The organism is Sanguibacter suaedae, assembly GCF_016342785.1.
Taxonomy (GTDB): domain Bacteria; phylum Actinomycetota; class Actinomycetes; order Actinomycetales; family Cellulomonadaceae; genus Sanguibacter; species Sanguibacter suaedae.
This window is the reverse complement of sequence record NZ_JAEINH010000006.1, coordinates 171,660-229,330: the sequence shown is the minus strand read 5'-3', so window position 1 is coordinate 229,330 and position 57,671 is coordinate 171,660. Positions and strand designations below refer to the sequence as shown.

Genomic DNA, 57,671 nt, shown 5'->3' with positions numbered 1-57,671 from the left:
GAGGCGCACCCGCAGGCCGAGGAGCTCCTCGCCCGGTGCTGCGCCGACGTCACGGAGCGCACCGGCCTGCGGGTCGCGGCGGTGCACCGCGTCGGTGAGCTGCGCGTCGGGGACGTCGCCCTGGTGGCGGCGGTCGCCAGCGGGCACCGGGCGGAGGGCTTCGCGGCGTGCGCGGAGCTCGTCGAGCGCATCAAGGCGGAGGTCCCGGTGTGGAAGCGCCAGCACTTCACCGACGGCGTGTCGGAGTGGGTCGGGCTCTGACCCGACCGTCGGGCCTCAGCCGCCCGCGAAGGGCGGGAGGACGTCGACCGTCGCGCCGAGCGGGCGCGCGTCCTCGCGCGTGACACGCGAGTCCACGAGGAACGACGCGCGTGCGAGCACCGTGCTCATGGGGGCCCCGTAGCGGGCGCGCAGGTGCACCTTGAGATCCCCGACGGTGCTGCCCGCGAGGTCGACGGTCTCCTCGGTGCGGCCCGCGGCCTCGGCCGCCGCCGCGTAGTACCGCACCCGGACGGTGCGGGTGCTCGACTCAGCCACCGATGGCTCCCATGCTCCGTGCCGACACGGCGAACGTCTCGGTCCGCCCGAGCTCTCGCGAGGGTCGCTCGCCCTCGGGGGCGTCCAGACCGTGCGCGAACGGCTTGCCCCACATCGCCTGCTGCCAGGCAGCCGCGATCTCCTCGTCGTCCGCTCCGTCCCGCAGGAGCACGCGCACGTCGGTCTCCGCGTCGGAGAACAGGCACGACCGGACCGTCCCCTCGGCAGTGATGCGGGTCCGGTCGCAGTCCCCGCAGAAGGACCGGGTGACGGACGCGATGATCCCCACGGTGGCCGGGCCGCCGTCGACGAGCCAGTCCTCGGCCGGCGACGACGGGTCGTCACGCCCCGCCTCCGTGAGGTCGAACCGCTGGGACAGGGTGTCGACGAGCGTGGCCGCCGGGACGAGCGTCTCACGGGTCCAGCGCTGGTCGGCGTCCAGGGGCATCTGCTCGATGAACCGCAGCCGGCACCCGTGCTCGACGGCCCAGGCGAGCAGGTCGCAGGCCCCGGAGAGGGTCTCCGGCATGAGGACGGCGTTGATCTTCACCGGCCCCAGGCCGGCCCGGGCCGCCGCGGCGATCCCCGCGAGGACGTCGGGCAGCCGGTCCCGGCGGGTGAGCTCCGCGAAGTGCGCGCGGTCGATGCTGTCGAGCGAGACGTTGACCCGCGTGAGCCCCGCCTCGACGAGGTCCTCGGCGACACGGTCGAGCCCGATGCCGTTGGTGGTCATCGCCAACGGGATGCCGGGGGCGGCGTCCCGGGTGGCGCGCAGGACGTCCACGAGGTCGCGGCGCACGAGCGGCTCGCCACCTGTGAAGCGGACCTCCTCGATGCCGAGCCCGACGCCGATGCGCACCAGCCGGGCGATCTCGTCGGGCGTGAGGAGCTTGCTGCGCGCGATCGGGGGCAGGCCCTCGGCGGGCATGCAGTAGGTGCACCGCAACGAGCACTTCTCGGTGAGCGAGACGCGCAGGTCCCGGGCCACGCGGCCGAACCTGTCCACGAGACCGGCCCCCGCCGCCCTCTCCCCGGACGTCGCTCCGGGGGCCGGGAGCGCGAGCCCCTCGGCCCGCGGTCCGACCGTCGGGATGCCGAGGGAGACCGTACTCATCCCGTCGATGCTACAGCCGCTGCCCCCACGATCGGCGGCCACGGCGCCCGCAGCCCTGGTCTCTCAAGCCCGACGTCGACGGTGTGAGAACTCCGACGCACCGGGGAAACACCGCACCAACCCGACCGAAACGTCGACTTCGTACGGTAGCCGGACCGACGGGGTGCGGTCCGGGACCACGGAGCGCGCTCCGCCGCCGACGACGGACCCGAGGGGGGACCATGACGACTCTGCTGGCTGTCGACACCGCAGGCAGGAAGGTGCTCGTCGTGGGCGGGGGACCCGCGGCCGCGCACCGGGCGGCGGCCCTCGCGCTCGAGGGGGCGCACGTGCTGGTGGTCGCGCCCCGCATCTGCGAGGCGCTCGTGGACCTGCACATCGACGGTCACGTCGAGTGGCGCCGGGACGTCGTGACGCCGGACGACCTCGACGACGTGTGGCTCGTGCACACCGCGACGGGGGACCTCGCCACCGATGCCCGGGTGGCCGCCTGGGCGGAGAGCCGACGGGTGTGGTGCCTCACCGCCGGTGCGCCCGGCGTCACCCCGGGCGCCGTCGGCGCCGCCGCGTCCGCGCGGGTGCCCACCGCGGACGAGGTGAACGTCGCGCTCGCCGGCAGCGGTGCGCTCCCGCCGGGTCGCAGGGTCGCCCGGCCCGACCCCGTGACCCGGCGGGACCACCCCGGCCGGGTCGTCCTCGTCGGCGGCGGGCCCGGGGACGTCGACCTCCTCACCGTCCGGGGACGGCGGGCGCTCGCCCTCGCGGACGTCGTCGTCACCGACCGCCTCGGTCCCGTCGCCGTCCTCGACGAGCTCGGTCCGGGCGTGGAGGTCGTCGACGTCGGCAAGGCACCGGGCCGCCACCCCGTGCCCCAGAACGAGATCAACCGCATCCTCGTCGACCGCGCCCGGCGCGGGCAGACCGTCGTCCGGCTCAAGGGTGGCGATCCCTTCGTCCTCGGGCGCGGCGGCGAGGAGGTCGTCGCCTGCCGGGAGGCCGGTGTGAGCGTCGAGGTGGTGCCCGGTGTGAGCAGCGCCGTGGCCGCACCCGCCGCGGCGGGGATCCCGCTGACGCACCGGGGCACCGTCGCCGCCGTGCACATCGTCAACGGGCACGACGAGCTCTCCGACGCCGCGTGCCTCGCCGTCCGGGACCGCTCCGCCACCGTCGTCGTCCTCATGGGGGTCGCGACCCTCGCCGCCACCGTGCACCGGGCGCTAGTCCGCGGTGCCTCGCCCACCACGCCCGTGGCCATCGTCGAGCGGGGCTGCACCCCGACCCAGCGGGTCACCCGGGCCGAGCTCGCGACGGTCGTCGCCGTCGCCCGGCGCCGCGAGGTGACGTCCCCCGCGGTGGTGGTCATCGGGGACGTCGCCGCACCCGGGCTGCTCGAGGTGGACCTCGAACAGCTCCTCGACGGGTCGACTCTGCCGGTCACGGCGGAGAGGATGGCCTGATGAGCGTGAACGTCGGACGACCCCTGGCAGGATGCGCGGTGCTCGTCACGGCCGACCGGAGGTCCGCGGAGCTCGGGGCCGCCCTCGCGAGGCGGGGCGCAGAGCTCCGGTACGCCCCCGCGCTGAGCATGGTCCCCAACCACGACGACGAACGCCTGGTCGCGGACACGCGCGCCGTGATCGCCGCCCCCCCGGACGTCGTCGTCGCCACCACGGGTATCGGGTTCCGCAGCTGGATCGAGGCCGCCGACGCGGTGGGCCTGGCCCCCGAGCTCCACGACGTCCTCGCGCGCGCCCGCATCGTGGCCCGCGGCCCCAAGGCCCGCGGGGCGGTCCAGCAGGTGGGTCTCCAGACCGACTGGGTGGCGGAGTCCGAGACGTCGGCCGAGGTCGCCGAGTACCTCCTGGGCGAGGGCGTCGACGGGTTGCGCGTCGCCATCCAGCACCACGGGGCCGGGTCGGACGGCCTCGACCAGTCGTTCCGCGACGCGGGCGCCCACGTCCAGAGCCTCGTCGTCTACCGCTGGGGCCCGCCACCGGACCCGGCCGCGCTCGCGGCGTCGGTGCGCGCCACCGCTGCGGGGGAGATCGACTCGGTCGTCTTCACCTCCGCCCCGGGTGCGGCGGCGTGGCTGGACGTGGCGCGGTCCGAGGATGCGCTCCCGGGGATCGTGGGGCGGGCGCTCGACGAGTCGTTGCTCGCCGTCGCCGTCGGTCCGATCACCGCGAAGCCCCTGGTGGACGAGGGGATCGCCCCGCTGGTCCCGGACCGGGGTCGCCTCGGGTCCCTCGTGCGCGCCATGGTCGCGTACTACGCGGGGCTCGGCGAGCAGGCCCTGCAGACCGTCGCGGGGTCGTTGCAGGTGCGGGCGACGAGCGTCGTGCTCGACGAGGAGGTGGTCCCCCTCTCGCGCGGAGGGGTCGAGGTCATGCGTGTGCTCGCCGCGGCGCGCGGTGGTGTCGTGCCGCGGGCGGAGGTGCTGCGCGCCCTGCCGGGGGAGTCGCGCGACTCGCACGCTGCCGACGTGGCCATCGCACGGCTGCGTGACGCGATGGGGGACCGGGCGCTCATCAAGACCGTCGTCAAGCGGGGGTACCGGTTGGCTCTGCGCGAGGTGTGAGCAGGACGGGCCTGTGCGCGGGCGGGCGCGAGTCCCCCGGCCGGATCCGGGTGGCTAGCGTTGCGCCTTGATGACGAGGACCGGGACGGCGGCGTCGAGGAGGACTCGCTGGGTGGTGCTGCCCAGGAGGAACTTCCCGACGGGCGACCGCTTGCGCGACCCGATGACGATGACCTCGGCGGCGACGGCGTCGGCGTGGTCGAGGATGGCGTCCGCCACGTCGATCCGGTCGGAGCGGAACGCGACGTCCACGGTCCCGCGTTCGGCGGGCACCGTGGTGAGCAGGTGCGCGAGGTGGGTGGGCACGGGTGCCTCGTCCGGTTGCGGGGTGAGGACGAGCACCGTGAGGGTGGCGCCGCGCCGCGCGGCCTCCTCCGAGGCCGCGGCGAACGCGGCCTCTCCCTGCGGGGTTTCGTTGTATGCCACGAGAACCGTCATGCCGCCCCATCCCTTGTCGCTGCCGCGTGCCGCTGCCATGTGCCGGACGAGAGGACTCGCCCGGGTCCGACGGGTCACAGCCTATGCGCAGGTGGGGCGCAGTGCGGGGCGGGGCGCGCCGTCATGCGTGGTCCAGGACCGCGGGTAGCGTGAGGCCGGCGGGGAGCAGCGGGGCGACGGTCGTCGTTACGGTGCGGGCGAGCCTGGCCCGTCGTGCGTCGGTCATGCGGTCCGCCGGGGCGGTGATGCTCACGGCGGCGAGCGGTGCGCCGTCCCGCAGGAGCGGGACGGCGAGGCAGCTGATCCCGGCCTCGTTCTCCTCGCTCTCCGTGGCGAATCCGCCGGCGAGTGCGGCGTCGAGGATCTCGTGGAGACGGTCCGGGTCGAGGCGGTCGCCCGCGTACCAGCGCACCGTCGCGGCGTCGAGCGGGCCGTGGGCGAGGATCGCCCGTCCGAGGGCGGTGGTGGCGGCCGGTTGCCGTCGTCCCACGGCGGACCACACGCGGACGGCGCGGGCCGGCTCGACCTTGTCGAGGTAGAGGATCTCGGCGCCGGACAGGACGCCGAGGTGGACGAGCTCGTCGGTCTCGGAGCAGAGGGCGACGAGGGCGCCGCGCAGGAGGGCGGGCAGGTTCTCGTCGGCGAAGAAGGCGGACGACAGCGCCGAGGCGGCCGCCCCGAGGACGTACCTGCCGTCCTGCGGTGACTGGTCGACGAACCCTCGGAAGCGCAGCGCGGAGAGGGTGCGGTGGAGCGACGTCTTGTTGAGCTCGAGCGTCGCGGCGAGGTCCTGGAGGGCAAGACCGCCGCGCCCCGCGCGGCTGAGCTCCTGCAGGGCGAGGAGCGCCTTGTCGACGCTCTGGACGGGCGAGATCTCGGATCGTCGCGTGTCACCGCCCCTGACGGGAGCCTCGTCGTGGGGGACCACAGGTCCCTCCTTTGCTATGGTGGTTTCGTCATCAGGAACAAGCGTTTGCCATGACGAAACTTATCAGACGAACGCGCGACCAGGAGAAGAGACCACACGGTCATGCCCAGCTCCCAGCAGATCACCGACGCTCTCGCAGCAGCCCGCATCGTCCCCGTCGTCGTCCTCGAGGACCCCGCCCACGCCCTGCCTCTCGGGCGCGCTCTCCTCGACGGAGGCCTGGACGTCATCGAGGTCACCTACCGCACCGCAGCCGCCCAGGACTGCCTCACCGCCCTCCAGGAGCTCCCCGAGCTCCTCGTCGGAGCAGGCACCGTCGTCCGCCCGGACCAGGTGGACTCGGCCGCCGCAGCAGGCGCACAGTTCCTCGTCTCACCCGGCCTCAGTCCCGCCGTCGTGCGCCGCGCCCAGGACGCCGGCCTGCCGATCCTCCCCGGCGTCGCCACGCCGTCGGACATCATGGCCGCGCTGGACCTCGGGCTCGACGTCGTCAAGCTCTTCCCCGCCGCCACGGTCGGCGGCGCCGCCGCCGTCAAGGCGTTCTCCGCGCCCTTCCCCGGGCTGAGGTTCGTCCCCACCGGGGGTATCAGCGCCGCGAACCTCACCGACTACCTCTCCCTGCCGTCCGTCCTCGCCGCAGGCGGCTCCTGGATGGTCGACCGCGCCCTCGTCGAGGCCGAGGACTGGGCCGAGATCACCCGCCGCACCGCCGAGGCCGTCGCCCTCGCCGCACAGATCGGAGCACGAGCATGACCGACCAGACCCACCAGACCCGCTCCCTGACCGTGAAGAGCGCCGCGGACTGCGACTTCGACGTCGTCTCCCTCGGCGAGGTCATGCTCCGCCTCGACCCGGGCGAGCGCCGCATCAAGACCACCCGCAGCTTCGACGCATGGGAGGGCGGCGGCGAGTACAACGTCGCCCGCGGCCTGCGCCGGTGCTTCGGGCTGCGCGGGGCGATCGTCACCGCGCTCGCCGACAACGAGGTGGGCCGCCTGGTCGAGGACCTCATGCTCACCGGTGGGCTCGACACGAGCTACGTGCGCTGGGTCGACTACGACGGGATCGGGCGCACGGTGCGCAACGGCCTGAACTTCACCGAGCGCGGGTTCGGGGTCCGCGGTGCCGTCGGTGTCTCCGACCGGGGCAACACGGCCATCTCCCAGATGCAGCCGGGCGACGTCGACTGGGACGACCTCTTCGGTCGTCGTGGCGTGCGCTGGCTCCACACCGGAGGCATCTTCGCGGCGCTCTCCGAGTCCTCCGCCGACGTCGCGGAGGCCGCCATGCGGTCCGCTCGCGAGCACGGCACCGTCGTCTCCTACGACCTCAACTACCGGCCCTCCCTGTGGAAGGGCATCGGCGGTCCGGCCCGTGCGCAGGAGGTCAACACGCGGCTCGCGCGGTACGTCGACGTGATGATCGGCAACGAGGAGGACTTCACCGCGAGCCTCGGTTTCGAGGTCGAGGGTGTCGACGAGAACCTCACCGACCTGGACACCGGGGCCTTCCGCGCGATGATCGAGAAGGCCGCCGCGACCTACGAGAACTTCCAGGTCATCGCCACCACGATGCGCGGCGTGCACAGCGCGAGCGACAACGACTGGGGTGCCATCGCCTGGAGCCGTGCCGAGGGCTTTGCCGAGTCGACGCACCGCCCGCACCTGGAGATCCTCGACCGCGTGGGCGGCGGTGACTCGTTCGCGTCCGGCCTCGCGTACGGGCTCATGGAGATCGGCGACATCCGGTCGGCCGTCGAGTACGGGGCCGCGCACGGAGCCATCGCCATGACGACGCCGGGGGACACCTCGACCGCCAGCCTGGCCGAGGTGGCGAAGCTCGCCGGCGGGGGTAGGGCGCGCGTCCTGCGCTGACGCGGACGACGACGGCCGCCGGGGACGACACCTCATCGGTGCGTCCCCGGCGGCCGTCGTCGTGTCGGGCCGGTCGTGCCGGGCTGGTCAGCCCTCGCGCTCCGGGTCGCCGATGAAGCGGTCGACGTCGTCGGGCATGCCGTCGTCGTTCATGTCGTCGGTCCGGTCGTTCCGCCGGGCGTCGTGACGCAGGGCGAAGGCGGCGAGGACGGCGGCGAGGACGGACGCCGTGAGGACGGCGGCCTTGGCGCCGTGGCCGTGGATGGACTCCTCACCGAACGACAGCTCGGAGATGAGCAGGGACACCGTGAACCCGATCCCGGCGAGCAGGCCTACGGGGAGCAGGTCGCGAAGGCCGATGCCGGGCGCGAGGCGCAGGGGGGTGAAGCGCGTGAGGAGCCACGTGGTCCCGAGGATCCCGATGCACTTGCCCACGAGGAGGCCTGCGATGATCCCGAGCGCGACACCCTGCCCGAGGACCTCGAGGAGCCCGCCGTCGTCGACCATGGAGACCCCGGCCGCGAAGAACGCGAAGACCGGCAGGGCGATGCCGGCGGAGATGGGGCTCCAGAAGTGCTCGAAGCGGCTGGTCCTGGTCGTCTCCTCGCCGTGGACGGCGAGGGCGGGGACGAGGAAGCCCATCGCGACTCCGGCGACGGTCGCGTGCACCCCGGACTCGTGGACGAGGACCCACACGACCACGGCGAGCGGGACGATCGCCCAGAGCGGCGGGCGACGCAGCGTGACGAGGACGCGGAAGAGGACGAGCCCCAGCGCTGCGAGGCCGAGGGGGCCCCAGGAGACGGTCGCGGTGTAGAAGACGGCGATGACGATGATCGCGAGCAGGTCGTCGACGACGGCGAGCGTGAGCAGGAACGTCCGGATCGCCGCGGGCAGCCCCTTGCCGAAGACGGCGAGCACGGCCAGCGCGAAGGCGATGTCGGTGGCGGTGGGGATGGCCCATCCGCCGAGGGCCGTGGTGTCGCCCGTGACGACGACGACACCGGCGAAGACGAGGGCCGGGACGGCCATGCCCCCGACGGCCGCGATCATCGGGACGCCCGCGGTCTTGGGCTGGCGCAGGGACCCGGCGACGAACTCGTGCTTGAGCTCGAGGCCCACCACGAAGAAGAAGATGGCGAGGAGACCGTCGGCGGCCCACGTCGACAGCGAGAGGTCGAGGTGGAGCCAGTCGAGGTGGGGGCCCACCGTCGTCGCCGACAGGTCCTGGTACGCCTCGCGCCAGGGGGAGTTGGCCCAGACGAGGGCGAGGGTGGCGGCGACGATGAGGAGGGCGCCGCCGGTGGTCTCGCGTGCGACCCAGTTGCGGGCCCGTCCGCGCCGCGACGGCGGCGGGGTGAACTGGGGGCCGCCCGGTGTCTGCGGGGAGGAGTGGGGGGCTGGTGAGGACGAGTTCATGGGTCTCCCGTGTCGGGGGTCGGCAAGGCGGACGCCGACCAGACTTCCCGGCACACCGTGCCCAAGTCTACGAGACGTGGTGCGGTGAGCCACCGCTGAGGTGAACAGCACGTGACTTCTCCGCGACGCGGTGGCGTGGGCCTCGCCACACGGCTTACACGGGCGTAGTTTGCATGTGAGGGACGACACACCGCCGTCCCCGGGAGGTCCGCCCATGGAGTTCGAGCTCCGAGCAGGGAGGCCGGTCCGGTCGCGCTCCTCGGCACCGGGCAGACCGACCGCCCCGCCCGACCGCCCCGGCCCGGTCCACGCCGCGCGTGACCGCGTCGGAGCACCTAGGCGCGCGAGCGCCGGAGGGAGCCTGCTGTGGAGACTCGTCGAACCTTCGTGCTGGACACCTCGGTCCTGCTCTCGGACCCCAAGGCGCTGCTGCGCTTCGCCGAGCACGACGTGGTCCTGCCCATCGTGGTCATCACCGAGCTCGAGGCCAAGCGCCACCACCCTGAGCTCGGGTACTTCGCGCGCAGCGCGCTGCGCATGCTCGACGACCTGAGGATCCGGCACGGCGGCCTGGACCGCCCGCTGGACGTGGGCAGCGCCGGGGGCACGCTGCGCGTGGAGCTCAACCACACGGACCCCGGTGCGTTGCCCGACGGGTTCCGGCTGGGCGACAACGACACGCGGATCCTCGCCGTCGCCGCGAACCTGGCGGCCGAGGGCAGCCAGGTCACCGTCGTCTCGAAGGACCTGCCGATGCGCGTCAAGGCCTCCGCGGTGGGGCTCAACGCCGAGGAGTACCGGGCCGAGCTCGCCGTCGACTCCGGGTGGACCGGCATGGGGGAGATGCCCCTGGGTGAGGAGCAGATGGCGGCGTTGTGGGAGGCGGAGTCCGTCGAGCTCGCGCAGCTCGACCCGGGCACCGTCGCCGAGGCGAGCCCGCTCTACTGCCACCAGGGACTGGTGCTGCAGTCGTCCCGCGGGTCCGCTCTCGGGCGGGTGACCGCCGACAAGCACGTCCAGCTGGTCCGCGGCGACCAGGAGGTCTTCGGGGTGCACGGCCGGTCCGCGGAGCAGCGCATCGCGATCGACCTCCTCCTGGACGACTCCGTGGGGATCGTCTCGCTCGGGGGCCGCGCCGGGACGGGCAAGTCCGCGCTCGCTCTCTGCGCCGGTCTCGAGGCGGTCCTCGAGCGGCGCAAGCACCGCAAGATCATGGTGTTCCGGCCCCTCTACGCGGTGGGCGGCCAGGAGCTCGGCTACCTGCCGGGGTCGGAGGCCGAGAAGATGAACCCGTGGGCGCAGGCCGTGTTCGACACGCTCGGGGCGCTCGTGGGTACGGAGGTCATCGAGGAGGTCCTCGAGCGCGAGATCCTCGAGGTGCTGCCGCTCACCCACATCCGGGGACGGTCGCTGCACGACGCGTTCGTCATCGTCGACGAGGCGCAGTCCTTGGAGCGCAACGTGCTCCTCACCGTGCTCTCGCGGATCGGGCAGTCGTCCCGGGTGGTCCTCACGCACGACGTGGCGCAGCGCGACAACCTGCGCGTCGGGCGGCACGACGGGGTGGCGGCCGTGATCGAGGCGCTCAAGGGGCACCCGTTGTTCGCGCACGTCACGCTCACCCGGTCGGAGCGGTCGCCGGTGGCCGCGCTCATCACGGAGATGCTCGAGGGTATCGAGGTGTGACGTCCCACGGCTGCGGGCCGGCGCCACCGCCGGCCCGCAGCCTGGCGGTCAGGCCTGCGGCGGGCGCGTCATCGACAGGACGTCGAGCGCCGTGTCGAGCTGCTCCTCGGTGACCTCGCCGCGCTCGACGAACCCGAGGTCGACGACGGCCTCGCGCACGGTGAGGCCCTTCGCGACGGAGTGCTTGGCGACCTTGGCGGCCGCCTCGTAGCCGATGACCCGGTTGAGGGGCGTGACGATCGACGGCGACGACTCGGCGAGCGACCGCGCGCGGTCGACGTTCGCGGTGATGCCGTCGACGGTCTTGTCGGCGAGGACGACGCTCGCGGTCGACAGGAGGCGGACCGACTCGAGGACGCCGAGGGCGATGACGGGGATCTGGACGTTGAGCTCGAACGACCCGCTGGCGCCGGCCCACGCGACGGTGGCGTCGTTCCCGACGACCCGAGCGGCGACCATGAGGACGGCCTCGGGGATCACGGGGTTGACCTTGCCGGGCATGATCGAGGAGCCGGGCTGCAGGTCCGGGATAGCGATCTCGCCGAGGCCGGTGTTGGGGCCGGAGCCCATCCAGCGCAGGTCGTTGCAGATCTTCGTCAGGGAGACGGCGATGGTGCGCAGAGCTCCGGAGAGCTCGACGAGGCCGTCGCGCGACGACTGGGCCTCGAAGTGGTCCCGGGCCTCGGTGAGGGGCAGCCCGGTGTCCTCGACCAGGAGCTCGATGACGCGCTGGGGGAAGCCCGCGGGGGTGTTGATGCCCGTCCCGACGGCCGTCCCGCCGAGCGGGACCTCGGCCGCACGCGGCAGCGCCGTCTGCAGGCGCTCGATGCCGTAGCGGACGGCGGCGGCGTAGCCACCGAACTCCTGGCCGAGGGTCACGGGCGTGGCGTCCATGAGGTGGGTCCGCCCGGCCTTGACGACCTCGGCGAACTCGGTCGCCTTGGCCTCGAGCGCCGTCGCGAGGTGCTCGAGCGCGGGGACCAGCTGGTGGACGACGCCCGCGGTCGCGGCGACGTGGACCGAGGTGGGGAACACGTCGTTGGACGACTGCGAGGCGTTGACGTGGTCGTTGGGGTGCACGTCGCGGCCCAGGCTGCGGGTGGCGAGGGTGGCGAGCACCTCGTTGGTGTTCATGTTGGACGACGTGCCCGAGCCCGTCTGGAAGACGTCGACGGGGAAGTGCTCGTCGTGAGCGCCGGCGGCGACCTCGTCGGCGGCGGTGACGATCGCCTCGGCGACGTCGGCCTCGAGGACGCCGAGCTCGGCGTTGGCGCGTGCGGCGGCCTTCTTCACACGGGCGAGGGCCTCGATGTGCCCCCGCTCGAGCGTGGTCCCGGAGATCGGGAAGTTCTCGACCGCGCGCTGGGTCTGCGCCCGGTAGAGGGCGTGCGCGGGCACGCGGACCTCGCCCATGGTGTCGTGCTCGATCCGGTACTCGGTGGTGACGTCGGCGTCAGGTGTGGAAGTCATGGGTCTATGGTGCCCCACCTGTTCGACGCCGATCGAGCGGCCGCGGGGCGGGTCAGACGTCGAGCGGCACGTCCCCGATGTCGCCCACGACCTCGACGAGGCGCGCGTGCCCGTCGGCGAGGTCGTACTCGACGCCGACGATGGCGCAGCGCCCCTCGGCGACCGCCGCGGCGAGCCCGGCGGAGTAGGAGTGGAGCATGGCGACCGTGTGCCGCACGTGCTCCCGACGCAGGACGTCGGCACTCACGGAGGCGAACCCGCCGCCGTTCGCCGCGGTGATGTTCACGATGGACGGGATGACGCGGTCGACGACGGCGCGGACGAACCCGGCGGGCTGCTCGCCGGTGGCGAGGGCGTGCGCGGCGGCGGCGACGGCGCCGCAGGAGTCGTGGCCGAGGACCACGACGAGGCGGGTGCCGAGGACGTCGACGCCGTACTCGATGGACCCGATGACGGTGGTGTCGAGCACGTGGCCGGCGGTGCGGACCACGAAGACGTCGCCGAGCCCCTGGTCGAAGATGATCTCGGCGGCGACACGGGAGTCGGAGCACCCGAAGACAACCGCGAAGGGGTTCTGGGCGACCTTGAGCTCCTCGCGCCGGTCGAAGCCCTGCGAGGGGTGCTCCATCTCGTCGGCGACGAAGCGTGAGTTGCCGGAGCGGAGCTCGGCCCAGGCGGCGGCGGGGGAGACGTGGTGCGGCATGGTCGTCCGTTCGAGTCGTCGTATCTGGGGACAAAACGCCCTAAATCGGGTTTTCTCCGAGCGAGGTGCGAGAACCTCGTGTACGCCTTGAGGATAAGCAGTCCGACGACGACGCGGGACAGCGGTCCACGCGACGTCGACCGCGGAGGGGGACACCGTGCGACGACGCACACGACCGGGCCGGGGGACCGCCGCGCTCGCGGCGCTGGCGCTCACCGCGCCCCTCGTGGCCTGCAGCGGCGGGGACGACGGCCCACCCGTCCTCACCTGGTACACGAACCCGGACGCCGGCGGGCAGGCGGCCATCGCCGCCCGCTGCACCGAGGCCGCGGACGGGAGCTACCGGATCGTCACCTCGGGCCTGCCGTCCGAGGCGTCCGCCCAGCGCGAGCAGCTCGCCCGCAGGCTCGCCGCGAACGACTCGTCGATCGACCTCATGAGCCTCGACCCGCCCTTCATCCCGGAGCTCGCAGAACCCGGCTTCCTCGCGCCCGTGCCCGAAGACGTCGCGGCCGAGGTCTCCACCGACGTCGTCGAGGGAGCCCTCGCCGGGGCCACCTGGAAGGACGAGCTGGTCACCGCCCCGTTCTGGGCGAACACCCAGCTCCTCTGGTACCGGAAGTCCGTCGCGGAGGCCGCCGGGCTCGACATGTCCGGTCCCGTCACGTGGGACCAGATCATGGAGGCCACCGCCTCCCAGGACAAGCTCCTCGGGGTCCAGGGCGCCAAGGCCGAGTCCCTCACCGTCTGGGTGAACGCGCTCGTCGCCTCGGCGGGCGGATCGGTCGTCGAGAACCCCGAGGCGCCCCGGGACGAGATCGCCATGGGCCTCGAGAGCGACGCCGGTCGGGAGGCGGCACGCATCCTCGAGACCATCGGCGCGGAAGGGCTCGGCGGGCCCGGCCTGCCCACGCGCGACGAGAACGCGTCCCTCTCGCTCTTCCAGGGGGATGACGGGGGCTTCATGGTGAACTGGCCGTTCGTCTGGGCCGCCACGCAGTCGGCCGTGGAGGAGGGCACCCTCGACCAGGAGCTCCTCGACGACATCGGGTGGGCGATGTACCCGCAGGTCGTCGAAGGCCAGGAGGCGGCACCCCCGTACGGCGGCATCAACATCGGCGTGGGCGCCTTCTCCGAGCACACCGACCTCGCGTACGACGCCGTCCGGTGCATCGTCTCCCCGGAGAACCAGGCCGAGTACTTCGTCACCGACGGCAACCCGCCCGCCTCCGTCGTCGCTTTCGACGACCCTGCCGTCCAGGAGGCGTTCCCCATGGCCGACGTCATCCGCGACTCCCTGCAGCTCGCGGTCCCCAGGCCGCAGACCCCGTACTACAACGAGGTGTCGGCCGGGCTCCAGGAGACCTGGCACCCCGTCGGCAGCGTCGACCCCGACACGACCCCGGCCGCCGCCACCGAGCTCATCGTCGCCGTCCTCCGAGGGGAGAAGCTCCTGTGAGCACCACGACCATCCCCGCAGCGAGCACCGACCCCGTGGACCCCGACGCCGAGAAGCGGCACCGCGCGGCGCGCAGCGACCGGGCGCGGGCCGAGTCCCGCCTCGGGTGGTACCTCGCCGGTCCGGCGTTCGTCATCATGCTCGCCGTCACCGCCTACCCGATCCTCCAGGCGGTCTACGAGTCCCTCTTCGCGTTCCGCCTCACCGCTCCGGGCGACCGGGAGTTCGTCGGCCTCGGGAACTATGCGGTGGTGCTCAGCGACCAGGTGTTCTGGCGGGACCTGCTCGTCACCACCCTGATCATGCTCGTGACCGTCGCCGTCGAGCTCGTCCTCGGCTTCGCGCTCGCCCTCGTCATGCACCGCGCCGTCCGCCAGCTCCGGGGGTTGCTCCGCACGGCCATCCTCGTGCCCTACGGGATCATCACCGTGGTCTCGGCCTTCGCCTGGTTCTACGCGTTCGACATCAACTCCGGGTTCATCAACCAGTGGTTCGGCTGGGTCCCCGGGATCGACCCGAGCCTCAACTGGTTCGCCGGCACGAGCACCAGCCTCTTCGTCATCATCGCCTCGGAGATCTGGAAGACGACACCGTTCATCTCCCTCCTCCTCCTCGCGGGCCTCGCTCAGGTTCCCGGAGACCTCGAGGAGGCCGCCAAGGTCGACGGCGCCACCGGGTGGCAGGTGCTCAAGCGCGTCATCATCCCCAACATGAAGGCCGCCATCATGGTCGCCGTCCTGTTCCGCGCCCTGGACGCGTTCCGCATCTTCGACAACGTCTTCATCATGACCAACGGTGCGTACAACACCGAGGTCCTCTCGCTCCTCGCCTACAAGACGTCGATCACCCGCCTGGAGATCGGGCTCGGCTCCGCCATCTCCGTCCTGCTGTTCCTGTGCGTCATGATCATCTGCTTCGTCGCGATCAAGCTCTTCAAGGTCGATCTCGCCGGGGCCAGGGGGGAGAGCTGATGGGATCGCTCACCGCACGCCAGAAGGTCGGCTGGGCCGTCATCACCGGTGCTGTCCTCGTCTACGCGCTGTTCCCCGTCGCGTCCGTCATCGCCACGTCGTTCAAGCTCCCGTCCCAGCTGGACACCGGGACCTTCCTCCCGCAGGACTGGACCGTGGAGAACTACGAGGCGATCCTCTCGCCCGACGGAGCCGCGCAGGACCTGTTCCTCTCCGCGCTGCGGAACTCCATCGGGATCTCGCTCATCGCCACCGCCGTCGCGGTGGTCCTCGCGACCCTCGCCGCCTATGCGATCGCCCGCCTCGACTTCCCCGGCAAGCGCGTCATCCTCACCACGGCGCTCGGGGTGTCGATCTTCCCGGTGATCTCCATCGTCACGCCCCTGTTCAACATCTGGCGCACCATCGGTCTCTACGACACGTGGCTCGGCCTCATCATCCCTTACCTGTCGCTGACGCTGCCCATCTCGATCTGGACCCTCGCCGCGTTCTTCCGGCAGATCCCCTGGGAGCTGGAGCAGGCCGCGCAGGTCGACGGCGCGACCAGCTGGCAGGCGTTCCGCAAGGCCATCGTGCCCCTCGCCGCACCCGGCGTCTTCACCACCGCGCTCATCGCGTTCTTCATCGCCTGGAACGACTTCGTGTACGGCATCTCGCTCACGTCCACCAGCGCCGCCCGGCCCGTCCCCGCGGCGCTCGCCTTCTTCACCGGCGCGTCCCAGTTCGAGGAACCCACCGGGGCGATCTCCGCAGCGGCGGTCGTCGTCACCGTCCCGGTGGTCGTCCTCGTCCTGCTGTTCCAGCGCCAGATCGTCGCAGGCCTCACCCAGGGTGCCGTCAAGGGCTGACCGGTGCGCACCCCACCCCACACACCGGCCCACCAAGGAGAACGCTCATGGCCTCGATCACCCTGAACAACCTCGTGAAGAAGTACGGAGACGGCTTCCCCGCGGTGAACGGCGTCAGCCTCGACATCGCCGACGGCGAGTTCGTCATCCTCGTCGGGCCGTCCGGCTGCGGGAAGTCCACCCTCCTGCGGATGATCGTCGGCCTCGAGGACATCACCGACGGCGACCTCCAGATCGGTGGAGCGCGGGTCAACGAGAAGGCCCCCAAGGACCGCAACCTCGCCATGGTGTTCCAGAACTACGCCCTCTACCCCCACCTCACGGTCGCGGAGAACATCGCGTTCCCGCTGCGCCTGGCCAAGGGGAAGTTCAGCGAGGACGAGATCCAGCGCAAGATCCGCCGTGCCGCGGAGACCCTCGAGCTCACCGACCACCTCGACCGCAAGCCGGGCAACCTCTCCGGCGGGCAGCGCCAGCGCGTCGCCATGGGGCGCGCCATCGTCCGGGAGGCGGACGCGTTCCTCTTCGACGAGCCGCTGTCCAACCTCGACGCGAAGCTCCGCGGCCAGATGCGCACGGAGATCGCCCGCATGCAGCGCAGGCTGGGCACGACCACCGTGTACGTCACCCACGACCAGACCGAGGCCATGACGCTCGGCGACCGCGTCGCGGTCCTCCGCAAGGGCGAGCTCCAGCAGGTCGCCAGCCCTCGGGCGCTCTACGAGCAGCCGGTGAACCTCTTCGTGGCCGGGTTCATCGGGTCGCCCCCCATGAACTTCATGCCGGGGGAGGTCGACGGGGATCGCATCACGCTGCCCTTCGGGTCGTTCCCCATGCCCGAGGGGATCGCGGCCGCGGTGGGCGACCGTCGGCTCGTCATCGTGGGGCTGCGGCCCGAGTTCTTCGAGGATGCCTCGCTCATGGAGGAGTCCAAGCGGGCACGTGGGGAGACCTTCGGGACGACCATCGACGTGACGGAGTGGTTGGGGTCGGAGCTCTACGCGTACGTGCCGTTCGAGACCCACCCGGACGTCGCCGCGAAGCTCGAGGAGCTCGACCGGGACCTCGACGGCGAGGGCATGCGCTCCCAGTTCGTCGTCGCCGTGGACTCGGCGAGCAGGGTGCGCGACGGGGACGACACGACGCTGTGGTTCGACCCCGCCCGCATGCTCGTGTTCGACCCCGAGACCGGGGTGAACCTCACCCGGGACGACGAGGTCGCCGCACGGATCGACGTGGAGAACGACGAGGACCGCAAGGCGTCCCTCGCCCGCTCGCAGGAGCGTGAGAAGGCGAAGGCGGCGTCCCGGGGGGACTGAGGTCAGTCGAGCTCGGCGAGCCGTGGCGGGTTCGCGCCGGCACGGGACACGGTGATGGCGGCGACGCGGACACAGCGGTCCAGGATCGTCGTGAGCGTGTCGACGGGGACCGACGCGAGGGCCGGGCGACGTGCGTCCCCGAGGAGGTCCGCGTCCCACAGGCCGTGCACGAGGGCGCCCATGAACGAGTCGCCGGCACCGACCGTGTCGGCGACGGTGACCCGCGGGGCGGCGACGTCGACGCGACCGCCGCGGGTCCGGGCGAACGCCCCGTCCCCACCGAGCGTCACCACCACGAGTGCGGGGCCGGTGGCCTGCCAGCGCGACGCGACCTCGTCGAGGTCGGCGCCGGGGTAGAGCCACAGGAGGTCCTCGTCGCTCACCTTGACCACGTCGGACGTGGCCACGAGGTCCTCGATGCGGTCCCGGACGTCGTCGGGGCTCCCCATGAGCGTGGGGCGGACGTTCGGGTCGTACGTGACGGTTGCGGTGCCGCGGGCGTCGTCGAGCACGCGGCGGACCGCGGCAGCCCCCGGATCGAGGACCGCGGCGACCGACCCGGTGTGCACCACGAGGGTCCTGGGGCGCGCGGCGGCCTCCGGTGCGAGGTCCCACGTGAGGTCGAACTCGTAGGTCGCGGCGCCGTCGGCACCGAGGTGCGCGGTGGCCACGGACGTCGAGGGTGCGGCGTCGCTGCCTGGCGCGAGGTCCACCGCGGACTCGGCGAGCCAGGACCGGACGGCGTCGCCGTGGGCGTCGGTGCCGATCCACGTGAGGAGGTCCACCGGCCGGCCGAGACGCCCGAGGGTCAGTGCGACGTTGGCGGGGCTGCCGCCCGGGTGCTCCTCGACGTGCCCGTCGGCACGGTGGACGACGTCGATGAGCGCCTCGCCGACGACGGTCGCGCGGGGTGCGGGTGCGGAGGTGCCAGGGGATGTCATGAGCGTCCTACTCGTCGTCGAGGGGTGCCGGGCCGTTGCTGTCCGTGGTGTCGGCCCGGGCCGTGGCGAGGCGCTCGCGCGCCCCGTCGAGCCACTGCTGGCACCGCGCCGCCAGGGCCTCGCCACGCTCCCACAGGGCGAGCGACGCCTCGAGGGGCTCGCCGCCCGTCTCGAGGCGGGTCACGACCTGGACGAGCTCGTCGCGCGCCTGCTCGTAGCTGAGCGTGCTGGGGTCGGGCTGTTCTGCGGACGGCATGGGATCAGTAAACCAACTTCCGGGGTCGGGTGGCGGAGCCGGGCGTGGCGCCGGTGGTGGGTCAGGTGGTGGCGCGGATCTCGCCGCGCGCGAGGCGGATGCGCAGCTCGTCACCCGTGGCGACGTCCTCCGGCGCCCGGACGACAGCACCGTCGGGACGTTGCACGACGGCGTACCCGCGGTCGAGGGTGGCCGCGGGGGACAGGGCGCGGACCTGGGCGGCGCTGCGGTCGACGTGGGCCGCAGCGACGAGGAGGAGGCGTTCGAGGCGGTCGCGCGCGGAGTCGCGCAGCCCGGTCACGGCGCGCTCGTGGGCGTCGACCATGGTGCGGGGTGCGGCGAGGACGGGGCGGGACCGGATGCCGTCGAGGCCGGCCTGCTCGCGGTCCACGCGGTGCCGCACGGCGCCGCGCATGCGCTGGCGGGCCTGGACCACGCGGGCGCGTTCCTCGGAGACGTCGGGCACGATCCGCTTGGCGGCGTCCGTCGGGGTGGACGCCCGGTAGTCGGCGACGAGGTCGAGCAGCGGGGCGTCCGTCTCGTGCCCGATGGCGCTCACGAGCGGGGTGCGGCACGCGGCCGCGGTCCGCACGAGCGTCTCGTTGCTGAACGGCAGGAGGTCCTCGACGGCTCCGCCGCCGCGCGCGACGACGATGACCTCGACGGAGGGGTCGGCGTCGAGCTCACGGATGGCGGCGCCCACCTGGGCGACCGCGGACGATCCCTGGACGGCGACCTCGCGGATCTCGAAGCGGACCTGGGGCCAGCGCGCCCGGGCGTTGACGACGACGTCGTGCTCCGCCTTGGACTCGCGGCCGCAGACCAGGCCGACGACGGCGGGCAGGAAGGGGAGGGGGACCTTGCGGTCGAGGTCGAAGAGCCCCTCGGCGGCGAGGACGCGCCTCAGGTGCTCGATGCGGGCGAGGAGCTCACCGATGCCCACGGGACGCAGCTGGTCGGCCTGGAGCTGGAAGGAGCCCCGCTTGGTCCAGAAGGTCGGCTTGGCGTGGACCACCACGTGGGAGCCTTCCGTGAGCGGCGTGGCGACCGTCTCGAGGACCTTCGCGTACACGGACACCGGCAGTGACGTGTCTGCGTCCGTGTCCCGGAGCGTGAGGAACGCCATCCCGGCCCCGGGCCGGCGGTTGAGCTGCACCACCTGCCCCTCGACCCACAACGGAGCCATGCGGTCCACGTACTCGCTGATCTTCTGCGAGAGCAGCCGCACCGGCCACGGGTTCTCGGCCGTCGTCTCGGCGGCCCGCGCCGCGAGCTGGGGGCGCGGCCGGTTCTGTCCGGCCTCGTCAGGGGTGTCCACGCACCCCAGCCTGCCCCATCCCTCCGACAACGACGGCATCGGGCGCACGGGCGTGGGAGTGGTGTGGACGTGTTGTGCGCCGAGAGGGAACACCCGTCGCCTCCGCCTGCCCGTCACCTAGACTGGATGCGTGACGTCCACCCCTGCTGCTCCCGCCCGCACCGCCCGCCAGGAAGCCTCCGAGACACCGGTCAAGCGGGTGCTCCTCGCCGCCCCCCGGGGGTACTGCGCCGGCGTGGACCGTGCGGTGATCGCGGTCGAGAAGGCGCTCGACCTCCACGGTGCGCCGGTGTACGTGCGCAAGGAGATCGTCCACAACAAGTACGTCGTGGAGACGCTGAGCGACCGCGGCGCGATCTTCGTCGACGAGACGGACGAGGTCCCCGAGGGCGCGCGCGTCGTGTTCTCCGCGCACGGTGTCTCGCCCGCCGTCGTCGCTGCCGCCGAGGCCCGCTCGCTGAAGACCATCGACGCGACGTGCCCCCTGGTGACGAAGGTCCACAAGGAGGCCGTGCGCTTCGCGGACGACGACTACGACATCCTCCTCATCGGGCACGACGGTCACGAGGAGGTCGAGGGCACGGCCGGCGAGGCGCCGGACCACATCCAGGTGGTGAACTCCCCGGACGAGGTCGACAAGGTCACGGTGCGCGACCCGGACAAGGTCGTGTGGATCTCGCAGACCACCCTGTCCGTCGACGAGACCATGGAGACGGTGCGTCGCCTTCGCGAGCGTTTCCCGACGCTGCAGGACCCGCCCAGCGACGACATCTGCTATGCGACGCAGAACCGTCAGGTGGCCGTGAAGAAGCTCGCCCCGTCGTGCGACCTCGTGCTCGTCGTCGGGTCCAAGAACTCCTCGAACTCGGTGCGGCTCGTCGAGGTCGCGCTGAACTCCGGTGCCGGCGCCTCCTACCTCGTCGACTACGCGAAGGAGATCGACGAGGCGTGGCTGGACGGTGTCACGAGCGTCGGCGTTACGTCGGGTGCCTCCGTCCCGGAGATCCTCGTGGACGAGGTCCTCGCGTTCCTCGCCGCGCGCGGGTACGGCACGGTCGAGGAGGTGCGGACCGCGACGGAGGACCTCATGTTCTCGCTGCCGCGCGAGCTGCGCTCCGACATGAAGAAGGCCGGCGTCGAGGTCCCGCGCCCGCCGCGCGGCGCACGGCGGGCGCTCCCCGTCGAGGTCGTCGGCTGACGCCACCCCCGCAGCTCGCCAGGAAGGCGAGCTCGTCGGTGGGGTCCGGTGCCGACGTCAGTGACGTCGGGAGTCGCTCACGGCCCCGAGGTCGAGGTCGAGGTCGAGGTCGACGATCCGGTCGTCCGCCGACGCGATGAGCTCCGGTGCGCTGAGCATGCTCAGCTGCGGGTCCACGGGCGTCGGGCCGTCGAGCGCGTCGTCGACGATGTCGAGCTCGGAGAAGCGACGTGCGCTCACGAGCACCCGGGTCTCGAGCGATCCGATGGTCTTGTTGTAGGCGTCCGCGGCTCCCTGGATCTGCCTGCCCAGCTTGTTGAGGTGCGTGCCCATCGTGGCGAGCCTCCCGTGGAGCTCCTTGCCGATGGTGAGGACCCGCTGCGCGTTCTCCGCGAGGGCGTCCTGCCGCCACGCGTAGGCGACGGTGCGCAGCAGCGCCATGAGCGTCATCGGGGTGACGATGACGACGTTCTTCGCGAACGCGTGCTCGAGGAGCGACGGGTCCTGGTCCAGGGCGGCGCCGAGGAACGGCTCGGCGGGCAGGAACATCACGACGAACTCGGGCGCGGGGGCGAACTGGTCCCAGTAGCGCTTCGCACCGAGGTCGTCGACGTGCTTGCGCACGTGCCGGGCGTGGGCGGCGAGGCGGTCCGCCCGCACGGCCGGGTCCGTGGCCTGCTGCGCGTCCAGGTACCCGACGAACGCGACCTTCGCGTCGACGACCACGTGCTTGCCGCCGGCGAGGTGGACGACCATGTCGGGACGCAGCGCACCGTCGTCGGTGCGCACGTGGTTCTGCTCGGTGAAGTCCACCCGGTTGAGCATCCCCGCGGCCTCCACGACGCGACGCAGCTGCATCTCGCCCCAGGTGCCGCGCACGTCGGACGACCTCAGTGCCGTGACGAGGGTGCCCGTCTCGCTGCGCAGGTGCTCCGACGTCTCGCGCATGCCCCGCACCTGCTCCCCGAGGGCGGCGACGCTCGCCACCCGGGCCTCCTCCGCGAGGAGCATCTGCTGGCGCACGTCCGCGAGGGTCCGGGTGAGGGGCTCCACCATGGACTGCACGGCTTCGGCACGTTTCGCCATGTCGGCCTGCCCGGCCACCTGCGTGGACCGCAGCCGCTGCTCGGCGAGGCCCAGGAACTGCTCGTTGTTCGCTGCCAACGCGTCCGCGGCGAGCGCCCGGAACTGGTCGGACAACCGGTCGGAGTCCTCCTCGAGGGCCCTGAGCCGCGCCGTTGCGGAGCGGCGCTCCGCCTGGAGCTCGGCGTCCGCTCGCACCGCCGCGCGCTCGGCCTCGCGGACGGCAGCACCTGCCCGTGTCGTCGCCACCAGGTACCCCACGAGGGCACCGACCACCGCTGTCACCAGGCACCACACCACTATCGTCATGGGGGAGAGCCTGCCGCACCCCACCGACACATCCCGACCGGCGGCCGCGACCGGCTACCGTTGGCCGCATGATCCCCGTGCCTGCACTCGCGCTCAGGGGCCTCGCCAAGCGGTTCGGGGACACGGTCGCGGTGGCCGGCATCTCGCTCGACGTCCCTGCGGGGTCCTTCTACGGCATCGTCGGGCCCAACGGGGCGGGCAAGACGACCATGCTGTCCATGGCCACCGGCCTGCTCCGGCCCGACGCGGGCTCCGCGAGCGTCTGCGGCGTCGACGTCTGGGCGCAGCCCCTCGAGGCGAAGCGCACCATGGGCGTCCTGCCCGACGGCATGGGCGTCTTCGACCGCCTCACCGGCGCCCAGCTCGTGACGTACGCCGGTCTGCTGCGCGGGATGGACCGCGCCACCGTCGCCCGGCGCACGGTGGACCTCCTCGCCGTCCTCGACCTCGCGGGCGCCGCCGACACCCTCGTCGTCGACTACTCGGCCGGGATGACCAAGAAGGTCACCCTCGCGGCCGCGCTCATCCATGCGCCCCGCCTCCTCGTGCTCGACGAGCCCTTCGAGGCCGTCGACCCGGTGTCGTCCTCCCACATCCGGCAGATCCTCGCCGAGTACGTCCGCACCGGTGGGACCGTCATCGTGTCCTCCCACGTCATGGATCTCGTCGAGCGCATGTGCGACCACGTGGCCGTCGTCGCCGCCGGACGGGTCCTCGCCGCCGGGACGGTGGACGACGTCCGTGCCGGCCGCACCCTCGAGGAGCGGTTCGTCGAGCTCGTCGGGTCCCCGCACCGGTCGGAAGGGCTCTCGTGGTTGCACACCTCCTGAGGTTGCGGCTCACCATGCTCGGCAACGGGCTGCGCCGCAGCACCTGGCAGGTGATCGGCCTCGTGCTGGGCGCGCTCTACGCGTCGTCGGTCTTCGTCGGGGTCCTCAGCGGCCTCGCCTACCTCGGGCGCCGGGACGCGGAGCTCGCCACCACGGTCCTCGTCCTCGGCGGCAGCCTCCTCGTGCTCGCCTGGTGGTTCCTGCCGCTCGTCGCGTTCGGGGTCGACGGCAGCCTCGACCCGCACAAGCTCGCGCCCTACGCCATACCCCGCAAGGACCTCCTCCTGGGGCTCGCGCTCGCCGGGGTGCTCGGCATCCCGGGGATCGTGACGCTCCTCGGCGTCCTGGGGACGGCCGTCGTGTGGGCGCGGTCGCCCGCCGCCGTCGCCGCGTCCGTGGTGTGCGCGCTCGTCGCGGTCGCCACCTGCGTCGTCGGTTCCCGTGCGTCCACGACGGTCCTCGCGCCGCTGCGCACGTCGCGACGGTTCCGCGAGGTCGCGGGCGTGGTGGTGTTCCTGCCGGTGTTCGTCGTGGTCCCGGCGCTGGGCTGGGCGTCCCGGGAGCTCGAGGCGGACCGGCTGAGCTTCACCGAGTTCGGGGTGATCATCTCCTGGTTGCCGTTCGGTGCTGTGTGGGCCGTCCCGGGTGACGTCGCGGAGGGCGACCTCGGCATGGCCGCCCTCCGGTTCGCCGTGGCGGTCGGGGTGGTCGTCGTCCTCGTGTTCACCTGGTCGCGGGCGCTCGACCGCCAGGTGGGGGCGCCCGTGCGCGGCGGGACGGGTGGCGCGCGCGTGCGTGGGCTCGGGTTCCTCGGGGCGGTGCGCGGTTCCGTCGTCGGGGCGGTCGCGGCCCGGTGCCTCACCTACTGGGTCCGGGACCCCCGGTACGCGTCCAGCCTCGCCGTGGTGCCCCTCCTTCCGTTCCTCCTCGTGTTCCTCGACGCAGGGAACGGGACCGCGCTCCTGTTCCTCGCGCCTCTCGCGGCCTTCCTCCTCGGGTGGATCGTCTCCGCGGACGTCGCCTACGACCACGGGGCGTTCTGGTTGCACGTGGTCACCGGGGTGAGCGGGCGCGACGACCGGCTGGGCAGGGTGCTCGCGGCCGGCGTGGTGGGCCTCCCCGTGACGCTCGTGTTCGCGGTGGGTTCGGTGTGGTGGACGGACCGGTGGGCCGACCTCCCGACGGTCCTGGGTACGGGGGTCGCGGTGCTCCTGAGCACCCTGGGCCTGTCGAGCGTCGTCTCGGCGCGCTTCCCGTACCCCGTGCCGCGGCCGGGGGAGGGACCCTTCGCGTCGCCGCAGGGCTCCGCGGTAGCGAGCCTCGCGGTGCAGACCTGCGGGTGGCTGGTCCTCGGCGCGCTCCTCCTGCCGACGACGGTGCTGGCGGTCGGGGCCGTCGTCACGGGGACCGCCGCGCTGGGCTGGGCCACGCTGGCGACGGGCGTCTCGAGCGGGATCCTCTGGGCCGTCGTCGGCCTGCGCGTGGGTGCGAGGATCTACGACGCGCGCAGCCCCGAGCTGCTGCAGCAGGTCCTCGCGTCGCGGTAGCACGTCGGTGAAAGGTCGGGCGCCACCGGCGGCGCGGCCTGCGCACGAGGCGTGCCCGTAGACTGTCGTCCCGTGGCTCTCACTATCGGAATCGCCGGTCTTCCCAACGTCGGCAAGTCGACCCTCTTCAACGCCCTCACCCGTGCGCAGGTCCTCGCGGCGAACTACCCGTTCGCGACGATCGAGCCGAACGTCGGCGTCGTCCCGCTCCCGGACCCGCGTCTGACGACCCTCGCGGAGGTGTTCGGGTCCGAGAGGATCCTGCCCGCAACGGTGTCCTTCGTCGACATCGCGGGCATCGTGCGCGGTGCGAGCGAGGGGGAGGGGCTGGGCAACAAGTTCCTCGCGAACATCCGTGAGGCCGACGCGATCTGCCAGGTGACCCGCGCGTTCGCCGACCCCGACGTGGTGCACGTCGACGGGAAGGTCTCGCCCGAGGACGACATCGAGACCATCAACACCGAGCTGGTCCTCGCAGACCTCCAGACCCTCGAGAAGACGGTGCCGCGCCTCGAGAAGGAGGTGAAGATCAAGAAGGGTGACCCCGCCCTCCTCGCCGCCGCCCAGGGCGCGCAGGCCCTCCTCGAGGAGGGGACCACGCTCTTCTCCGGTGCCGCGAAGGCCGGTCTGGACCTCGATCTGCTCGCGTCGTTGCAGCTCATGACGGCCAAGCCGTTCATCTACGTCTTCAACACCGACGACGCCGGGCTCGCCGACGAGTCGTTCCAGACACGTCTGCGCGAGCTCGTGGCCCCGGCGCACGCGATCTTCCTCGACGCGAAGTTCGAGTCCGAGCTCGTCGAGCTCGAGCCCGACGAGGCCGCCGAGATGCTCGCCGAGACCGGGCAGGACGAGGCGGGTCTCGACAAGCTCGCCCGCGTCGGTTTCGAGACCCTCGGTCTCCAGACGTACCTCACGGCCGGCCCCAAGGAGGCCCGCGCCTGGACGATCCACAAGGGGTGGACGGCCCCGCAGGCCGCCGGCGTCATCCACACCGACTTCGAGCGCGGCTTCATCAAGGCCGAGGTGATCTCCTTCGACGACCTCGTCGAGGCCGGGTCCGTCGCCGCCGCCCGCTCCGCCGGCAAGGCCCGCATCGAGGGCAAGGACTACGTCATGCGCGACGGCGACGTCGTGGAGTTCCGCTTCAACGTCTAGGCCCGACGTCACACGCCCCTGCCCGTGGCCGCGACTTCCTTCAGAAGAGTGGCCAGGGAACAGCTGACATTTCACCTGCGGGCGCGGGGAACTGCCCCGCCGCGCGCAAGCTCGAGCAGCGATCAGCGAGCGACGTGATCTCCTCGGCGGTGAGCAGGTCCGCGAGGTCTCGTCCCAGGTCGCCGTCGAGTCCTTCGCTGACGCGGTCGATGCCGTCGAGCTCATCGGCGGTGAGGGTGTCACCCAGCCATCCCCAGAGGACCGTGCGCAGCTTGTGGTCCCGGTGGAAGGTGAGGCCGTGGTCCACGCCGTGCCGGTGGCCGTCCGCCATGGACAGGACGTGGTCGCCCTTGCGGTCGGCGTTGTTCACGAGCACGTCGAACACGGCCATGCGCCTGAGGGCGGGCGTGTCCTCGTGGACGAGGGCGACCGCCCGCCCGTTCTCGTCGCGCCCCTCGAGGACGCGCCTCCAGCCCACCGCCGGAACCTGGTCCGCCACGACGAGGTCGACGGCGCTCTGGTCTGGGTCCTGCTCCTTCCAGAGCTGGACCATCCCTTCGCCCAGGGGACCGTCTCGCAGCCAGGTGTGCGGCACCACGCTCCAGCCGAGAGCCTCCGACACCAGGGAGGCGGCCACCTCCCGGTGCGCCAGGGTGCCGTCGGGGAAGTCCCACAGCGGCTTCTCCCCGGCGATGGGCTTGTAGACGACGACCACGTCGTCGACGGTGCCCACGAAGGTCGCGTTGGACGCCGTCCTGATGCGCCCGGTGACCGTCAGCTCTGCGGTCACGAGGTCCGTCGCCGACATCAGACCTCGGGAGGGGTGCAGACGTGCCCGTCGGGGTCCATGGGGTAGCCGCACAACGGGCACGCCGGGCGCCCCGCGCCCACGATCTCGCGGGTGCGCTTGGTGAACGCGCGGGCGCTGCCCACGGGCATCCGCACCAGCAGCATCTCGGCCGCCCGCGCGTCGTCCTCGCCGGGCGACGCGTCGACGTCCTCAGCATCGATGTCGGGGAGGGGGTAGGCCTCGATGACGACCTGCGCGGTGCTCGGGTCCCAACCGAGGCTCATGGTGCCGGTGCGGAAGTGCTCCTCGACCGCGTCGAGCTGCTCGTTGTCGACGAGCTCGGGCGGCGTGCTCACGGGAACGCTGAAGGGGTTCCCCTCGACCGTCATGAGGTGGTCGAGGATCTCGTCGATCTTCTCCGCGAGCAGAGCCGACTGCTGCTTCTCGAGGGCGACGCTCATCACCTGCGCCCCTGCGCGCACCTGCAGGTAGAACGTTCGCGAGCCCGGGGGCCCGATGGTGCCGACGACCGCGCGGTCGGGCCAGTCGAACTCGTGGACACGTGGAGACATGTCAGAATCCTAGGCGCCCGTGGGGCGCGGCGCCTCGTGCCCTGCGCCGCCACCCACCGGGGCGTCGCCGGACCGGATGCCCTTCGACAGCCACGACAGATCGCCCCCGTCGGTGTTGGTCGCGTGGACGCTCGGTCGGCTCGCGCCGTAGCGCACGACCGACACGGACGCGGGACCCACCGTGATGCGCTGGAACAGGTCGAGGTGCATGCCCAGCGCATCGGCGAGCACCGACTTGATGACGTCACCGTGGCTGACGGCGACCCACACGGCCTCGGGCCCGTGCTCGGACTCGATGACTGCATCGTGCCGGCGGATCGCCGCCACCGCCCGTGCCTGCATCGCGGCCATGGACTCCCCGTCGGGGAAGACGACGGCGGACGGCTGCGACTGCACCGTCGGCCACAGCTCCTCCGTCGCGAGCTCGGCGAGCGTGCGGCCCTGCCACCGGCCGTAGTCGCACTCGGTGAGATCGGGCTCCGTCGGCGCGTGCGGGGCGCCTGCCTGGCGATCGAGGATGTGCTGCGCGGTCTGCTGACACCGCTCGAGGGGGCTCGACACCACCGCGACGAGCGGGACGTCCGCGAGGCGCTCCCCGGTCCGTGCCGCCTGGTCGCGTCCGACCTCGTCAAGACGGACACCGGTGGCCCTCCCGGCCAGCAGGCCCGTGGCATTCGCTGTGGTGCGGCCGTGCCGCACGAGGAGAACCGTCGCCATCCAGCCAGACTAACCACCCGTGCGGCGAGCGGCTCCGGGCCGGCATGCCTCCACCGCCACGGTTGCCGGTGGTGCCGGCACCCACCAGACTCGCCGGGGGAGAGGATGGTGGCGCATGGACACGGACGTCGTCGTCGTGGGTGCGGGGCTCGCCGGGTTGCAGTGCGCGCGACGGCTCGAGCGCAGCGGCCTGCGCGTGGTGGTCCTCGAGGCCGACGACGTCGTCGGCGGGAGGGTGCGGACCGACGAGGTGGACGGGTTCCTGTGCGACCGGGGATTCCAGCTGCTCAACCCGGCGTACCCGGCCGTGCGGGACTGGATCGACGTGCGGTCCCTCGGGCTGCAGCGGTTCGGCGCCGGGGCCGTCGTCCGCACGGGCGGCACGACGACCACCCTGGCCCACCCCCTCCGGCACCCCCAGCACGCCGTCGCGACGCTCCGCAGCGACCTCACCCCGATGCGCGACGTCCTCGCGCTCGCCCGGTGGCTCACCCCGACGCTCCTGCGTGCGAGGGCCGCGTTCCGGTCACCCGGCCGCACGCTCCGGGAGTCGTTCGACGAGGCCGGTCTCACCGGGCGCCTGCGCACGCACGTCCTCGACACCTTCCTCGCTGGGGTCCTCGCCGAATCCGGCGGAGAGAGCTCCGCTGGATTCGTCCGCCTCCTCCTGCGGTCCTTCGCCCTCGACGTCCCCGGGCTGCCGCAGGACGGTATGCGCGCGCTGCCGGCACAGATGGCCGCATGGTTGACCGGCCCGGTACGGCTCGAGAGCCCTGTGCGCGAGGTGCGCGAGACCTCGGACCATGTGACGGTGACGACAGACGACGGCACTCTCCGCGCGCGTGCCGCGGTCGTCGCCGCCGGCCCGCAGGACGCCGCCGCGCTCGCCGACGTCCCCGCCCCGCGCACCCACGGTCTGACCACCTGGTGGTTCAGCGCCCCCGACGCACCGCGGACCGGCCCGTTCCTCCTGCTCGACGCCTCCCGCCCCGGCGGCGGTCCCGCCGGACCTGTCTGGAACACGGCGGTCATCTCCGCGGCAGCGCCCTCCTACGCGCCTCCCGGACGGCACCTCGTCCAGGCCACGACCCTCCTCGACCGGCCCGACGGTCTCGCCGACGAGGCTCAGGTCCGCCGAGACCTCGCCCGCCTCCACGGGACGTCCACCGAGGGCTGGGAGCTCCTGGTCCACCACGTCGTCGAGCACGCGCTCCCCGCCCAGGTGCCGCCCCTCGGCGACCGTCGACCCCGCTGGACGGGGGAGCGCGTGCTCGTCGCCGGGGACCACGCGGCCACCGCGTCGATCCAGGGAGCGCTCCTCTCCGGCGACCGCGCGGGCCGCGCCGTGGCGGACCGCTTCCGCCCCTGAACCTCCTGCTGTCCGGCCCCGTGGGGACGTACGAGGACATACCTGGTCGAGGTCTCCCGGCGTCGACCGACCTCTCCCGTTCAATCTTGTACCTGTTGCGGAATCCCTGAGCGGGCCGGAAACTGCGCCAGCACAGGCTTCCAACACCGTTCACAAGCGATGCTGGGGCCCTTCAGATTCGCTACAAACGTTGGGATTGCAAGGGTGCTCAGGGTGCCCGTCCAGCATGTGAACACCTTGTAACCAACGTTACCGTGCAGTATCAACTCGGTAACGATCATGCTCCTGGGAACCCATGTGGCAGATCGGTCGCTGAACCCTGGGTACTTTTCTGCTTAAGCACGGACGCCCACGGCACCCCCGCGCTCCCCGGGCTGTCCGGTGGGCGTGGTCGGCCGACGACCACCGGGTGCTCCAACCTTCGAGGAGGAACATTGAAGATCAGGAAGCTCAGCCGGATCACCGCCATCGCGGCGGTCGGCTCGCTTGCGCTCGCCGCGTGCAGCGGCGGTGACTCCGACGGTGAGTCGAGCGCCTCGGACAACGTCTTCACCATCGCGTACAACAGCGACGGTGGACACCAGGCGTGGGTCGACGCGACGGCCAACAGCATCAAGAACGTGCTCGGTATCGAGGTCGAGGGCCAGCCCTACGCGACGTTCGCCGAGCTGCGCACCGACGTGGGCGACCGCGCCATGACCGGGGCGTTCCGCACCGGGTGGCAGGCCGACTACCCCACGCTCTACAACTTCCTCGGCCCGCTCTACGGCACGGGTGCCGGCTCGAACGACGGCGACTACTCGAGCGACGAGTTCGACTCGATCATCAAGCAGGGTCTGAGCGCCCCGTCGATCGACGAGGCCAACGTCTTCTTCGACCAGGCGCAGGAGGTCCTCCTCGCTGACCTCCCGTCCATCCCGCTGTGGTACTCCAACGTCACCGGTGGCTACTCGGAGAACGTCGACAACGTCGAGTTCGGCTGGAACAGCGTCCCGCTGTACTACCAGGTCACCAAGGCGGACGGCACCGCGGTGCTCGCCAACGGGTCCGAGCCGGAGAACCCCCTCGTCCCGACCAACACCAACGAGGTCGGCGGCGGTCGCATCATCGACATGATCTTCACGGGTCTGGTGTCCTACGACGCCGCCGGTGAGGCGCGCAACGAGCTCGCCGAGTCGATCACGTCCGAGGACCAGCAGAACTGGACGATCAAGATCAAGCCGGGCACCACGTTCACCAACGGCGAGCCCGTCACCGCGCAGTCGTTCGTCGACGCGTGGAACTACGGTGCTCTGCTGAGCAACGCCCAGAAGTCGTCGTACTTCTTCGAGGAGATCGCGGGCTTCTCCTACGAGGAGGACTCCGAGCTCACCGGCCTCGCGGTCGTCGACGAGACCACCTTCACGGTGGCGCTCAACCAGCCGAACGCCGCGTTCCCGCTGCAGCTCGGCTACTCCGCCTACTTCCCGCTCCCCGAGAGCGCGTACGCGGACATGGACGCCTTCGGTACGGCGCCCGTCGGTAACGGCCCCTACCAGGTGGTCGAGGGATCGTGGCAGAACAACGTGAGCATCGAGCTCGAGCCCAACGAGCAGTACTCGGGCCCGCGCGAGGCGCAGAACTCCGGCGTGAAGTTCACGTTCTACGAGTCCCAGGACGCTGCGTACAACGACCTCCTCGCGAACAACCTCGACATCCTCGACGCGATCCCGGACTCCGCGTTCGGCACCTACGAGGGTGAGCTCGGCGAGCGTGCCGTCAACCAGCCGGCGGCCATCTTCCAGTCGTTCACCATCCCCCAGGAGCTCGAGCACTTCGAGGGTGAGGAGGGCGTCCTCCGTCGCCAGGCGATCTCCCTCGCGATCGACCGCCAGTCGATCACCGACACGATCTTCCTGGGCACCCGCACCCCGGCGAGCGACTTCACGTCGCCGGTCATCGCCGGGTGGAGCGACTCGCTCGCCGGTTCCGACGTCCTCCAGTACGACCCGGAGCGCGCCAAGGACCTGTGGGAGCAGGCCAACGAGATCAACCCCTGGTGACGACTCAGGTCTGAACCAGAGCTGAACGACGGTGGGGTGAGGGACCGCACAGGTCCCTCACCCCACCGCGTGCGTACGGCACCTACCGGCGTCGTTGCGCACGTGACGAGTCCATTACAGTGGCCGACGGACGTCCACAGGCGTCACCAGAGGCCCTCAGGAAGGATTGGCCCGATGGTCCGATATATCGGACGCAGACTGTTGCAGATGATCCCCGTGTTCTTCGGGGCCACCCTCCTCATCTACGCGATGGTCTTCGCGCTCCCGGGGGATCCGATCCAGGCGCTCGGTGGAGACCGTGGTCTCGCGCCGGCGGTCGCCGATCAGATCCGTGAGCAGTACAACCTCGACAAGCCCTTCTTCGTGCAGTACCTGCTGTACCTCAAGGGCATCGTCACCCTCGACTTCGGGAACTCCTTCTCCGGGCAACCGGTCATGGACATCGTCAAGCGAGCGTTCCCCATCACGTTCCGGCTGGCCATGATGGCGATCGTCTTCGAGGCGGTCTTCGGGATCCTCTTCGGCCTCATCGCCGGTCTGCGCAAGGGCAAGATCTTCGACGCGACCGTCCTCGTCGTGAGCCTCCTCGTCATCGCCGTCCCGACGTTCGTCATCGGCTTCGTCGTGCAGTTCTTCTTCGGGGTGCGGCTGCAGTGGTTCCCGCCCACCGTCGGCGGGAACGTGAGCTTCGAGTCCCTCCTCATGCCCGCCGTCGTGCTCGGCGCCGTGTCCTTCGCGTACGTCCTGCGGCTCACCCGCACGTCCGTGGCGGAGAACCTCAGTGCAGACTACGTGCGCACCGCGACGGCCAAGGGCTTGTCTCGCGGGCGCGTCGTGAACGTGCACGTGCTCCGCAACTCGCTCATCCCCGTCGTGACGTTCCTCGGTGCCGACCTCGGTGCGCTCATGGGCGGCGCGATCGTGACCGAGGGCATCTTCAACGTCGCAGGGGTGGGCGGAACGCTGTACCAGGCGATCATCCGTGGCGAGCCGACGACGGTCGTGACCTTCGTGACGATCCTCGTGGTCGTCTACATCGTCGGCAACCTGCTCGTCGACCTGCTCTACGCCGTCCTGGACCCGAGGATTCGATATGCCTGAGATCTTCCACCCCGAGAGCGGTTCCCCCGCCCAGCCCTCCACCCGTCCGGGCCAGGGCCACTTCGTCGCGGACGTCCGCGAGACCCCCCTCGCCGTCGTCGACTCCGTGAACGAGACGGAGGCGCCCAGCAGCCTCTGGGGCGACGCCTGGCGCGACCTCCGCGTCCGCCCCCTGTTCTGGATCTCTGCGACGCTCATCCTCCTCGTGGTCGTCGTCGCACTCTTCCCGAGCCTCTTCACGACCGTCGACCCCAAGTTCTGCGAGCTCCGCAACTCCCTCGGCAGCCCCCAGTCCGGCCACCCCTTCGGCTTCGACCGCCAGGGCTGCGACGTCTACTCCCGCGTGATCTACGGGGCACAGGCGTCGGTCACCGTCGGCCTGCTCACGACCGTCGGGGTCGTCCTCCTCGGTGGCACCATCGGTGCGCTCGCGGGGTTCTACGGCAAGTGGTGGGACACGATCCTCTCGCGCGTCACCGACATCTTCTTCGCGATCCCCCTGGTCCTCGCCGCGATCGTCGTCGGCCAGGTCTTCAGCAACGGGAAGACCGTCTGGAACGTCGTCGCCGTCCTCGCCGTCTTCGGATGGCCCCAGGTGGCCCGGATCACCCGTGGTGCGGTGATCAGCGTGAAGAACAACGACTTCGTCACCGCGGCCAAGGCTCTCGGTGCGTCGAAGCTCGAGACGCTCGTGCGCCACGTGATCCCCAACGCTGCCGCGCCCATCATCGTCGTGGCGACGGTGTCGCTCGGGACCTTCATCGTCGCCGAGGCCACCCTGTCGTTCCTCGGGATCGGGCTGCCCCAGAGCGTCCTGTCGTGGGGCCACGACATCGCTGCCGCGCAGACGTCCCTGCGGACCAACGCGAGCGTGCTGTTCTACCCCTCGGCAGCACTCGCGATCACCGTCCTGAGTTTCATCATGATGGGCGACGCCGTGCGTGACGCCCTCGACCCGAAGGCCCGGAAGCGATGACACAATCACACGCCCAGGAGCCGCTCCTCGAGATCCGTGACCTCGACGTCTCCTTCACCACAGCCAACGGCGAGGTGCCGGCGGTACGCGGCGCGAACCTGACGATCTACCCGGGGCAGTCCGTCGCGATCGTCGGTGAGTCCGGGTCGGGCAAGTCGACCACGGCCCACGCCATCATCAGCCTCCTGCCCGGCACCGGGCGGGTCACGGGCGGGTCGATCCGCTTCGAGGGCACGGAGATCACCACCGCCTCGAAGCAGGAGATCGTCGACCTCCGCGGACGCTCCATCGGCCTCGTGCCCCAGGACCCCATGTCCAACCTCAACCCGGTGTGGAGCATCGGGTTCCAGGTCAAGGAAGCGCTGCGCGCCAACAACGTCGACGTCACCCGAGGTGCCCGCAAGGGGCTCGAGAGCGCCCTCGTCACCTCGGAGACCGCCGTCGCCGACGGGGACCGTCTCATCGGACGCAAGTCCAAGAGCGCCCTGCTCGACGTCCTGCGTCGCTCTCTCCTCGAGGGGCACGACGGCAAGCCGCCCGTGTCCCAGAAGACTGCGGACGCCGCGGTGCGGGCGGCGGACGCGCGGATCGTCGTCGGTTCGACCACCCGGCTCGAGGCCGTGAACGCGCTCGAGGACGCAGGGATGGCGACCGCGGGGCCTGCCGTCGACGCGCAGCGCGTGTCCGCCGACCTCGACGACCGGGTCGCCGGCCTGCTCGCCGAGGCAGGACTCCCCGACGCGCTGCGTCGCGCCAAGCAGTACCCGCACGAGTTCTCCGGGGGCATGCGTCAGCGTGCCCTCATCGCGATCGGTCTCGCAGCGCGGCCCAAGCTGCTCATCGCGGACGAGCCGACCTCGGCGCTCGACGTCACGGTGCAGCGGACCATCCTCGACCACCTCGAGGGCCTCACCCGTGAGCTCGGGACGGCCGTCCTGTTCATCACGCACGACCTCGGCCTCGCCGCCGAGCGGGCGGAGCACCTCGTGGTCATGTACCGCGGCAAGGTCGTCGAGTCCGGACCGTCGCGGCAGATCCTCGCGGACCCGCGCCACCCCTACACCCAGCGCCTCGTCGCCGCGGCCCCTTCCCTCGCCTCGCGCCGCATCCAGAGCGCCAAGCAGGCCGGCGTCCAGGCCAAGGAGCTCAAGGCCACGACCGGAGGGACCGGTGCTGCCGGTGGCCGCGACGACGTCGTGGTCGTGAAGAACCTCACGAAGGTCTTCCAGATCCGCGGCTCCGGGAAGCAGAAGGACTTCAAGGCCGTCGACGACGTGTCGTTCTCGCTCGAGCGCGGCACGACCATGGCCCTCGTCGGGGAGTCCGGGTCGGGGAAGTCGACCGTCGCGAACATCATGCTCAACCTCCTCGAGCCCACGGAGGGGAGCATCCACTTCGACGGCGTCGACCTGAGCACGCTCGGCTCGAGCGAGCTCTTCGACTTCCGTCGACGCGTGCAGCCGATCTTCCAGAACCCGTACGGCTCGCTGGACCCGATGTACTCGATCTTCCGCACCATCGAGGAGCCCCTGCGGATCCACAAGGTCGGGAGCAAGAAGGAGCGGGAGCAGCGGGTCCGGGAGCTGCTCGACATGGTCGCGCTGCCCCAGTCGACCATGCGACGGTTCCCCAACGAGCTCTCCGGGGGACAGCGTCAGCGCATCGCGATCGCCCGTGCGCTCGCCCTGCGTCCGGAGGTCATCGTGTGCGACGAGGCCGTCTCGGCGCTCGACGTGCTCGTCCAGGCGCAGATCCTCGAGCTCCTCAACGACCTCCAGACCGAGCTCGGCCTGAGTTACCTGTTCATCACGCACGACCTCGCTGTCGTCCGGCAGATCGCCGACCGCGTGTGCGTCATGAAGTCCGGCCGCATCATCGAGGCGGCCACCACGGACGAGGTGTTCGACACCCCCCGCGAGGAGTACACGCGAGAGCTTCTGGGTGCCATCCCCGGGGCGAATCTCGACGTCGTCCCCGCAGGCCTGGAGGGCATCGACCCGGCCTGACGCGCTGTGCCGGCCAGCACACCGGTCGACGACGGGCGGTTCCCGAGAAGGGGGCCGCCCTTCGTCGTCCCCGGGAGCCTTGCCGACCGGCGCCGGACGTCCGTCGACCGCCAGGTGTGAACAGTGAGTGTGAACGGAACATGACGGAAGTTGCCGACCAGTATCACTTCGGTAACGATCAGCACGAAATGTCCTCGATGTGTCCGGGCTCACAGTTCGGCTGGGTAGTTTGCTCCCTACGCAGGGGGCGGCCCACGGGCGTCCCCCCACTTCAGGGGAGGACCATTGAGGATCACGAACACTGCGGCGCCGATCGCGCTGCTGGCCGGCGGAGCGCTGCTGCTCTCGGCCTGCTCGGGCGGGACCGAGGAAGTCACCGAGACGGAGAGCGCGGGCGCGAGCGACGTCTGCACCACGAGCGCCCGGGACGACTCCGTCGTCGCGGCGCAGGAGGGGGCCCCGGTCACCCCCGAGGTGTTCCCCGAGGGCGGCGGTACCGGCAAGGAAGCGCTCGAGATCTCCTCCACGGCGGACGACGAGATCTTCTACTCCGTCGGCCAGGACGAGTGGTCCGGCTACAACGGCGCGATCCCCGAGAACTACGACGTGTACACGTCCGTCGTCAACGCCCGGACGGCGTCCGGGTTCATCTACTACGGGACCGACGGCGAGGTCCACGTCGACCCGGAGTTCGGGAGCGTCGAGAAGATCGCGGACGACCCGCTCACGGTGAGGTACACGATCAACGACGCGGCGGTCTGGTCCGACGGCACGCCCCTCGACTACGACGACATGGTCCTCGACTGGGCCATCACCACCTACACGGGCGGCAACCTCAACTACGCGGACCACCCCGAGTGCCACCTCTTCAACTCGGTGAGCGGCAGCTACGGGGAGTACGCCCCGAACGGCCCCGAGGGCGAGATCGGCGGCAAGGAGTTCGTGGTGACCTTCAAGGAGCCCTACGCGGACTGGAAGCTCCTGGTCGGCGGGCTCGGCCAGTGGTACCCGGCGCACGTCGTCGCGGAGCAGATCGGGCTCAGCGCCGACGAGCTGACGCAGGCGATCCTCGACGAGGACTTCGAGGTCATCGCCGAGGCCGCGGACTTCTTCAACACCGGTTGGGCCAACCCGGCCCCGGGGGAGCTCCCCGACGAGTCCCTCATCCCTGTCGCCGGACCCTACAAGTTCGGTACCTGGGTCGCCGGCCAGTCCATCACGCTCGAGGCGAACGAGAACTACTGGGGGACGCCCGCCGCGACGCAGCGGCTGACGTTCCGGTTCGCCGAGCCGAGCACCCACGTCCAGGCGCTCGCCAACGGTGACCTCGACGTCATCGAGCCGCAGCCCACCGTCGACACGCTCACCCAGCTCGAGGGCGTGGCGAACGCCAGCATCCTCACGGGCGACACGCTCACCTGGGAGCACCTCGACCTCAACCACCGGGACGGGCCCTTCGCGGAGAGCATGGAGCTGCGCGAGGCGTTCGCCATGTGCGTGCCCCGACAGCAGATCGTCGACAACCTCGTCAAGCCGATCAACCCCGAGGCCGTCGTCATGAACGCCCGCGAGGTCTTTCCCTTCCAGGAGAACTACGACGAGGTCGTCAGCGAGTCCTACGACGGCCGCTACGACGAGGTCGACCTCGACGGTGCCCGCGCCAAGATCGCCGAGTCCGGCGTCGCCACCCCGATCGACGTGCGCATCGGTTACGTCGCCGGGAACACCCGCCGGGCCGACGAGGTCGCGCTCATCAAGTCGAGCTGCGACCAGGCCGGGTTCAACATCACGGACGTCAGCTCCGCGACGTACATGGACGAGGGCGGTGAGCGGTCCCTCGGCGACTACGAGGTGTCGCTCTTCGCGTGGGCCGGGTCCGGGCAGGTCGCGTCCGGCGCGAACATCTACGTGACCGACAACCCCCAGAACTGGAACTGGTACTCCAACGAGGACGTGGACGCGGCGTGGAAGACGCTCGAGTCCTCTGTCGACCCCGAGGTGCACCTGGAGCAGACGAAGATCATCGAGAAGGGCCTGTGGGACGACCTGCACGGCATCCCGCTGTTCGCGCACCCCGGCCTCGTGGGGGCCGACTCCTCCATCCAGAACGTTCGGAAGACGGCGACCCAGAACCAGGTCGTGTGGAACGCGGAGCAGTGGGTCCGATGACCCCGTGACGCAGGGGGAACGCCCCCGCGTCACCAGACCGGGGGTGGGGCGCCAGGACCGTTCCTGACGCCCCGCCCCCGTCCTCCTGCCCCCGTCACCCTCGGTACGACGCTCGCCGTACCGCCACGAAGGGTCCTCCGTGCTCAGATTCGTCCTCCGCCGGGTGGGGATCTCCCTGCTCGTCATGCTCGGCGCCTCGGCGCTGCTGTTCTGGCTCGTGACCGTCTCAGGTGACGCGCTCGCCGACCTGCGCGAGTCGAACGCCGAGAACCGCCAGACGCTCATGAACTCCCGTATCCGGACCATGGGGCTCGACGAGCCATGGTGGTCCCGCTACCTCAGCTGGCTCGGCGGGGTCGCCCGGTGCTTCACGCTCGACTGCCGGCTCGGGGTCACCCGCAACGGCGTCGACGTCCAGCAGCTCATGGGTAACGCTGCTGTGACCACGCTGCGGCTCGTGGTGCTCGCGACGCTCCTCGCCATCGTGGTCGGTGTCGCCGTCGGGATCCTCACCGCGCTGCGCCAGTACTCGGGCTTCGACTACACGGTGACGTTCCTCGCGTTCCTCTTCTTCTCGCTGCCCGTCTTCTGGGCGGCGGTGCTGCTCAAGGAGTTCGGGGCCATCCGCTTCAACGACTGGCTAGCCGACCCGCTCATCAGCCCTCTGGTGACGGTGCTGCTCGCCGTGGTCCTCGCGTTCGTGCTGCAGTCGATCGTCGGCGGGGGACCGCGTCGTCGACTGACGACCGGCGGGATCGCGTTCGTCTGGATCGCCGTGTCCCTCGTGGTCTTCGAGGAGACCGGGACCTTCCGCGACCCCTCGTTCGGAGTCGTGCCGCTCGCGATCGCCGGTGCGGGGGCCGCGGTGCTCACCACGACGCTCGTCACAGGGCTGGGGCACCGCCGGGTCCTCTACGCGGCGTTGACGACCGTCGCGCTCGTCGTCGTCGGGTCGCTCGCCCTCGGCGGTGTGGTCGACGACCCGGGTCACGCCGTCGTGCTCGTGGGCCTGTACGCCCTCGCCGTCGTCACCGCTCTCGTCGTCGGATGGGCATGGGGCGGAAGCTCGAGACGCCAGGCGATGGCGGTGTCCGCCGTGACGGCGACCCTCGTCTGCCTCCTCGTCCTCATGAGCAAGGTCGCGGAGTACTGGGGGTCCTACCTCGTCCTGCAGCCGAGACCCATCTCGACGATCGGGGCGTCGACCCCGGGCTTCGCAGGGACGTTCTGGGAGGACTTCATCGACAAGGGCACCCAGCTGGTGCTGCCCACCATCCTCCTCATGCTCATCTCGGTCGCGTCGTACAGCAGGTACACGCGGTCGTCGATGCTCGAGGTGCTCGAGCAGGACTACGTGCGCACCGCACGCTCGAAGGGCCTCAGCGAGCGGACGGTCGTCACACGCCACGCGTTCCGCAACGCGCTCATCCCCATCACGACGATCGTCGCGTTCGACTTCGCCGGGCTCATCGGGGGTGCGGTCATCACGGAGCAGGTCTTCGGGTGGAAGGGCATGGGAGAGCTGTTCCAGACAGGGCTCAACCAGACCGACCCCATCCCTGTCATGGCGTTCTTCCTGGTCACCGGATCCGCGGCCATCCTCATGAACCTGCTGGCGGACATCGCGTACGCGTCCCTCGACCCGAGGATCCGGCGATGATCCGGCGTGCGGCGGCGCTGCACCCCGCGCCGTGCGCTCCCGTCCGCACCCAGCCCGACCCGCACCCCGCCGGAGGTCCTCGTGCCTGACCCCACGCAGCCCGGGGACGAATACGCCCCACAGCCCACCGACTCCGGGATCTCGCCGGTCCCCGGCCACGTCATGCCCGAGGTCACGCCCGGCCGCACGGAGGACCGCTCCTACAGCCAGGGCCAGCTCGTGCGCAGGCGGTTCTTCCGGCACGTCGGGGCGATGGTCTCCCTGGCCGTCCTGCTGCTCGTCGTGCTCGTCTCGTTCACGTCCATCGGGTTCGGTCCGGTGCCCGGGTGGTGGGACAAGGACTTCGCCCGGGCGGCGGATCTCGTCGACGGCGGTCGCCCTACCCTGCAGCTCTTCCCGTTCGCGCTGGGAGAGCACCCCTTCGGCCAGGACAACGCCGGCAAGGACTACTTCGCCCTCGTCATGCGCGGCACGCAGATCTCGCTGACGATCGCGTTCGTCGTCGGGATCGTCAGCACGGCGCTCGGGACGCTCGTCGGGGCCCTCGCCGGCTACTACCGCGGCTGGGTCGAGTCCGTCCTCATGCGACTGACGGACCTGTTCATCGTCATCCCGCTGCTCGTCCTCGCGGCCGTCCTCGGCCGGATCGCCGGCGGCGGCGGACCCGTCATGCTGGCCCTCGTGCTCGGCCTCGTCACCTGGACGGGGCTGGCCCGGCTGGTGCGGGGCGAGGTGCTCTCGTTGCGCGAGCGCGACTTCGTCACGGCCGCCCGGGCGGGCGGCACCGGCGCGGTGCGGACCGTGGTCAAGCACATCCTCCCCAACGCCGTCGGCGTCATCATCGTCTCCGGGACCCTGGCGATCGCGTCCGCGATCCTCCTCGAGACGGCGCTGAGCTTCCTCGGGTTCGGGGTCCAGCCGCCAGACGTGTCCCTCGGGTCGCTCATCAGCACCTACCAGAGCGCCTTCACGACCAGACCATGGCTCTTCTGGTGGCCCGGCCTCGTCATCCTCACCATCGCCCTCTCGGTGAACTTCGTGGGCGACGGTCTGCGGGACGCCTTCGACCCCCGGCAGAACAGGAGCAAGAGCTGATGGCCACCACGACGAGCACCGCACGCGGTGATGCGCCGACGAAGGGTGAGGGCCCGGTCCTGAGCTTCGAGGACCTCCACGTCCGCTTCTCCACCCAGTTCGGGGAGGTGCACGCCGTCAAGGGAATCACGTTCGACGTGCATCCGGGCGAGGTCGTCGCCCTCGTGGGAGAGTCCGGGTCGGGCAAGTCGGTCACCTCGATGACCGCGCTCGGACTGCTGCCGGCGAACGCCCGGGTGTCCGGCGACATCAGGGTCGGCGGCACGTCTCTCGGCGGCCTCGACGATCGTGGGCTGCGCCGGGTGCGCGGCAGGGACGTGGCGATGGTCTTCCAGGAACCGATGACCGCGCTCAACCCCGTCCTGACGATCGGCCTCCAGCTCACGGAAGCGCTCGAGCTGCACGGCATCGCCTACGGCACGGACGCGTCGGCGCGCGCGGTGGAGCTCCTGCGCATGGTCGGGATCCCCGAGCCCGAGCGACGCGCGCGCCAGTATCCGCACGAGCTCTCCGGGGGGCAGCGTCAGCGAGTCGTCATCGCCATGGCGATCAGCTGCGAGCCCAGGGTGATCATCGCTGACGAGCCGACGACGGCGCTCGACGTCACCGTGCAGGCCGAGATCCTCGACCTCCTGCGGTCGCTGAAGGACACGCTCCGCACCGGGATCCTCCTCATCACGCACAACATGGGGGTCGTCGCCGACATGGCGGACCGGGTGGCCGTGATGCTCCGAGGCGACCTGGTCGAGACGGGCACCGTGGAGGAGGTCCTCGTCCGTCCCGTGCACGAGTACACGCGACGGCTCCTCGGATCGGTGCCCCACCTCGGGGCGCGGGAAGACGCCCAGGTCGCCGCCGTCGACCCTGCGGAGGGAGCCGAGCGCCGCGCCGGTGCCCGGACCGGGACGCCTGCGCTCGACCTGAGCGGGCTCGTCATCGAGTACCAGCGCCTTGGCAGGCCCCCCTTCCGGGCCGTCGACGACGTGTCCCTCACCGTGGGAGAGTCGGAGATCGTCGGGCTCGTGGGGGAGTCAGGATCCGGCAAGTCCACCATCGGCCGGTGTGCCCTCGGGCTCATTCCTGCGGCGAGCGGCTCGGTGAACATCTTCGGGCAGGACGTGGGGCGGATCGGACGCAGAGATCTCAAGGAGCTGCGCAGACGCATCGGGGTGGTCTTCCAGGATCCCGCGGCCTCGCTCAACCCGCGCATGCCGGTAGGCGACTGCGTCGCCGAGCCTCTCGTCGTGCACAAGGTCCTGCGGTCGGGCAAGGACCGGTTGGAGAAGGTCCACGAGATGCTCGACGCGGTCGAGCTCCCGCGCAGCACGGCGAACCGGTACCCGCACGAGCTGTCCGGCGGTCAGCGTCAACGCGTGAGCATCGCCCGGGCGCTCATCCTCGACCCGGAGCTGCTCGTGGCCGACGAACCGACCTCCGCCCTCGACGTGTCGGTGCAGGCGAGCGTCCTCGCCTTGCTCACGGACCTCCAGGCCCGCTACGGGTTCGCGTGCCTCTTCGTCAGCCACGATCTCGCGGTGGTCGATCTTCTCGCTCACCGCGTCGTGGTGCTGCGGGGAGGACGGGTCGTCGAGGCGGGCCTGCGCGAGGACGTGCTCCACCGCCCGCAGGAGGAGTACACCCGACGCCTGCTCGCGGCGGCACCGGTTCCCGAGCCGCACGAGCAGCGTCGTCGCAGGGAAGCGAGGCACGCGTTCCTCGCAGAGCTCGGTGAGGAGGCCAGCGTCCTGCGCGACGTGAGGGGCGTGTCAGGGAGGGATTGACCACCTGCGTCGGCCCCGAAGGGCTCGGGACGGTACGATTGCCAAGGTCAACGTCGTCCGTCTGCCGGTCCGGGCTCGTCGCGTGCACCCACGCGCCGCAGAGCAGGGCCGCTGACACGTGACCACTCGGTGTCCCGCGGCGCGCACCAGCACGCTGCACCCGTTCCTTTCCTCACGGTGAAATGAGTTCCTCTATGTCTGTGCGCTCCGACCTGCGCAACGTCGCGATCGTCGCCCACGTCGACCATGGCAAGACCACTCTTGTCGACGCCATGCTCCACCAGTCGGGCGCCTTCGGGTCCCACGCGCACGTCGACGAACGCGCCATGGACTCCGGTGACCTCGAGCGCGAGAAGGGCATCACGATCCTCGCGAAGAACACCGCCGTGCGCTACGCCGGACCGGCGGCAGCGGCTGCGGGCGAGCCCGGCGGCATCACCATCAACGTCATCGACACCCCGGGTCACGCCGACTTCGGTGGCGAGGTCGAGCGCGGCCTGTCCATGGTCGACGGCGTCGTGCTCCTCGTCGACGCGTCCGAGGGCCCCCTGCCCCAGACGCGCTTCGTGCTCCGCAAGGCGCTCGTCGCCAAGCTCCCCGTCATCCTCGTCGTGAACAAGGTCGACCGCCCCGACTCGCGCATCGAGGAGGTCGTGGCCGAGACCACCGACCTGCTCCTCGGCCTTGCGAGCGACCTCGCGGACGACGTCCCCGACCTCGACCTCGACGCCATCCTCGACATGCCCGTCGTGTACGCGGCGGCCAAGGCCGGCCGTGCGTCGACGAACCTCCCCGCCGACGGCGGGCTGCCGGACAGCGAGGACCTCGAGCCGCTGTTCAAGATGATCCTCGACAAGATCCCCGCGCCCACCTACGAGGAGGGCGCACCGCTCCAGGCCCACGTCACCAACCTCGACGCGTCGCCGTTCCTCGGGCGTCTCGCGCTCCTGCGCATCTTCAACGGGCGCATCAACAAGGGCCAGACCGTGGCCTGGGCCCGTGCCGACGGCAGCATGCAGAACGTGAAGATCACCGAGCTCCTCGAGACCAAGGCGCTCGACCGCGTGCCCACCGACTCCGCCGGCCCGGGTGAGATCGTCGCCGTCGCCGGGATCGAGGACATCACCATCGGTGAGACGCTCACCGACCCGGACGACCCGCGTCCGCTGCCGCTCATCACCGTCGACGACCCCGCGATCTCCATGACCATCGGGATCAACACCTCGCCCCTCGCGGGCAAGGGCGGCAAGGGCCACAAGGTCACCGCGCGTCAGGTCAAGGACCGCCTCGACAAGGAGCTCATCGGCAACGTGTCGCTCCGCGTCCTGCCCACCGAGCGCCCCGACGCGTGGGAGGTCCAGGGCCGAGGCGAGCTCGCGCTCGCGATCCTCGTCGAGCAGATGCGCCGCGAGGGCTTCGAGCTCACCGTCGGCAAGCCGCAGGTCGTCACCAAGGTCGTCGACGGCAAGAAGTGCGAGCCCATGGAGCGCATGACGATCGACGTCCCCGAGGAGTACCTCGGCGCCGTCACCCAGCTCCTCGCCCAGCGCAAGGGCCGCATGGAGACCATGTCGAACCACGGCACGGGCTGGGTCCGCATGGAGTTCGTCGTGCCCGCACGCGGCCTCATCGGCTTCCGCACGCGCTTCCTCACCGACACCCGCGGCACCGGCATCGCGTCCTCCATCGCGGAGGGCTACGAGCCGTGGGCCGGCCCCATCGAGACGCGCGTCAACGGCTCCCTCGTCGCCGACCGCTCCGGCGTGGTCACGCCCTTCGCCATGATCAACCTCCAGGAGCGCGGCTCCTTCTTCGTGGACCCCACCCAGGAGGTCTACGAGGGCATGATCGTCGGCGAGAACTCGCGCAACGAGGACATGGACGTGAACATCACCAAGGAGAAGAAGCTCACGAACATGCGTGCCGCGAGCAGCGACACGTTCGAGAACCTCACCCCCCCGAAGCACCTCACCCTCGAGGAGAGCCTCGAGTTCGCCCGCGAGGACGAGTGCGTCGAGGTCACCCCCGAGGTCGTGCGCATCCGCAAGGTCATCCTCGACCAGAACGAGCGGGCACGCGCCTTCTCCCGCTCCAAGAAGTCCTGACGACCGTCGGGTGCGGGGCGGCCTGAGGGCGCCCTGCACCCGACGCCTCGTCGCGGGCTCGGCCAGTCACGACAGGATCACCGATGACGGAACACGTGAGACCCGCAGGCGGTCTCCTCGCCGTGCACGCCCACCCCGACGACGAGACGCTCGCCACCGGCGCCCTCCTCGCGACGTGGGCGGCGGCGGGAGAGCCGGTCACCGTCGTCACCTGCACCCGGGGCGAGCGCGGCGAGGTCATCGGTGAGGCCCTCGCGCACCTGGAGGGCGACGGTCCTGCGCTCGCCGCCCACCGCGAGGTGGAGATCGCCGACGCACTGCGGCACCTCGGTGTCGCCGATCATGCCTTCCTCGACGCGATCCCCGGCGAGGACGGCCTCCCGCCGCGCGTCGAGGACTCCGGCATGGCGTGGCTGGGTTCCGGTCCGCCCGGCACGAGCGGGCACGCCGGGGTCGCCCCCGACGTCCCCGAGAATGCGCTCGTGGCCGTCGACCTCGACGCGGCGGCCGCCCGGCTCGCCCGGCTCCTGCGCGACCGCAGGCCCTCCGTGGTCGTCACCTACGAGCCCGGCGGCGGGTACGGGCACCCGGACCACGTCCGGGCCCACGAGATCACCATGCGCGCCGTCGCCCTCGCGCGCGTGGGCTCCGCGGACGGTCCGGCCGTCGACCCCGACGTGTGGTGGGCCGTCGTGCCGCCGCAGACCATGCGCGACGCCCGCACGGAGCTCTCGGCCCACGTCGCTCTCGGGGCGCTCGACTCCTTCGACGCGGCGCACGACGTCCTCCCGGTGCTGCCCTCGCCGGACGGGCCGCTGCCAGCAGCGTGCGTCCCCGAGCGCACCGTCACCCACGTGGTGGACGTCCTCCCTGTCGCGGACGCCGTCGAGGCCGCGTTGCGCGCGCACGGCACCCAGGTCCACCGGCTGACTCGCGTCCCGTCCGGCGGCACGACCCTCGTGGTCGGCTGGTACGCGTTGAGCAACGACGTCCTCGTCCCGTGGTTGTCGACCGAGCACTACACGACCGCGAACCCGTCCGACGGCCCGGACGGCCCACAGGAGACGTCCAGTGACGCACGGTAACGTCCCGGGCATGTCGCTCGTCCGGCTCAGCCCCCTCGTGGTCCTGTGGTGGTTCTGCGCCCTCCTCGTCGGCGGGGCCGTCGGCGTGGTGGGCACCGTCGCCCACCGCCAGTGGGCCCCGTGGATCCTCCTCGTCTCGCTCCTCACTGTCGCGGTCGCCGGCGTCCTCGTGCGCGCATGGCTCGCGATGCCCGGTCTCGTCGCCTACGCCCTCGGCTGGTTGGCAGCCGTCCAGCTCCTCGCGCTCAGCGGCCCAGGGGGCGACGTCCTCCTGCCCGCGCAGCCGCTGAGCTACGCGTGGATGTTCGGGGGGTTCGCCATGGTCGCGGTCGCAGCCTTCGCGCCGCGCCGGTGGTTCGCCGGCTGACGCGACGATCGTCGCCGACCCACCACGACTTCTCCGCACGACGCGCACCTCAGCGGGCTCTGCGCCGGTGCTGCGCACTTACACTTGTCGCGCGGGGGCGACCGCATCCAGCTCAAGCACCGGGGCCGTCCCGGGACATCCTTGCGAGTGGAGCGACACCAGATGACCAGCAGTACCCAGGGCGTGCCCGGAGCCGGCGACGAGCCGACACCCGACACCCCGGCCGTCGAGACGAAGGACGAGTCGTCGGAGGCGGTGACGGAGCCCGTCCCCGACGAGGCGGCACCGGCGGAACCGGCCACCGAGAGCGACACCCCGGTCGACGAGAGCCCCACCGTCGCCACAGGGGCGTCCGACAGCCCGGTCACGGGGAGGACCGGACCCACGGGGAAGGCCGAACCCACGCAGGAGACCGTCCCGTCGTCCGCGGACGACGAGGTCCCCGAGGACGGGCCCACCGACGGCGGGACGCTCGTCGCGTCGGTGCCGATCGAGACAGCGACACCGACGAGCGCGCCCGACCGCACCGACGAGGTCATGGCTGACCCGGTCACCGACGACGTGGCCCATCCCGCGGAGCCGTCCCAGGAGCCCGCACGCGAGCAGGTGCAGGAGCCCGTTCCCGCCCAGACGGCGACGCCCGCCCCGGCTGCGGAGTCTGCGCCCACCCCGAACACGGCTACGGAGTCGGAGCCGAAGCCGGAGAACCCGGCCGAGAACCCGGCCGAGGACTCGGCACCGGCGCTCCCGATCATTCTCCGGAACGAGCCCTCACCCGGTCCCGAGCCCGAGACGGACCGGGCCTCCGAGCCCGCTCCCGAGCATCGGACCGCCCAGGAGGTGGGCCCCGCCGCTCCGGCGGCGGACAACACGTCGGACGGCGTCACGGCCTCGACCACGCCCTCGGGCAGCGACGGGTCACCGCTGGGGGTCTTCGCGGGTTCCGAGGCGCCGCCGAGCAGGTGGCCCAAGGTCCTCCTCTGGTCCGGGCTCGGGCTGCTCGTCGCGGCAGGCGTGTACCTGGGGGCCCAGTGGTACTTCGCCGACCGGGTGCCGCGGGGCACCACCGTCGCGGGGATCGACATCGGGGGGCTGGAGAGCGCGGAGGCCGTCGACCGGCTCACCAGCGAGCTCGGTGCCGTCGCGACGCAGCCTGTCCCCGTCACGGCCGGCGACGTCTCCAGCACCGTCGACCCGGCCGCTGCCGGCCTCACGTTCGACGCCGCCGAGACCGTCGCGGGCCTCACCGAGTTCACCCTCAGCCCGGGGCGTCTCGTCGCCCAGCTCGCCGGCGGTGAGCAGGAGGCACCGGTCACCCAGGTGGACGACGACGCCCTCGACACTGCGATGGAGGTCCTCGCCACGGACCTCGAGTCGCCCGCGACGAGCGGAGCCGTCGGGTTCGTCGACGGGGCGCCCGTCCGGACGGAAGCCGTGGAGGGGACCACCATCGACCGGGATGCCGCGGAGGACGTCCTCACCGGGACGTGGCTCACGGCGGCGCGCCCGCTCGAGCTGCCCACCGAGGTCCTCGAGCCCGACGTCACCACCGAGGAGACGGACGCCGCCTTCGCGCTCGCGCAGACCGTGACGTCCGCCCCGGTCACGGTGCGTGTCGCCGACCAGACGGCCGAGATCCCCGCGGCGGACGTCGCCGCGGCGTCGACGTTCGTCGTCGAGGACGGCGATCTCGTCCTGCAGGTCGACGGGACGCTGCTCACGGAGGCCGTGGTCGCCAGGACCACGAACCTGCTCTCCGACTCCGCGGACGCCCGCTTCGTCTTCGCCGACGGCGCGCCCCGCATCGAACCGGGGACGCCGGGCACCACGATCGACCCAGCGGTCCTCTCCGAGGCCGTCCGGGGAGCGGCCACCGGCACGGAGCGGACCGTCGACGTGGAGCTCACCCAGAGCGACCCGGCCCAGTCCACCGAGGCGCTCGAGGCGCTCGGGGTCGTCGAGAAGGTCAGCGAGTTCCGCACCCCGCTGACCAACGAGCCGCTGCGCACGGAGAACCTTCGGGTCGCCGCGGAGAAGGTCACCGGGACCCTCGTGCGGCCGGGGGAGACGTTCTCCCTGTCCGACACGATCGGTCCCATCACCACGGCCAACGGGTACAAGCAGGCGCACGTGGTGGTCAACGGGCAGATCCAGTACGGCACCGGCGGGGGGCTCTCACAGATGTCCACGACCACCTACAACGCGGGCTTCTTCGCCGGGATGGTCGACGTCGAGCACACACCGCACAACTACTGGTTCAAGCGCTACCCCGAGGGGCGCGAGTCCACCCTCTACGAGGGGTCCATCGACATGCGGTGGCGCAACGACTCGCCCTACGGCGTGCTCCTCCAGTCGTGGATCGCCGACAACCACCTCTACGTCGCCGCCTGGAGCACCAAGCACTACGAGGTGACGACGACCACGTCCGGGCGGTCCAACATCGTCTCGCCCATCACCGAGCACAAGTCCGGGCCGGACTGCGCGCCTCAGAGCAGCGGGAGCCCAGGCTTCTCCGTGACAGTGACCCGTCAGGTCAAGGTCATCGAGACCGGCGAGGTGACCATCGACGAGGCGAACTCGTGGCGGTACCGTCCGCAGAACGCCATCGTCTGCGACGGTTGAGCCCACCCGGCTAGCATCGGGCGCGGGACAGCCCCACCGGCACCGTGCCGGACCACGAGGACGAGTGAGGACACCATGCTGGGCAAGAGCGGTCGAGAGTCCGGACCCCACGCGAGGCTCGCGGCCGAGGTCGGCGGATGGGGCGTCGGGGACGGGCAGATGCTCGACCTCGGGTCGACGACCGCCACGCTCGCCACGGTCGCCAGCATCGCGAACCTCTCGGCCGTCGTGCACATCGGCCACCCGGCGCAGCCGGACCCGGACCTCGAGAGGGTGCTCCTCTCCTCGGACCGGTCCCTCCTGCTGACCGCAGCCGTCGCCGTCCCGTCCCAGTGGGCATGGGTGGGACGCACGGCGGACGCGAACGGTGCAGCCGTGGTCGACGAGGCCGGGATGCGCGACTGCAGGCACGTCCTGCGCGCGATGGGCGTGAGCCCGCGGCTCGTCCCCACGAGCACGTCCGTCGCCGAGCGCACGTCCCTCGCCGGAGAGTCGGGGACGCTCGTCGTCGAACGCTCCGCGATCCCGGACGGCTATCAGGAGCTCACCGGCAGCACCCGCCTGCGCGAGGTGCCGCTCGTCTGGTACGGGCTCCTCGAGACCCACGAGCGCCTCAGCGAGTTCGACGAGCCCTCCCAGGTCTGGTTGGCCTTCGGACCGCACGACGACCACCGAGGGTCGCTGCAGCAGACCCTCGGGGTCTTCTCCGACGCAGGCATCGACCTCCAGCACCTGCGCAGCCAGCGCTCGCAGGCCGGCCCGCACGTCTTCCTCTCCTCGTTCACCTGCCCCGACGCGGATCGTCTCCGGGCGCTGCTCGACGAGCTCGACGGCCGAGGCGTCGAGCACCGGGTGCTCGCCGTGCTCGGCGGGCAGCAGTTCGTCCCGGGCCCCGACGCGCTGACGCCCGTCTGGTCCGCACCCGGGACCGACCCCCGGTGACGGGCGCGGGGGAGCGCGGCGGACGGGTCCCGAGCCCGACGTCCACGGTGGCCTTCCTCGGTCCGGAGGGCACCTTCACGCACCAGGCGGCCTCCGCCTGGGCGGCGGGTGGCGCCCGGCTCACCCCGGTCAGCACGGTGACAGATGTGTACGACGCGGTCGCCACCGGGACCGCCACCCACGGGGTGGTCGCCATCGAGAACTCCGTCGAGGGTTACGTGGTGCCCTCGCTCGACGCCATCGTCGCCGCCCGCGACGTCGTGGCCGTCGACCAGTCGTTCGTCCGGATCTCCTTCGACGCCTTCGAGGTGCCCGGCGCCCAGGGCGGACCGGTGGAGATCGTCGGTCACCCCCACGGCCTGGCCCAGTGCCGCCGGTACACGACGGAGCACGGCCTCGACCCGGTGCCGGCCTCGTCGAACGCCGCGGCCTGCCGCGACGTTCGGCCGGGGCAGGTGGCCATCGGCCCGCGCATCTGCGGGGAGCTCTACGGGCTCGCCACCCGGGCCCAGGGGATCGAGGACTTCCACGGGACGCGCACGCGGTTCCTCCTCCTCGCCCGGCGCGACAGCGTCGCCGACGACGTCCGTCCCGCCGACCCCGGTGCACCCGGCGCGGACACGTGGCGCACCATGCTCGCCGTCACCCCGCACGTCACCGGTCCGGGGGTCCTCGCACGCATCACCCGGGCCTTCGGGTCCGTCGACGTCAACCTCTCGAGCCTCATCACCCGCCCCCTGAAGGCTCTGGAGAACCGGTACGTCTTCGTGGTGACCGTCGACGGCGCCCCGTGGCACGCCCCCGTCAGGGCCGTCCTCGGCGAGCTGCTCGCCGCCGGGGACTCGCTCAAGACCCTCGGCGTGTTCCCCGCCCGAGGCGAGCTCGACGAGGAGGTCGCGGGTGACCGCGTCCCGCCGGGCAGCGTCCAGGCGTCCGCCACCGAGGCCGACATCAGCAGGAGCCTGCTCTGGGGCAGGACGACGTGACCCCGGGGACGGAGGTCACGGGCGACGGTCTCGTCGTCGTCGTCGGGCTGGGCCTGGTCGGCGGGTCCCTCGCGCGGGCCCTCGTCGCGGCCGGGACGGCGGTCTCCGGCTGGGACCCGGACCCGGCGACGCGGGAGGCGGCCCGTGCCGCAGGTGTCCGCGTCCTCACGTCGCTCGACGACCTCGCCGACGCGCGGTCGCCCCTCGTCGTCGTCGCGACACCCCTCCGCGTCGTCCCCCAGACCGCACGAGCGCTCTCGGAGGTCCTCGGGGCGGACGCCGTCGTCACGGACGTCGGGAGCGTCAAGGGACCGGTCCGCGACGCGATGACCGCCGCCGGGCTCGACGACCGGTACGTGGGCGCGCACCCGATGGCGGGGACGGAGCACAGCGGGTTCATCGCGTCGACGCCGGACCTGCTCGTCGGCGTGCGCTGGGCCGTGACGGTCCACCCGTCGACGTCGGCCACCGCGTTCCTCCGGGTCGTCGACCTCGTCACCCGGGTCCTGCGAGGCACGGTCCACCCGCTCACGGACTCCGTGCACGACGAGGCCGCGGCGCTCGTCAGCCACGTGCCTCACGTCCTCGCGACGGAGCTCCTCAACGTCGTGGCGCACTCGCCCATCCGCGACGTGGCACTCGGCCTCGCCGCGGGCAGCTTCCGTGACGGCACGCGCGTCGCCAGGACCGATCCGCGCCGTACGGAGGCCATGGTCGTCGAGAACGCTCCCTGGGTCGGCGCCGCCCTGCGGGTCGTCGCCCGCGACCTGGAGGCGCTCGCGGACCGGCTCCAGGACAACGCTCCCGTCGGCGAGTTCTTCGACCGGGCCGACGCGGTGCGCAGCGGCCCGGCAGGTGCCGCCCGCACGGAGACCGTCCGTACCGTGCGGCTCGACGACGACTGGCAGGGAGCCCTCGCCACGAAGGGGGCGGCAGGGGCCCTCGTCACCTCCGCCGATCCCGAGCACGGCACGCTCCTGGTCATCGATCCCGACGGCTGACCCGGGTGGGGGGCGGCGGCACCGGCTTGCCCACGGCGATCTCCGTCCCCGGGACGCGCACGGTCCCGGCCCGCGTCTCGAGCGTCACGCCGTCGTCGTCGTTCGCGACGACCACGCCCAGGAGGTCCGTGAAGAGGTGGGTCGACCCCTCGGGGAGGCGGCGACGGACCATCACCCGGGTGCCCGGCGCCCACCGGTGCCAGCCCCGGTCGTCGGGCGGTTCGGTCGGGGGTCGGCTCACGGTGCACGCTTTCATCAGGTGGGCACCGGGGTTCGGCGCCCTCGTCGTAGGCGATAATAGGTCCGTCGTGCCGACTGGCACGCAGATCGTCTGGAATGCCTTCCGGGAAGGACCTCGAAGTGACCTACGTGATCGCTCAGCCTTGCGTCGACGTCAAGGACAAGGCGTGCATCGAGGAATGTCCTGTCGACTGCATCTACGAGGGCAAGCGGTCCCTGTACATCCACCCCGACGAGTGCGTCGACTGCGGTGCCTGCGAGCCGGTGTGCCCCGTCGAGGCCATCTACTACGAGGACGACGTCCCCGAGGAGTGGTCCGAGTACTACAAGGCCAACGTCGAGTTCTTCGACGACCTCGGGTCGCCCGGCGGTGCGGCGAAGATGGGTGAGATCGACAAGGACCACCCGGTCATCTCCGTCCTGCCGCCGCAGGCCTGACGGCAGCGGTGGGGTTCGAGGACCTCGGGGGTCTCGCGTTCCCCTGGGACACCCTGAGGGCGCACGCGGCCCGCGCTCGCGAGCACGCCGACGGTGTGGTGGATCTCTCCGTGGGGACGCCCGTGGACCCGACGCCCGCGGTGGCGCGGGAGGCGCTCGCACGCGCGGCCGACGCGCCCGGGTACCCCACTACGCACGGCACCGACGAGCTGCGGGAGGCCGTCGTCCGGTGGTTCGCCCGGCGACGGTCCGTGCCCGACCTCGACCCCGCCGCGGTCCTTCCGACCATCGGGTCGAAGGAGCTCGTCGGGCTCCTGCCGTCCCTCCTGGGTCTGCGCGCGGGGGACCGGGTCGTCCACCCAGCGGTCGCGTACCCGACGTACGACGTCGGCGCCCGGCTCGCGGGGGCGTCCCCCTGGGCGACGGACGACGTCGACGACTGGCGCGGACGTCCGGGCGTCCGGCTCGTCTGGGTGAACTCGCCCGGCAACCCCACCGGCAGAGTCCTGGGCATCGAGGAATTGGCGCGCGTGGTCGAGGCGGCGCGAGAGATCGGTGCCGTCGTGGTGAGCGACGAGTGCTACGCCGAGCTGCCCTGGGAGGAGCCGTGGGTGACGTCCGGTGTCCCCAGCGTCCTCGACCCGAGGGTCAACGGTGGGTCGACGGACGGCGTCCTCGCGGCGTACTCGCTCTCCAAGCAGTCGAACCTTGCCGGGTACCGCGCGGCGTTCGTCGCGGGAGACCGGCGGCTCGTCGACCGGCTGCTGCAGGTCCGCAAGCACCTCGGCATGATCGTCCCTGCTCCTGTGCAGGCGGCGATGACCGCCGTGCTCGGGGACGACGACCACGTGCGGGTGCAGCGCGAGGTGTACGGCAGGCGGCGCACGGCCCTGCGCGAGGCCCTCGGGGGGGCCGGTCTCGTCGTGGACGGCTCCGAGGCCGGCCTGTACCTGTGGGCGCGCCCGGAGGGGAGCGGGTCGGAGGGCCTGGGCGTCGTGCCGGGTGGCTCAGAGGCCGGCGAGGCCCCGTGCTGGGGCACGCTCGCAGCGCTCGCCGAGCGGGGGATCCTCGTCGCGCCGGGGAGCTTCTACGGACCTGCGGCAGGCGCCCACGTGCGGGTCGCGACGACAGCCCCCGACGACCGCGTCGAGGCGGCGGTGTCGCGCCTCGCGCGGGTCTGACGACGGACGCTCCACAAGTGTGACCCGTATCACTCTCGGGATAGGCCCTTCGGACCTTCACCAATTGGGCACAGGGCTCTCGCGACCGGTACCTTCGACTTGGGCCGCCGTCGTCCTCCGAGAGGGTCGGCACGGCCGATCCGCGGGGCTCGACAGGGCCCCGATAGGGAGGCGCACAGGCTCGACCCGACCCGGGACGAGCCGTGCAGCAGGAAGGAAGACATGTCGGAAACCCAGCAGGCACCGGTCAGGCTGACCGTCGGCGACACCACGCAGGAGCTGCCGGTCGTGCCGGCGACCGAGGGGAACGACGGCATCGTCGTCTCGTCCCTCCTCCGGGAGACCGGGATGGTCACCGTGGACCCCGGCTTCATGAACACCGCCTCGTGCGAGTCCGAGATCACCTACATCGACGGGGATGCGGGGATCCTGCGGTACCGCGGCTATGCGATCGACCAGCTCGCGGAGAAGTCCTCGTTCCTCGAGGTCGCGTACCTCCTCATCCACGGCGAGCTCCCCAGCCCTTCCGAGCACGACGCGTTCGTCGAGCGGGTCAACCGTCACACCCTCGTCCACGAGGACTTCCGCACGTTCATGGGGACCTTCCCGCGCGACGGGCACCCCATGGCCGTCATGGCGTCGGCCATCAACGCCCTGTCGACGTTCTACCCGGAGTCGCTGGACCCCTTCGACGACGAGACCGTCGAGCTGGCCACGGTCCTCCTCCTCGCGAAGTCGCGGACCATCACCTCGTACCTCCACCGCCGTCGCGTGGGCGAGCCGCTGCTCTACCCCGACTACTCCCGCGGGTACGTCGAGGACTTCCTGCGCATGACGTTCGCGGTCCCGTACATGCAGTACGACTCCGACCCCACGGTCGTCGACGCCCTCGACAAGCTCCTCATCCTCCACGCCGACCACGAGCAGAACTGCTCGACGTCGACCGTGCGGGTGGTGGGGTCGAGCCACGCGAACATCTACGCCTCCGTCGCCGCCGGCATCAACGCACTCTCCGGTCCGCTCCACGGCGGTGCCAACGAGTCCGTCCTCAAGATGCTCACCGAGATCCAGGGGTCGGGCACCACGGTGCAGGACTTCATGTCGAAGGTGAAGAACAAGGAGGACGGCGTCCGGCTCATGGGCTTCGGGCACCGCGTGTACAAGAACTACGACCCGCGCGCCGCGATCGTGAAGAAGAGCGCCGACGCCGTGCTCTCCACGCTCGGCAAGCGGGACGAGCTCCTCGACATCGCGATGGAGCTCGAGGACATCGCGCTCAACGACGACTACTTCATCGAGCGCAAGCTCTACCCCAACGTCGACTTCTACACGGGGCTCATCTACAAGGCCATGGGCTTCGAGCCGGCCATGTTCACGCCGCTCTTCGCGCTCGGTCGCATGCCGGGCTGGATCGCTCAGTGGCGCGAGATGATGAAGGACCCGCAGACGAAGATCGGTCGCCCGCGGCAGATCTACACGGGTGCCACGCAGCGCGACTACGTGGACCTCTCCGCCCGCTGAGCAGGGGGGGCTCGCGGGCGGTCCGCCGACGGCGAGCCGCACCGCGCCGGTGGGCAAGGGCTCCGTGAGGGGCTCCCACCCCGCCGAGCCCCGGGTCCAGACGGCGTCCGCGACGGTGACGCTGGTGACACCGGTCGTCGAGGCGGTCGCCACCGCCCAGTGGGCCACCGCCCACGCGAGACGGACCGGGTCGTCCGCGGGTCCGAGGCCCGAGGCGTCGACGACGACCGACCCGGCAGCCGCTGGGTCCGGGGCCACGGGGAGGGGCCCGAGGTCCCGGGCGAGCCGCAGCTGCACCACGTCCAGGGCGGCCGCGGTCGAGGGCACGTCGGTGAGGTCCACCGCCTCCGGCGCCCGCAAGGCGCACCACAACGACGCCGGGGAGTGGCCCGCGAGGGCGGAGGCCCAGGCACGCGAGCGCGTCTCGTGCTGGGCGTACGCGTCGGGGAACCCGGAGCGTTGGACCGCCTGAGCGGCCTCCGTGACGGCCATCGCCTCGTAACCCTGGACGGCCGCGAGCCCGTCGTAGAACGCGTTGGTCGAGTACACGGGATCCATGATCTGCTCGACGGTGCCCCACCCCTGCGAGGTCCGCTGCTGGAAGAGGCCCACCGAGTCACGGTCGCCGTAGTCGATGTTCACGAGACGGGACTCCTGGAGCGCCGTCGCGATCCCGATCGTCGCGGCCCGGGCGGGCATCCCGCGGACCACCGGGACGGCAGCCACCAGTGCGGCGTTCTCCGCCTGCTCCGGCGACAGGGTCCACGCGGTGCCGTCGAGCTCCGCCGTGCACTCCTGCCGGGGCTCGACGAGCGGACTCGTCCCCTCGAGGCCCTTCACGACGCCGGCGACCGCGAGCCCCCCGACGGCGACCACGAGCGACACGCCCGCGAGGGTCCTCGCGGCGCGCCGTGCAAGGCTCTTCCTGCGGCGGGTGGTGGACCGTTGGGCGCGGCCCCGTGAGGCGGACATGATCAGTTGGCGTGCAGGGCCGCGTTGAGCTCGATCCCGACGCCGGAGCGCGAGACGACCTCGACGCCACCGGTCACGGAGTTCCGGCGGAACAGCAGGTTGTCCTGGCCGGCCAGGTCGCGGGCCTTGACGACACGGGCGGTGCCGTCGTCGTCGGACGCGCCGACGACGGTGACCTTCGTGCCCGCGGTGACGTAGAGGCCTGCCTCGACGACGCAGTCGTCACCCAGCGGGATGCCGAGGCCCGCGTTGGCGCCGAGCAGCGACCGCTGGCCGACCGCGATGACCTCGCGGCCGCCGCCGGAGAGGGTCCCCATGATCGAGGCGCCACCGCCGACGTCGGAGCCGTCGCCGACCACGACACCCGCGGAGATGCGCCCCTCGACCATCGACGTGCCGAGCGTCCCGGCGTTGAAGTTCACGAAGCCCTCGTGCATGACGGTCGTGCCCGCCGCGAGGTGCGCGCCGAGCCGCACGCGGTCGGCGTCGGCGACCCGGACGCCCGAGGGGGCGACGTAGTCGACCATGCGAGGGAACTTGTCGATGCCGAGGACCGTCACCGGACCACGCCTGCGCAGACGCAGGCGGGTCTCCTCGAAACCCTCGACGGCGCACGGCCCGTGGTTGGTCCACACCACGTTCGCGAGGACGCCGAAGATGCCGTCGAGGTTCTGCCCGTGGGGCTGGACGAGGCGGTGGGACAGGAGGTGGAGACGCAGGTACGCGTCGGCGGCGTCCGCCGGTGCGGCGTCGAGGTCGATCTCGGTGCGGACGACGACGGTGCGCACCGCGCGGACGGCGTCGTCCCCCTCGAGCGCGACGAGGTCGGCGGGCGCGGAAGCGTCCGCAGGGGCGCTCCCGAGGGCGGGGGCGGGATACCAGACGTCGAGCGTCGTCCCCGAGGTGGTGACGGTGGCGAGGCCGTGGCCCCAGGCGTGGCGCGGGGTCGCAGTAGTCATGGGCCAACCCTATGCGGCGGTGGGAGGGACGGGTGCCGCTCGTCCGACGGGCGGTAGGGTCGTGGCGTGGACACTCCCGGACTCCCGATCTCCGCGGCTCCTGCCCCTCTGGACCTCACGGGCGACGTCGTCGCCCTCGCCCGGGCGCTGTGCGACGTTCCCTCCGTGAGCGGGGACGAGACGCTCCTCGCCGACCTCGTGGAGTCCGCGCTGCGCGCGGTCCCGCACCTGGCGGTCGACCGTCACGGGGACGCCGTCGTCGCCCGGACCGAGCTCGGACGGGCGCAGCGCGTCGTCGTCGCGGGCCACATCGACACCGTGCCGATCGCGGACAACCTCCCCGTCCGCGTCGTCGGCGAGGGCATCCACCGCGAGCTCTGGGGGCGGGGGACCGTCGACATGAAGGGCGGCGTCGCGGTCCAGCTCTCCGTCGCCGCGGAGCTCTCCGACCCGGTGCGGGACGTGACGTGGGTGTTCTACGACCACGAGGAGGTTGCCTCCGACCTCAATGGGCTGGGCAGGCTGGTGCGCGAGGCGCCGCACCTCGTCGCGGGGGACTTCGCCGTCCTCTGCGAGCCGACCGCAGCCGGCATCGAGGGCGGGTGCAACGGCACGCTGCGCGTCGAGGTGCGGGTGCCCGGTGAGGCCGCGCACTCCGCCCGGTCCTGGAACGGTGTCAACGCGGTCCACGGCGCCCACGAGGTCCTGGCCCGTCTCGCGTCCTACGAGGCACGCTCCGTCGACGTCGACGGCCTCGTGTACCGGGAGGGCATGAACGCGGTGGGCATCCGCGGCGGCATCGCGGGCAACGTGGTCCCCGACGAGTGCGTCGTGACCGTGAACTACCGGTTCGCGCCGTCGCTCACGCCCGCCGATGCCGAGGCCCACGTCCGCGACCTGTTCACCGGTTTCGAGGTGACCGTCACCGACGCTGCGCCCGGGGCGCGGCCCGGCCTCGACGCCCCGCTCGCGGCGGAGTTCGCGGACACC

Annotated in this window: 50 protein-coding genes and 1 pseudogene (2 of these 51 cut by a window edge); 34 read left to right on the top strand and 17 right to left on the bottom strand. The window is 71.6% G+C overall.

Features of this window, described 5'->3' with window-relative positions; genetic code table 11:
- On the top strand, positions 1-261 hold the 3' portion of the coding sequence (locus JAV76_RS09455) for a molybdenum cofactor biosynthesis protein MoaE (protein WP_198733780.1). Its footprint begins 189 nt before the window's first position; the window shows 261 of its 450 coding nt (coding positions 190-450); its start codon lies beyond the left edge, outside the window; its stop codon occupies positions 259-261.
- 15 nt (positions 262-276) lie between these two features.
- Here JAV76_RS09455 and JAV76_RS09450 read toward each other — a convergent pair whose 3' ends face one another.
- A complete protein-coding gene (locus JAV76_RS09450) occupies positions 277-537 on the bottom strand; it encodes a MoaD/ThiS family protein (RefSeq protein ID WP_198733779.1) in 261 nt (86 codons plus the stop codon).
- On the bottom strand, positions 530-1,651 hold the full coding sequence (gene moaA / locus JAV76_RS09445; protein ID WP_198733778.1) for a GTP 3',8-cyclase MoaA: 1,122 nt from the start codon (positions 1,649-1,651) through the stop codon (positions 530-532). Before moaA ends, JAV76_RS09450 begins: the two co-directional genes overlap by 8 nt.
- A 221-nt stretch (positions 1,652-1,872) precedes the next feature.
- Between moaA and cobA the strand changes: the two genes are divergently transcribed.
- The gene (gene cobA / locus JAV76_RS09440; protein ID WP_198733777.1) at positions 1,873-3,108 is read left to right on the top strand and encodes a uroporphyrinogen-III C-methyltransferase; all 1,236 of its coding nucleotides are present in this window, start codon (positions 1,873-1,875) and stop codon (positions 3,106-3,108) included.
- Complete coding sequence (locus JAV76_RS09435) at positions 3,108-4,229, top strand: uroporphyrinogen-III synthase (protein WP_198733776.1); 1,122 nt, start codon at positions 3,108-3,110, stop codon at positions 4,227-4,229. The genes cobA and JAV76_RS09435 overlap by 1 nt, the downstream gene beginning before the upstream one ends.
- 54 nt (positions 4,230-4,283) lie before the next feature.
- On the opposite strand, the gene JAV76_RS09430 is transcribed toward JAV76_RS09435, so the two are convergent.
- Positions 4,284-4,706 carry a universal stress protein gene (locus tag JAV76_RS09430; RefSeq protein WP_307844125.1) on the bottom strand — a complete coding sequence of 141 codons (423 nt, stop codon included), beginning with the start codon at positions 4,704-4,706 and terminating at the stop codon, positions 4,284-4,286.
- An 82-nt stretch (positions 4,707-4,788) separates the two neighbouring features.
- Entirely contained in the window at positions 4,789-5,595 is an 807-nt protein-coding gene (locus JAV76_RS15255) for an IclR family transcriptional regulator (protein ID WP_198733775.1), read from the bottom strand.
- Positions 5,596-5,697: 102 nt separating this feature from the next.
- Between JAV76_RS15255 and eda the strand changes: the two genes are divergently transcribed.
- On the top strand, positions 5,698-6,348 hold the full coding sequence (gene eda / locus JAV76_RS09420; protein ID WP_198733774.1) for a bifunctional 4-hydroxy-2-oxoglutarate aldolase/2-dehydro-3-deoxy-phosphogluconate aldolase: 651 nt from the start codon (positions 5,698-5,700) through the stop codon (positions 6,346-6,348).
- On the top strand, positions 6,345-7,469 hold the full coding sequence (locus tag JAV76_RS09415) for a sugar kinase (RefSeq protein WP_198733773.1): 1,125 nt from the start codon (positions 6,345-6,347) through the stop codon (positions 7,467-7,469). Before eda ends, JAV76_RS09415 begins: the two co-directional genes overlap by 4 nt.
- 87 nt (positions 7,470-7,556) lie before the next feature.
- Here JAV76_RS09415 and nhaA read toward each other — a convergent pair whose 3' ends face one another.
- Positions 7,557-8,888, bottom strand: coding sequence for a Na+/H+ antiporter NhaA (nhaA, locus tag JAV76_RS09410; protein WP_198733772.1), 1,332 nt, complete (start codon positions 8,886-8,888; stop codon positions 7,557-7,559).
- A 366-nt stretch (positions 8,889-9,254) separates the two neighbouring features.
- Between nhaA and phoH2 the strand changes: the two genes are divergently transcribed.
- On the top strand, positions 9,255-10,574 hold the full coding sequence (gene phoH2 / locus JAV76_RS09405; protein WP_198733771.1) for an RNA 5'-3' helicase PhoH2: 1,320 nt from the start codon (positions 9,255-9,257) through the stop codon (positions 10,572-10,574).
- Positions 10,575-10,622: 48 nt separating this feature from the next.
- On the opposite strand, the gene JAV76_RS09400 is transcribed toward phoH2, so the two are convergent.
- On the bottom strand, positions 10,623-12,044 hold the full coding sequence (locus JAV76_RS09400; protein WP_198733770.1) for a class II fumarate hydratase: 1,422 nt from the start codon (positions 12,042-12,044) through the stop codon (positions 10,623-10,625).
- A 52-nt stretch (positions 12,045-12,096) separates the two neighbouring features.
- Positions 12,097-12,747: a carbonic anhydrase gene (locus tag JAV76_RS09395; RefSeq protein ID WP_198733769.1), complete on the bottom strand. Its 651-nt coding sequence runs from the start codon at positions 12,745-12,747 to the stop codon at positions 12,097-12,099.
- 157 nt (positions 12,748-12,904) lie between these two features.
- Here JAV76_RS09395 and JAV76_RS09390 point away from each other — a divergent pair, with 157 nt between their 5' ends.
- The 4 genes from JAV76_RS09390 to JAV76_RS09375 are packed head-to-tail and all read left to right on the top strand — an operon-like array spanning position 12,905 to position 17,344.
- The gene (locus JAV76_RS09390; protein ID WP_198733768.1) at positions 12,905-14,206 is read left to right on the top strand and encodes an extracellular solute-binding protein; all 1,302 of its coding nucleotides are present in this window, start codon (positions 12,905-12,907) and stop codon (positions 14,204-14,206) included.
- Between the two features lie 11 nt (positions 14,207-14,217).
- On the top strand, positions 14,218-15,177 hold the full coding sequence (locus tag JAV76_RS09385) for a carbohydrate ABC transporter permease (RefSeq protein ID WP_372403413.1): 960 nt from the start codon (positions 14,218-14,220) through the stop codon (positions 15,175-15,177).
- Positions 15,177-16,025, top strand: a complete 849-nt coding sequence (locus tag JAV76_RS09380) for a carbohydrate ABC transporter permease (protein ID WP_198733767.1) — start codon at positions 15,177-15,179, stop codon at positions 16,023-16,025. The genes JAV76_RS09385 and JAV76_RS09380 overlap by 1 nt, the downstream gene beginning before the upstream one ends.
- A gap of 47 nt (positions 16,026-16,072) precedes the next feature.
- The gene (locus tag JAV76_RS09375) at positions 16,073-17,344 is read left to right on the top strand and encodes an ABC transporter ATP-binding protein (protein ID WP_198733766.1); all 1,272 of its coding nucleotides are present in this window, start codon (positions 16,073-16,075) and stop codon (positions 17,342-17,344) included.
- Positions 17,345-17,346: 2 nt separating this feature from the next.
- Here JAV76_RS09375 and JAV76_RS09370 read toward each other — a convergent pair whose 3' ends face one another.
- From JAV76_RS09370 to xseA, 3 genes are all read right to left on the bottom strand, one after another.
- Entirely contained in the window at positions 17,347-18,285 is a 939-nt protein-coding gene (locus JAV76_RS09370) for a carbohydrate kinase family protein (protein ID WP_198733765.1), read from the bottom strand.
- 7 nt (positions 18,286-18,292) lie between these two features.
- The gene (locus tag JAV76_RS09365) at positions 18,293-18,541 is read right to left on the bottom strand and encodes an exodeoxyribonuclease VII small subunit (protein WP_198733764.1); all 249 of its coding nucleotides are present in this window, start codon (positions 18,539-18,541) and stop codon (positions 18,293-18,295) included.
- A gap of 61 nt (positions 18,542-18,602) precedes the next feature.
- Complete coding sequence (xseA, locus tag JAV76_RS09360) at positions 18,603-19,859, bottom strand: exodeoxyribonuclease VII large subunit (protein ID WP_307844124.1); 1,257 nt, start codon at positions 19,857-19,859, stop codon at positions 18,603-18,605.
- Between the two features lie 130 nt (positions 19,860-19,989).
- Between xseA and JAV76_RS09355 the strand changes: the two genes are divergently transcribed.
- The gene (locus JAV76_RS09355) at positions 19,990-21,057 is read left to right on the top strand and encodes a 4-hydroxy-3-methylbut-2-enyl diphosphate reductase (protein ID WP_198733762.1); all 1,068 of its coding nucleotides are present in this window, start codon (positions 19,990-19,992) and stop codon (positions 21,055-21,057) included.
- A gap of 57 nt (positions 21,058-21,114) precedes the next feature.
- Here the strand turns inward: JAV76_RS09355 and JAV76_RS09350 are convergent, their stop codons facing one another.
- Positions 21,115-22,449, bottom strand: coding sequence for a DNA recombination protein RmuC (locus JAV76_RS09350; RefSeq protein ID WP_198733761.1), 1,335 nt, complete (start codon positions 22,447-22,449; stop codon positions 21,115-21,117).
- A 68-nt stretch (positions 22,450-22,517) separates the two neighbouring features.
- On the opposite strand from JAV76_RS09350, the gene JAV76_RS09345 reads away from it, so the two are divergent.
- The 3 genes from JAV76_RS09345 (at position 22,518) to ychF (ending at position 25,984) form a co-directional block, all read left to right on the top strand.
- Entirely contained in the window at positions 22,518-23,279 is a 762-nt protein-coding gene (locus tag JAV76_RS09345) for an ABC transporter ATP-binding protein (RefSeq protein ID WP_198733760.1), read from the top strand.
- On the top strand, positions 23,261-24,826 hold the full coding sequence (locus JAV76_RS09340) for a hypothetical protein (RefSeq protein ID WP_198733759.1): 1,566 nt from the start codon (positions 23,261-23,263) through the stop codon (positions 24,824-24,826). The genes JAV76_RS09345 and JAV76_RS09340 overlap by 19 nt, the downstream gene beginning before the upstream one ends.
- 72 nt (positions 24,827-24,898) lie before the next feature.
- Positions 24,899-25,984 (top strand): redox-regulated ATPase YchF, encoded by a 1,086-nt coding sequence (gene ychF, locus JAV76_RS09335; protein ID WP_198733758.1) that lies wholly within the window; start codon positions 24,899-24,901, stop codon positions 25,982-25,984.
- Positions 25,985-26,024: 40 nt separating this feature from the next.
- Here the strand turns inward: ychF and JAV76_RS09330 are convergent, their stop codons facing one another.
- Genes JAV76_RS09330 through JAV76_RS09320 form a run of 3 tightly spaced genes read right to left on the bottom strand, consistent with a single transcriptional unit; the run spans position 26,025 to position 28,063 of the window.
- Positions 26,025-26,792, bottom strand: a complete 768-nt coding sequence (locus JAV76_RS09330) for an SCO1664 family protein (protein WP_198733757.1) — start codon at positions 26,790-26,792, stop codon at positions 26,025-26,027.
- Positions 26,792-27,346 (bottom strand): DUF3090 domain-containing protein, encoded by a 555-nt coding sequence (locus JAV76_RS09325; protein WP_198733756.1) that lies wholly within the window; start codon positions 27,344-27,346, stop codon positions 26,792-26,794. Before JAV76_RS09325 ends, JAV76_RS09330 begins: the two co-directional genes overlap by 1 nt.
- 9 nt (positions 27,347-27,355) lie before the next feature.
- Positions 27,356-28,063 carry a histidine phosphatase family protein gene (locus JAV76_RS09320; RefSeq protein WP_198733755.1) on the bottom strand — a complete coding sequence of 236 codons (708 nt, stop codon included), beginning with the start codon at positions 28,061-28,063 and terminating at the stop codon, positions 27,356-27,358.
- Positions 28,064-28,178: 115 nt separating this feature from the next.
- Between JAV76_RS09320 and JAV76_RS09315 the strand changes: the two genes are divergently transcribed.
- The 16 genes from JAV76_RS09315 to JAV76_RS09240 all read left to right on the top strand — a co-directional run bounded on the left by JAV76_RS09315 (position 28,179) and on the right by JAV76_RS09240 (position 51,370).
- Positions 28,179-29,432, top strand: coding sequence for an NAD(P)/FAD-dependent oxidoreductase (locus JAV76_RS09315; protein WP_198733754.1), 1,254 nt, complete (start codon positions 28,179-28,181; stop codon positions 29,430-29,432).
- A gap of 434 nt (positions 29,433-29,866) precedes the next feature.
- The gene (locus JAV76_RS09310; RefSeq protein ID WP_230402070.1) at positions 29,867-31,474 is read left to right on the top strand and encodes an ABC transporter substrate-binding protein; all 1,608 of its coding nucleotides are present in this window, start codon (positions 29,867-29,869) and stop codon (positions 31,472-31,474) included.
- 174 nt (positions 31,475-31,648) lie between these two features.
- A complete protein-coding gene (locus tag JAV76_RS09305; protein ID WP_198733753.1) occupies positions 31,649-32,575 on the top strand; it encodes an ABC transporter permease in 927 nt (308 codons plus the stop codon).
- Positions 32,568-33,551 (top strand): ABC transporter permease, encoded by a 984-nt coding sequence (locus tag JAV76_RS09300; RefSeq protein WP_198733752.1) that lies wholly within the window; start codon positions 32,568-32,570, stop codon positions 33,549-33,551. Before JAV76_RS09305 ends, JAV76_RS09300 begins: the two co-directional genes overlap by 8 nt.
- Positions 33,548-35,557 (top strand): dipeptide ABC transporter ATP-binding protein, encoded by a 2,010-nt coding sequence (locus JAV76_RS09295; protein ID WP_198733751.1) that lies wholly within the window; start codon positions 33,548-33,550, stop codon positions 35,555-35,557. Before JAV76_RS09300 ends, JAV76_RS09295 begins: the two co-directional genes overlap by 4 nt.
- Positions 35,558-35,842: 285 nt before the next feature.
- Positions 35,843-37,726: an ABC transporter family substrate-binding protein gene (locus JAV76_RS09290; protein WP_198733750.1), complete on the top strand. Its 1,884-nt coding sequence runs from the start codon at positions 35,843-35,845 to the stop codon at positions 37,724-37,726.
- Between the two features lie 139 nt (positions 37,727-37,865).
- On the top strand, positions 37,866-39,386 hold the full coding sequence (locus tag JAV76_RS09285) for an ABC transporter permease (protein WP_198733749.1): 1,521 nt from the start codon (positions 37,866-37,868) through the stop codon (positions 39,384-39,386).
- A 162-nt stretch (positions 39,387-39,548) separates the two neighbouring features.
- Positions 39,549-40,481, top strand: coding sequence for an ABC transporter permease (locus JAV76_RS09280; protein WP_198733809.1), 933 nt, complete (start codon positions 39,549-39,551; stop codon positions 40,479-40,481).
- Positions 40,481-42,262, top strand: a complete 1,782-nt coding sequence (locus JAV76_RS09275; protein ID WP_198733748.1) for an ABC transporter ATP-binding protein — start codon at positions 40,481-40,483, stop codon at positions 42,260-42,262. Before JAV76_RS09280 ends, JAV76_RS09275 begins: the two co-directional genes overlap by 1 nt.
- A 194-nt stretch (positions 42,263-42,456) precedes the next feature.
- On the top strand, positions 42,457-44,367 hold the full coding sequence (typA, locus tag JAV76_RS09270) for a translational GTPase TypA (protein WP_198733747.1): 1,911 nt from the start codon (positions 42,457-42,459) through the stop codon (positions 44,365-44,367).
- 83 nt (positions 44,368-44,450) lie between these two features.
- Positions 44,451-45,452 carry a PIG-L family deacetylase gene (locus JAV76_RS09265; RefSeq protein ID WP_198733746.1) on the top strand — a complete coding sequence of 334 codons (1,002 nt, stop codon included), beginning with the start codon at positions 44,451-44,453 and terminating at the stop codon, positions 45,450-45,452.
- The gene (locus tag JAV76_RS09260) at positions 45,439-45,819 is read left to right on the top strand and encodes a DUF6113 family protein (RefSeq protein ID WP_198733745.1); all 381 of its coding nucleotides are present in this window, start codon (positions 45,439-45,441) and stop codon (positions 45,817-45,819) included. Before JAV76_RS09265 ends, JAV76_RS09260 begins: the two co-directional genes overlap by 14 nt.
- A gap of 162 nt (positions 45,820-45,981) precedes the next feature.
- Positions 45,982-48,441: a VanW family protein gene (locus JAV76_RS09255; protein ID WP_230402069.1), complete on the top strand. Its 2,460-nt coding sequence runs from the start codon at positions 45,982-45,984 to the stop codon at positions 48,439-48,441.
- Positions 48,442-48,516: 75 nt separating this feature from the next.
- The gene (locus tag JAV76_RS09250; protein ID WP_198733744.1) at positions 48,517-49,383 is read left to right on the top strand and encodes an ACT domain-containing protein; all 867 of its coding nucleotides are present in this window, start codon (positions 48,517-48,519) and stop codon (positions 49,381-49,383) included.
- Positions 49,380-50,369: a prephenate dehydratase gene (locus JAV76_RS09245; protein ID WP_198733743.1), complete on the top strand. Its 990-nt coding sequence runs from the start codon at positions 49,380-49,382 to the stop codon at positions 50,367-50,369. Before JAV76_RS09250 ends, JAV76_RS09245 begins: the two co-directional genes overlap by 4 nt.
- Positions 50,366-51,370, top strand: coding sequence for a prephenate dehydrogenase (locus JAV76_RS09240; RefSeq protein WP_198733742.1), 1,005 nt, complete (start codon positions 50,366-50,368; stop codon positions 51,368-51,370). The genes JAV76_RS09245 and JAV76_RS09240 overlap by 4 nt, the downstream gene beginning before the upstream one ends.
- On the opposite strand, the gene JAV76_RS09235 is transcribed toward JAV76_RS09240, so the two are convergent.
- Complete coding sequence (locus tag JAV76_RS09235; RefSeq protein WP_198733741.1) at positions 51,351-51,611, bottom strand: putative acetyltransferase; 261 nt, start codon at positions 51,609-51,611, stop codon at positions 51,351-51,353. The two genes, JAV76_RS09240 and JAV76_RS09235, sit on opposite strands and share 20 nt — an antisense overlap.
- A gap of 119 nt (positions 51,612-51,730) precedes the next feature.
- On the opposite strand from JAV76_RS09235, the gene fdxA reads away from it, so the two are divergent.
- From fdxA to JAV76_RS09220, 3 genes are all read left to right on the top strand, one after another.
- Complete coding sequence (gene fdxA, locus JAV76_RS09230) at positions 51,731-52,048, top strand: ferredoxin (protein ID WP_198733740.1); 318 nt, start codon at positions 51,731-51,733, stop codon at positions 52,046-52,048.
- An 8-nt stretch (positions 52,049-52,056) separates the two neighbouring features.
- Positions 52,057-53,229: a succinyldiaminopimelate transaminase gene (dapC, locus tag JAV76_RS09225; protein ID WP_198733739.1), complete on the top strand. Its 1,173-nt coding sequence runs from the start codon at positions 52,057-52,059 to the stop codon at positions 53,227-53,229.
- A gap of 222 nt (positions 53,230-53,451) precedes the next feature.
- A complete protein-coding gene (locus JAV76_RS09220; protein ID WP_198733738.1) occupies positions 53,452-54,750 on the top strand; it encodes a citrate synthase in 1,299 nt (432 codons plus the stop codon).
- A gap of 24 nt (positions 54,751-54,774) precedes the next feature.
- On the opposite strand, the pseudogene JAV76_RS15370 reads toward JAV76_RS09220, so the two are convergent.
- Positions 54,775-55,722: pseudogene (locus JAV76_RS15370) on the bottom strand (hypothetical protein); the annotation flags it as partial.
- A gap of 2 nt (positions 55,723-55,724) precedes the next feature.
- Entirely contained in the window at positions 55,725-56,681 is a 957-nt protein-coding gene (gene dapD, locus JAV76_RS09205; RefSeq protein ID WP_198733735.1) for a 2,3,4,5-tetrahydropyridine-2,6-dicarboxylate N-succinyltransferase, read from the bottom strand.
- A gap of 66 nt (positions 56,682-56,747) precedes the next feature.
- Between dapD and dapE the strand changes: the two genes are divergently transcribed.
- Positions 56,748-57,671: the 5' portion of a succinyl-diaminopimelate desuccinylase gene (gene dapE / locus JAV76_RS09200; protein ID WP_307844122.1), read on the top strand. The gene runs 201 nt beyond the window's last position; 924 of the gene's 1,125 nt are visible here — the first part of the coding sequence; the start codon lies at positions 56,748-56,750; its stop codon lies off the right edge, out of view.

Bases quoted from the DNA above. Each gene is read 5' to 3' on its own strand.
- moaA (WP_198733778.1), bottom strand. From the start codon at position 1,651: ATGAGTACGGTCTCCCTCGGCATCCCGACGGTCGGACCGCGGGCCGAG.
- cobA (WP_198733777.1), top strand. From the start codon at position 1,873: ATGACGACTCTGCTGGCTGTCGACACCGCAGGCAGGAAGGTGCTCGTC.
- JAV76_RS09435 (WP_198733776.1), top strand. From the start codon at position 3,108: ATGAGCGTGAACGTCGGACGACCCCTGGCAGGATGCGCGGTGCTCGTC.
- JAV76_RS09430 (WP_307844125.1), bottom strand. From the start codon at position 4,706: ATGGCAGCGGCACGCGGCAGCGACAAGGGATGGGGCGGCATGACGGTT.
- eda (WP_198733774.1), top strand. From the start codon at position 5,698: ATGCCCAGCTCCCAGCAGATCACCGACGCTCTCGCAGCAGCCCGCATC.
- JAV76_RS09415 (WP_198733773.1), top strand. From the start codon at position 6,345: ATGACCGACCAGACCCACCAGACCCGCTCCCTGACCGTGAAGAGCGCC.
- nhaA (WP_198733772.1), bottom strand. From the start codon at position 8,888: ATGAACTCGTCCTCACCAGCCCCCCACTCCTCCCCGCAGACACCGGGC.
- JAV76_RS09400 (WP_198733770.1), bottom strand. From the start codon at position 12,044: ATGACTTCCACACCTGACGCCGACGTCACCACCGAGTACCGGATCGAG.
- JAV76_RS09395 (WP_198733769.1), bottom strand. From the start codon at position 12,747: ATGCCGCACCACGTCTCCCCCGCCGCCGCCTGGGCCGAGCTCCGCTCC.
- JAV76_RS09380 (WP_198733767.1), top strand. From the start codon at position 15,177: ATGGGATCGCTCACCGCACGCCAGAAGGTCGGCTGGGCCGTCATCACC.
- JAV76_RS09375 (WP_198733766.1), top strand. From the start codon at position 16,073: ATGGCCTCGATCACCCTGAACAACCTCGTGAAGAAGTACGGAGACGGC.
- JAV76_RS09370 (WP_198733765.1), bottom strand. From the start codon at position 18,285: ATGACATCCCCTGGCACCTCCGCACCCGCACCCCGCGCGACCGTCGTC.
- JAV76_RS09365 (WP_198733764.1), bottom strand. From the start codon at position 18,541: ATGCCGTCCGCAGAACAGCCCGACCCCAGCACGCTCAGCTACGAGCAG.
- JAV76_RS09350 (WP_198733761.1), bottom strand. From the start codon at position 22,449: ATGACGATAGTGGTGTGGTGCCTGGTGACAGCGGTGGTCGGTGCCCTC.
- JAV76_RS09345 (WP_198733760.1), top strand. From the start codon at position 22,518: ATGATCCCCGTGCCTGCACTCGCGCTCAGGGGCCTCGCCAAGCGGTTC.
- JAV76_RS09330 (WP_198733757.1), bottom strand. From the start codon at position 26,792: ATGTCGGCGACGGACCTCGTGACCGCAGAGCTGACGGTCACCGGGCGC.
- JAV76_RS09325 (WP_198733756.1), bottom strand. From the start codon at position 27,346: ATGTCTCCACGTGTCCACGAGTTCGACTGGCCCGACCGCGCGGTCGTC.
- JAV76_RS09320 (WP_198733755.1), bottom strand. From the start codon at position 28,063: ATGGCGACGGTTCTCCTCGTGCGGCACGGCCGCACCACAGCGAATGCC.
- JAV76_RS09315 (WP_198733754.1), top strand. From the start codon at position 28,179: ATGGACACGGACGTCGTCGTCGTGGGTGCGGGGCTCGCCGGGTTGCAG.
- JAV76_RS09305 (WP_198733753.1), top strand. From the start codon at position 31,649: ATGGTCCGATATATCGGACGCAGACTGTTGCAGATGATCCCCGTGTTC.
- JAV76_RS09300 (WP_198733752.1), top strand. From the start codon at position 32,568: ATGCCTGAGATCTTCCACCCCGAGAGCGGTTCCCCCGCCCAGCCCTCC.
- JAV76_RS09295 (WP_198733751.1), top strand. From the start codon at position 33,548: ATGACACAATCACACGCCCAGGAGCCGCTCCTCGAGATCCGTGACCTC.
- JAV76_RS09280 (WP_198733809.1), top strand. From the start codon at position 39,549: ATGCCCGAGGTCACGCCCGGCCGCACGGAGGACCGCTCCTACAGCCAG.
- JAV76_RS09275 (WP_198733748.1), top strand. From the start codon at position 40,481: ATGGCCACCACGACGAGCACCGCACGCGGTGATGCGCCGACGAAGGGT.
- typA (WP_198733747.1), top strand. From the start codon at position 42,457: ATGTCTGTGCGCTCCGACCTGCGCAACGTCGCGATCGTCGCCCACGTC.
- JAV76_RS09265 (WP_198733746.1), top strand. From the start codon at position 44,451: ATGACGGAACACGTGAGACCCGCAGGCGGTCTCCTCGCCGTGCACGCC.
- JAV76_RS09255 (WP_230402069.1), top strand. From the start codon at position 45,982: ATGACCAGCAGTACCCAGGGCGTGCCCGGAGCCGGCGACGAGCCGACA.
- JAV76_RS09250 (WP_198733744.1), top strand. From the start codon at position 48,517: ATGCTGGGCAAGAGCGGTCGAGAGTCCGGACCCCACGCGAGGCTCGCG.
- JAV76_RS09220 (WP_198733738.1), top strand. From the start codon at position 53,452: ATGTCGGAAACCCAGCAGGCACCGGTCAGGCTGACCGTCGGCGACACC.
- dapD (WP_198733735.1), bottom strand. From the start codon at position 56,681: ATGACTACTGCGACCCCGCGCCACGCCTGGGGCCACGGCCTCGCCACC.